Below are 57671 nucleotides of genomic sequence, written 5' to 3'. Positions count from 1 at the left end.
GCCAGCCGTCGCCGATCTCCACACCCTTGATCGCCTGGATCGACATCAGCGCGGTGGCCAGCCGGGCGTCGAGTTTACGGTCCCACTGCACGTGGCTGCCCAGGCCCGGCGGTACGCCGTACGCCAGCACCTCGACCACACCGCCGAGGGTGTCGGCGGCCTTCTTCGCGGCATCGACCTCGGCGACCATCCGGGCGCTGGCCTCCGGGTCGAGGCAGCGCAGCGGGTCGGCGTCGATCCGGGCGGCGTCCTCCGGGCGGGGCCGCAGCCCCGGCTTGACGGCGACCGGCCCCAACTCCACCACGTGCGAGACGATCTCGATGTCGAGCGCCTGCCGCAGCAGGGCCTTGGCCACCGTGCCGACGGCGACCCGGGCGGCGGTCTCCCGCGCGCTGGCCCGCTCCAGGATCGGCCGGGCGTCGGTGTGGCCGTACTTCTGCATGCCGGCCAGGTCGGCGTGGCCGGGCCGGGGTCGGGTGAGCGGCGCGTTGCGGGCCTGCCTGGCCAACTCGTCGGCGTCCACCGGGTCGGCGGCCATCACGGTCTGCCACTTCGGCCACTCGGAGTTGCCGACCCGGATGGCGACCGGGCTGCCCAGCGTCACCCCGTGCCGTAGGCCGCCGATGACCTCGATCTCGTCCTGCTCGAAGGACATCCGCGCACCCCGGCCGTAGCCGAGCCGGCGGCGGGCCAGCTCCCCGGCGATCTCGGTGGAGGTCACCTCGATGCCGGCCGGCACCCCCTCCAGCAACGCGACGAGGGCGGGCCCGTGCGATTCCCCTGCGGTCAACCAGCGCAACACAGCGGCCAGTCTGTCACGCCCGACCTCCGCCGCCCCGCACCGCCCGCCGCGTCCCGCCCAGCGGACGGCACCGACCGTTGATCAGTTGGGCCCGGGGTGGGCCTTGGCAGCCTGGTCATCGCTCCGGACCCGTCACACGTCGGTGATGCGGATCCCGGCGTGCGCCTTGTACCTGCGGTTGACGCTGATCAGATTGGCGGTGAGGGCCTCGATCTGGCTGGCGTTGCGCAGGCGTCCCCCGTAGATGCCGCGCACCCCGGGGATGGTGCCGGCGAGCTCCTGCACCAGGTCGGTCGCCGCGCGTACATCCCCGAGCACCAGCACGTCGGTGTCGACCGGGCTGCCCTCGGGATCGTCGAGCTTGACCGCACTCACGCTGTGGAAGGCGCCCACGACGATACTTTCCGGCAGCAGGGACTGCGCCTGCTGAGCTGCGGAGCCCTCGGCCGTCTCGATCGGGTAGGCACCCTGCTTGTCGAAGCCGAGCGGGTTGACGCAGTCGACCACGATCTTGCCACTCAGCGCGGTCGCGAGCCCTTTGAGCAGGTCCGCATGCCCCTCCCAGGGCACCGCCACCACCACGATGTCGCCGGCTGCGGCGGCACCGGCGTTGCCCTCGCCCGACACCGAGCCACCGGTCGCCTCCGCCAGCCGGGCGGCCGTATCGGCGGCACGTGCCGCATCACGGCTACCGATGACGACGGTCAGGCCAACGGCGGCGAACCGTCGGGCCAGGCCACGTCCCTGCGGACCGGTCCCACCCAGCACCGCGATGGTCCGGCCGGTAAGCGATTCGGGCAACGGGTCATGCATCGAGGGCACTCCTGACTAGGGGTTCAGCGAATCAGTTCCCTTGCGGGACGAGTTGGGTGACGCGCGCCACGAGGGCGTCGATCGCGAAGTCATAGGTTTCTCGAGCCGGGAGCAGGGCCAACTCGCCCGCCCACTCCACGACCAGCGGAAACTGGGTGACCGGCAGGGCTGCGTAGAAGTGCTCCTGCTGCCGGCGTAGTTCAAGCACCTCGGCTGTGGGCTCGCCACCCCAGGGGCGGGGTACGCGATAGGTCGTGTAGCCGATGGCGTGTTGGATCAGGAATCCGTAGCACTGGATCGCCAATGGCGCGGGCAGGCCGGCGTTCACCAGTCGGCGCAGCACCGACTCCATCGCCACCCGCAGCGAGTCCGGGCTGCGGGTGGTCCGGCTGGCAAGGAGCGCCACGACGCTCGGGTGCTCGCTCATCAGCTTCAGGAAGGCGTCGGCGACCGCCCGGATCGCCTCTTCGGGCGACTCGTCGGGAACGCTGGCCATGCGCAGGGTGCTCATGACATGGTCCGCGACCGCGTCGAGGAGATCCTCCTTGCTCCGGAAGTAGCCGTAGAGCGTCATCGCACCGACGTTCAGCCGGTTCGCCAGGCTGCGGATGGTGACCGCTTCCAGCCCGGTCGACGCGTCCGACATCTCAAGCGCTGCGGCTACGATGTCCGCCTTGCTCAGCTTGGCTCGCTTGGACGGTGGCCGCCGGTTCACCGGCTCACCCTTCACGGCTGGCATCGGACTCTGTCCTCCTACGTACGTGCTGCCCGGACCCGTTCGCCTTACCGCACCCTCCGCAGCTGACCTGCTCAACGGAATCGCGGCGCGATCGAGTTCCAGGGGCGGGCGGTCTCCACCTGGTGTGCCACGCGAAGTAGCAGGTCCTCGCGACCGAAATCGGCGACGAACTGCACTCCGAGTGGCAGCCCATTGTCCGTCACCGCTGCGGGAACCGACATGGCCGGCTGTCCGGTGGTGTTGAACGGCGCGGTGAAGGTCAGGACATCGACCGACTTCCTGAGGCCGTCCGGCTCGCGCCAGGGCCAGCCCACCTTCGGGGCCGGCGTCGAGAACACCGGACAGAGCAGCAGATCGTAGCTCTTCCACCAGCGTGCCATCCGCACCTTGAACCCCTGCTGCCAGGAGATCTCGTCGGCCAGTTCCACTGCGCTCAGTTGCCGGCCACGCTTCTCCCAGAAGCGCGTGATCGGGTCCAGGTCGTCGGGGCCGGGCGCGACGCCCACCTCCGCCGTCAGGTGATCCACCGACTGGGCGACGGTGACACTCAGCGTGTCGAAGAAGGCAGTCAGGACGTGCGGGTCGAACAGCTCAGCCGGGTGTGCTTCCTCCACCTGGTGACCCAGCGATTCCAGCAACACCGCCATCGACCCGACGGCGTCGCGCACCGGGCCCTCCACCTGAGGCGCGTACGCCGGCGCGGTCGCGACAAAACCGATGCGCAGGGGACGCGAATCGCGGTCGAGGACCGCCTCGGTCAGGTCTCCGTGCCGGAACGCGGGCAGCCGCGCGCTCCGGTTGGCGCGGTCGGCCAGGAACTCGACGACGGCTGCGGTGTCCCGGACGGTCCGGGTGACCACCGCCGGGACGCTGTGTCCCCACCGGTCGCCCTTCTCGATCCGGCCGGGCAGCAGACCATGGCTCGGTTTCAGCCCGACCAGGTGGCAGAAGGCCGCCGGCATCCGGATCGAACCGCCGCCGTCGCCGCCCTGACCCACGGCCACCATGCCCGAACTGACGACGGCCGAGGCGCCGCCCGACGAACCACCGGGCGTCCGGGTGAGGTCCCACGGGTTACGCGTCACGCCGTGCAGCTTCGTCTCGCTCACCGAGACGAGACCGAACTCCGGTGCCGCGGTCTGTCCCAGGACGATGAAACCGGCCTGGCGCAGCCGGCGTACCACCACCGAGTCCTCGGCGGCCGTCCGTCCCTTTCCAGCCAGGTAGAGCGAGCCGAGGTGCGCGGGGGCACCGGCGAGCGCGTCCATCGACTTGACCAGCGTCGGCACGCCGGCGAACGGACGGTCCGCGCAGCCGGTGACGAGTCTCGCCTCGTCGAGCGCCTGCTCGTAGCGCTTGTAGACGACCGCGTTCACCTCGCCGTCACGCTGCTCGATGGTGTCGATGGCAGCCGCCACCAACTCCTCGGCGCTCACCTCTCCCGCGCGGACGAGCCTCGCCTGCTCGTGTGCATCGAGATCCATGAGTCCGGTCATCGCGGTCCGCCCTCCCCGGTGGCGGCGCTGTGTGCCGCCGGAAAGTGGCAGGCCGCCTGCTGGCCGGGCCCGACCTCGGTAAGCGTCGGCACCTCGGTCCGGCAACGCGCCTCCGCCCGGGGGCAGCGCGGCGCGAAGGCGCAGGCGGCAGCGGCGTCGGTCGACGAGGTTCCGTTGCCCGCGGCACCGGAGCCACCCGCCCGCGCCGCTTCGCCGTCCCCGTCGTTGCGGTGCCGCGGGTCCGTCGACGGTACGGCGGCGATGAGCGTACGGGTGTACCAGTGTCGTGGGTTCGCGAAGAGGGTCGAGCTGTCACCCACCTCGACCACTCGACCGGCGTACATGACCGCGACCCGGTCGCTTACCTGCCGGACCACGGCGAGGTTGTGCGAGATGAACACGTAGGTGAGGTCGTGCTGGCTGCGCAGGCGGTCAAGCAGGTCCAGCACCTGCGCCTGCACCGAGACGTCGAGGGCGGAGGTGGGCTCGTCGAGGATGACGACGTCGGGCGACGAGCTGAGCGCCCGCGCGATCGCGATGCGCTGCTTCTGACCGCCGGAGAACTCGTGCGGCAGCCGGTTTCCGCACCCCTCGGGAAGGCCCACCTCGCGGAGCAGGTCGCGGACCCGGGCGTCGCCGTCGCTCCTGCTGACCTTGCCGGCGCGCATCGGCTCCCGGATCGAGGTGCGGACCTTCAATCGAGGGTTCAGCGAACCGGCGGGATGTTGGAAGACCATCTGCACGGCGGCCCGGAAACGTCGGGCCCGGGCACCCCGCAGCCTGGTGTAGTCGAGCCCGTCCATCGCCAACGCGCCCGTGCTCGGCTTGTCCAGGTGGACGAGCAACTTGGCAAGCGTGCTCTTGCCCGAGCCGGACTCACCCACGACGCCCAGCACCTCGCCCCGCTTGACGGCAAGCGAGACATCGCTGACAGCGGTGATGTGTCGTCCCTTCGAGCGGAATCGGCGCGTCACGCCGGTCACGGTCATCAGGTCGGTACGGCCGTCCGGATCGCTGTCGTCCGGCCGGCGCACCGGGCCGGCGTCGGCCTCGGTCCGCGCCGGCTCGGTGTCGAGGCTCGGCGCGGACTCCAGCAGTTTGCGGGTGTACGGCGTCTCCGGGCTGAGCAGCACCCGTTCGACGCTGCCCTGCTCGACCACCGCGCCGTCGAGCATCACCGCGACCCGGTCAGCGGTCTGGGCGATCACGCCCATGTCGTGGGAGATGAGGACGATTGCAACGTTGAGTTCGTCGCGGATGCGGCGGAACAGGCGCAGGATGCCCGCCTGGACCGTGACGTCGAGCGCGGTGGTGGGCTCGTCCGCGAGGAGGATCCGCGGCCGGCCGGCGAGCGCCAGCGCGATGGCGGCACGCTGGCGCAGCCCACCGGAGAGCTGATGCGGGTACTGCCGGGCACGCGTCTCGGGATCCGGCAGGCCCACCCGGGCCATCAGCTCCAGCACCTCCTTGCGGCACGGAGCACCCCGGAGGCGCTGGTGGCGCTTCACCACCTCGGCGATCTGGGCTCCGACGCGCATGCACGGATCCAGGGCACCCATGGCGTCCTGGAACACCATGGCGACGGAACTGCCACGCAGGGTGTTCAGCTGCCGGGTCGAGGCCGAGCGAATGTCCACCCCGCAGACATCGAACCGCTCGGCCTCGACCCGGGCGCTGCGCGGCAGCAGGCCGAGCGCGGCCATGGCGACCGTGCTCTTCCCGCTCCCGCTCTCGCCGATCAGTCCGACGATCTCGCCGGGTTCCACGCGAAGGGTCACGCCCTGGACGCTCGGTGCTGCCTCGCCGTACCCGACGGTCAGGTTTCTGATGTCGAGGAGCGGCAGCCGGGCGGCGGGGTCTTCAGGGCGGCCCAGCGTCGTGGCCGACGACGTCGTACTAGTCACGGCAACTCATCCCATCCAGACGTGCTTGAGGAAGATCCTGGTTCCGGTGGCGTCCGCCTGGTAGCCCTGCACCTTCGGCGACCAGACGTCGAACTGGCTCGGTGCCGCGTAGGGCACGATCTGGTACACGTTCTGGGCGATGTAGTCGCCGATCTCCTGGTACTTGGCCCGGCGGGCGTCGTTGCCGCCGCTGGTGGAGATCGCTTCCTCCATCATCGCCCACAGCTTCGGGTCGTCGACCTTGGTCGATGGGATGCCCTTGGCGAACCAGAGCGCGAGGTACTGGCTGGCGTCCGCGTTGAGCGCCGCGTTGAGCACGATCATGTCGGTCTGCCAGTTGCCGGAAAGCAGGTTGCTGACCAGGGTCGCGAACGGAATCTGCTGCACCTGGAGCTCGATGCCGATCTTCTTGAGCTGCTCGCTCATCAACTGCGCGGTCGGCAGCGACTGCGAGTTGTCGGCCTGTAGGTTGATCTTGAGCTTGATGTCCTTCAGGCCGGACTCGGCAAGCAGCTTCTTGGCCTGCTCCGGGTCGTACCGGTAGAAGGGGGTGTCCTCGCTGGCCGCCGCGCCCAGCGGGTCGGCCGGCGGAATGGTGTACGCGAGTTCGCCGGTGCCCTGGGAGCCGATCTCGATGAGTTGCTTACGGTCCAGACCCAGGCTGATCGCCTGACGGACCTTCTCGTTGGCCAGCGGCCCCTGGCTCACGTCGAGGCCCACCCAGTAGGTGAGCTTGTACGCGGGGCCCACCTCCAGCCCTCGCTTCCCCAGCGCTTCGGCGTTCTTCGGCACCCGCGTCTGGATCATGTCGACGGCACCGGAGGAGAGCGCCTGCTGGCGGGTGGACTCGTCCGCCATCAGCCGGTAGTTGACCTGGTCGAGGTAGGGCAGGCCACTGTCCCAGTACCCGTCGAAGCGGACGGTGCTGATCAGCGAACCTTCCTGGAACTCCCGCAGCTTGAACGGTCCGGTGCCGTTCTCCTGGGTCTTGAGGGCGTCCTTGTCCTTACCCTCCATCCAACTCTTGTCGACGATGCCGCCACTCCACGGCTGGGCGAGGAGGTGAAGCAGGGACGCCTGCGGACGCGACAGCAGGACCTTGATGGTCTTCTGGTCGACGATCTCGATGCTCTCGAAGTTGTAGAGCGACCCGTACGGCGAGTGCTGGTCCGGGTCGACGATCCGCTCCAGGCTGAACTTGACGTCCTCGGCGGTGAGCGCCTCTCCGTTGTGGAACGTGACGTTCTCCCGCAGGGTGAACTGATACTCGGTGGGCGACACCTCCTTCCACTCCGTCGCGAGGGCGGGCTTCAGGGTTTCGAGGTCGGTGTCCAGCGCGAGCAGTCCTTCGTAGAACTGAGAGACCATCCGCTTCGAGTTGAAGGACTGCGCCATTATCGGATCGAATCCGCTCAGTGGCTGGCTGTCCTCACCGATGGTGAGCGTGCCGCCGCGACGCGGTTCGCCGCTTGCCGTTGTGGCGGCCGAATCGGCGGACGAGCCGCCGCATCCGGCCACCGCCGCGACCAGGGTGACGAGCGACGCGGTCAGCACCCCGATCCGGCGGGTGTTGGTGAGAAGCGACATGATTGTTGCCCTTCTTTGTGTGCCCGTCGGAGGGGAACGACGGAGCTGGGGGATGACTCTGGGTCCGAAAGTCAGATGAGGGAACGGGCCCCGCCGCTGAAGCCTTCGCCGATAAGTCCCCAGGCGAATGAGGCGAGCAGCAGTGCACCGGCGGGACCGAGTGGCAGCCAGGGGCACTCGATCATGTAACTCTGGGCGGCGTAGATCATGTTTCCCCAGCTCGGATCCGGCGGTTGGACACCGAGGCCGAGATAGCTCAGGGAGGATTCGATGAGGATGGCGATCGCTGCCGTGTTGGCGAACTGAACTGTCATGAGTGGCAGGACATTGGGCACGAGATGCTTTATCGCGATCACCGGATCCGGCACGCCGGACACCCGGGCGGAGAGCACGAACTCCCGCTCGCGCAGTTCCAAACACTTCGCCCGGACCACCCGGGCGAACTGCGGTACGGCGATGAGCGCGAGCACCAGGACCAGAATCGTCTTCGTGGGGTTGAAGACGGTGACCGCGCTCAGCGCGAGCAGCAGCGAGGGGAAGGAGAGGACGAGGTCGATGCCGGCCATGAGCCACGAGTCGAGCCATCCGCCTCGCAACCCGGCGGCGATACCGATCGCCGAGCCCACAAGCAGCGCGAGCGCTGCGGCGAAGAACGCGATACCCAGCGAGGTCTGCCCGGCCGTCATCAGCCGAACGAGATAGTCCCGGCCGAGGTCGTCGGTGCCCAGCAGGTGCTGGGCGCTCGGCGGCGAGAACGGCGCGCCGGCCACCTCCGAGGGCGTGTAGTCGGCCCACAGGTGGACCGTCATCGACAGGGCGACCAGCGCGACCAGGAGCAGGATTCCCGCGCTCGCCTCCCGCCTGGTGCGGAGGAACACGGCGAACCAGTGGCGTTGCCTGTTCGGCACCGCTTCCGGACCGACCCGAACTGGCGCTGCGTGCGTCATCACTTCGCTCCGATCTGCGGATCGATAAGCGGAAGAAGAAGGTCGACGGCGAAATTCAGCACGACGTAGGTGGCCCCCAGGACGAGGATGCACGCCTGAGCGACCGCGACGTCATGCTGGGTGATCGCCGTGACCGTGAGTTGTCCGATGCCCGGAATGGCGAAGACGTTCTCGATCAGGATCGAGTTGCCGACGATTCCGGCCATCTGCAGTCCCGCCACGGTGGCCACCGGAGCAGCCGCGTTACGCAGCCCGTGTCGCATCGTGGCCTGGAAGTGCGTACTGCCGGTCGCCAACGCGGTGCGGATGAAGTCCTGCTCGTAGACCTCGAGCATCGAGGAGCGCATGAACCGGCACAGCGTCGAACCCAGCGGCAGTCCGAGCGCGATGCTGGGTAGCACCAGACTCTGCAGGTTCCGGGCGGGGTCCTGCGAGAAGGGCACGAAGCCGAGGGTGGGCCAGCTCGGAAACGCGATCGAGAAGAGCAGGACCAGCGCCACACCGAAGGCGAACACCGGGATGGCCAGACCGACGAAGGTCGTCGCCCGGGCCGTCGCGTCGAAGAGACGTCCCCGCTTCATCGCGGAGAGCGCCCCCGCCGGAATCCCCCAGGCGATCGAGGTGAGGGTCGCGAAGACCGCGAGTTGCAGGGTGTTCGGCAGTCGGTCGCCGATCAGGTCACGTACCGGCAGGCCGTTGAAGACCGAGGTGCCGAAGTCACCGCTCAGGGTGTTCGACAGCCACGTCACGTACTGCACGGGCAGCGGCCTGTCGAGGCCCAGGTCGGTGGTGAGCCGCGCCCGGGTCGCGGCGTCGCTGTAGGGGCCGGCGAGCGTGTCGACGGGGCTGCCGGGCAGCAGGTGCACCAGCCCGAAGGCCAGGAGGGAGAGGGCGAAGAGAACGACCACCCCCCGCAGCGCCCGCCGGATGAGGAACCCGACAAGCGGTGGGGGGACAGGCAGGCGAAGCGCACGATGGCGGGGTTCTCCCCTTGATGCCCCCGTCACAATTTGCGACATGTCAACTCCTGTCGGTCACGGAACTCGGGCTGGCGATCGGTGAAACATTGCCTGGTCATGTCGTTCCGTGTTGCGTATCGTACGATGTACGGCTACCTCGTCAAGAGGCAAAATCGCCGACGATCGTGGTTAACCAAGACGTAACAAGCGGTGCCCCTCGGCAGGGTTCACAACGTGACGACCCCGCCAGCGGCCGGCACTGGAAAACGAGTGACGCGCCGTGCGGATCGAAGCGCCCGCCGTGCTGAGGAGGTGTACTCGGTGACCCGACCAGCGGTAAGGCCAAGTCCCGTCACACGGGACATCAGCAGTCGCGATCAGGCGAACATGCTCGAGAAGAGCCTGCGGATACTTCAGGCGTTCCGGTCCGGTGACCGCAAACTGCGACTCAACGAGCTCGCGGAGCGCACCGGAATGCCGAAATCCACCGTGCACCGCCTCAGCCAGGCGCTCATCGATCACCAGTTGCTCGCCCGCGACTCCGAGGGCTACGAACTCGGGCTCGGCCTGTTCGAGCTCAGCGCGCTGGTGCCGCTGAAGCAACGCCTGCGCGAGAGCGCGCTGCCGTTCATGCAGGACCTCTTCCTGGCCACCCACGAGACCGTGCACCTCGGGGTTCGGCAGGGTCCCGATGTCGTCTACGTCGAGAAGATCTACGGCCACTCCGACCTGGCGTTACCCTCACGGGTCGGCGGTCGCCTCCCGCTGAGCTGCACGGCCGTCGGCAAGGCGCTGTTGGCCTTCAGCGCGGACGATGTGCGGGCAGCGGTGTTGACCAAACCGCTCCGACGGATCACCGCCCACTCGATCGTCGACCCGGAGCGGCTGCGCCGTGAACTGGCCGAGATCCGGGCCACCGGACTGGCGTTCGAGAGCGAGGAGGCCACGATCGGCCGGGCCTGTGTGGCCGCGCCGGTCGTCGTGCAGGGCGAGGCGGTAGCGGCCATGTCGATCTCCGTACCGATCGCCCAGTACCGGATCCCACAGCTCGCCGCGGCCGTGAAGACGGCGACGCTCGGGCTGGCCAGACAGCTCAGGGGCAGGTCGGCATGACCGGGTACGACGACCGCCCGTCACCAGCGCACCGACCCGGCGTCGAGCTTCTCAAGGCCGGGGCCCGACGGATCGCCGTTCCGTGCCACGGGACAGCCGCCCCACTCCCCCCGGCACCTCGGTCACAGTGAGCCACATGCCCACCCCTGCACCGCATCCTGACCGCCTCGACGCGGTGGCCCTCAGCCTGCGCCGGGCGGCGACGACCTCGACCCCGGTGCCCGCGGTTCGTGCCGTGCTCGGCTCGGCAGACACCCGGACCGCGTACGAGGTGCAGCGTCGCAACGTCGAACACCTGGTGGCGACCGGCGACCGGGTCGTCGGCCGGAAGATCGGACTCACCTCGGCCGCGGTTCAGCGACAGCTCGGCGTGACCGAGCCGGACTTCGGCACCCTGCTGCACTCGATGCGGGTCGCGAATGGCGACACCGTCGACCTCGGCCGCCTGCTGCAACCGAAGGTCGAGGCGGAGGTCGCGTTCGAACTCGCAGCCCCCGTCACCGACGTACCGGACGATCCCGCGCACCTGGTGCCACTGATCCGCACCGCCCGGCCGGCGATCGAGATCGTGGACAGTCGGATCGAACGCTGGGACATCACAATCGTCGACACCATCGCCGACAACGCCTCCAGCGGGCTGTTCGTCCTGGGGGACGGCTCGCTGCCGGTCGACCTGCCCGGGCTGGCCGCCGTACGGATGCAGATGCGGCGCAACGGCGTGCCGGTCTCCACCGGCCGTGGCGCCGACTGCCTGGGAAACCCCCTGCTGAGCCTGCACTGGTTGGCGACCACGATGGCCGCGCTGGGCGACCCCCTCCAGGCCGGCGACATCGTGCTCAGCGGGGCGCTCGGGCCGATGTGCGGCGTCGAACCAGGAGACACCTTCGCCGCCACTGTCGGCGGCACGGACGTCTCCGTGAGCTTCTCGGAAGGAACTCCGTCGTGACACCAGCGGTCGACAGCGGACAGCCCGACGGAGCGGATCGGCGGCACAAGGTCGCCATCATCGGCTCCGGCAACATCGGCACCGACCTGATGATGAAGGTACTGCGCTCCGAGGTGTTGCGGATGGGAGCGCTGGTCGGGATCGATCCGCGCTCCGACGGTCTCGCGCGCGCCGGACGGCTCGGCGTACCGACCACCGCCCTCGGCGTACGCGGGCTGCTCGACCGGCCGGACCTGGCCGAGTTCACTGTCGTGTTCGACGCCACCTCGGCAAAGGCGCACGTGGCGAACTACGCGGCCCTGCGGGAGACCGGACTGCGGGTCGTCGACCTGACGCCGGCGGCCATCGGCCCGCTGGTCGTGCCGCCGGTGAACCTGGACCGGTTCGCCGACGCGCCGAACGTCAACATGGTGACCTGCGGCGGGCAGGCCACGATCCCGATCGTGGCGGCCGTCAGCGCCGTCGGCCCGGTCCACTACGCGGAGATCGTCGCCTCGATCTCCTCCCGGTCCGCCGGTCCGGGCACCCGGGCCAACATCGACGAGTTCACCCACACCACGAGCCGGGCCATCGAAGTGGTGGGTGGTGCCCGGCGCGGCAAGGCGATCATCATCCTCAATCCCGCCGAGCCGCCCATGATCATGCGGGACACCGTCTACTGCCTCACCGGTGCCGCAGACGCCGACGAGATCCGGCACTCGATCACGGAAATGGCCCGGCGCGTCCGCGAGTACGTGCCGGGCTACCTCATCAAGCAGGAGATCCAGGTACGCCCGATCGCCCCCGGCGACCCGCTACGCGGCCTCGCCGGCGAGCAGGCCGACGCCCTTCACCTGGTCTCGGTGTTCCTGGAGGTGGCCGGTGCCGGCGACTACCTGCCTCCCTACGCCGGCAACCTCGACATCATGACGTCGGCCGCGGTACGGGTCGGGGAACTGCTGGCCGCCCGGGGACGGGTCCAGAGCGGAGAAACGAACGCATGAGCAGCCAGCGCCTCTACCTTCAGGACGTCACCCTGCGCGATGGCATGCATGCGGTCCGCCACCGATACAGCCTGTCGCAGGTACGGACGATCGCCGCCGCCCTTGACGAGGCGGGCGTCGACGCCATCGAGATCAGCCACGGTGACGGCCTCTCCGGCAGCAGCGTCAACTACGGGCCCGGTGCCCACTCCGACCTGGACTGGATCACCGCGGTGGCCGACGTCGTCAAGCGGGCGCGGGTCACCGTGCTGCTCCTTCCCGGCATCGGTACCGTCCAGGACCTCGCCGACGCCTGGCAGGCCGGCGCGCGATCCGTCCGGATCGCCACCCACTGCACCGAGGCCGACATCGCCATCCAGCACATCGAGGCCGCCCGGTCCCTCGGGTACGACGTGGCCGGGTTCCTGATGATGGCCCACATGTCGGACCCCACCTCGCTCGCCGGCCAGGCGAAGATCATGGAGTCGGCCGGCGCCCACTGCGTCTACCTCACCGACTCCGGCGGTCACCTGCTCATGCGGGACGTCCAGGACCGGGTGGACGCCTACCGGTCGGTGCTGGACCCGCAGACCGAGATCGGCATCCACGCGCACCACAACCTCACCCTCGGCGTGGCCAACAGCACGGCCGCGGTCGAGGCGGGTGCGGTCCGGGTGGACGCCTCCCTGGCCGGTCAGGGCGCCGGTGCCGGCAACTGCCCGATCGAGGCGTTCGTGGCCGTGGCGAACCTCGTCGGATGGCAGCACAGCGGTCGGCTGGACGCGCTCATGGACGCCGCCGACGATCTCGTACGGCCCACCCAGGACCGGCCGGTACGCGTCGACCGGGAGACCCTCTCGCTCGGCTACGCCGGCGCCTACTCCAGCTTCCTCCGGCACGCCGAGAACGCCTCGGCGCGCTACGGCATCGACACCCGGCGACTGCTGGTCGAGGTGGGCCGCCGCAAGCTCGTCGGCGGCCAGGAGGACCTGATCGTCGACATCGCCCTGGAACTGCTCAAGGAATCGAAGGGGGAGCAATGAGCACTGTCGTCGCGGGGGTCGCCGCCTCGCACAGCACGCTGATGAACACCCACTGGGCCGAGGTCGACCACCTGGCCGCAGCCCATCGCTTCCGCGACGGTCTGGCACAGGCCCGGGCGTTCGTGGCCGCGCAGGCGCCCGACGCGATCGTCGTCATCGGCTCGAACCACTTCCGCGGCCTCTTCCTCGACCTCATGCCGGCCATCACGGTCGGGGTCGCCGAGGTGCAGGGCGCCGGCGAGGCCGGTACGCCCGAGGGTCCGCTGCCGGTCGACCGGGAACTCGCCAAGACGCTTGTCGACGGCCTGATCGACGACGGCTTCGATCCCGCCTTCTCGCTCCGGCTGACGGTCGACCACGGGATCACCCACAGCCTGCAACATCTCGTACCGGATCTCGACGTCCCGATCGTTCCGGTGGTCGTGAACATGTTCGCGCCGCCCCTCATCCCGCTGCCCCGGGCGTACGCGCTGGGCGCCTCAATCGGTCGGGTGATCGCGGCCGACAGCGCGGACAAACGGGTGCTGGTACTCGCCTCGGGTGGTCTGTCCCATCGGCTTCCCTGGCCGGACTGGTCCCGCACGCTCTCCGACGACGATCGCTTCCTCGTCGAGGCATGGCTGAACGGCAGGCAGCAGTGGCGCGAGTACGAGGTACGTCGACGCCAGATCATCCGGGCCGCCGTACCGGACATCAACGCCGACTTCGATCGCGATTTCCTCGCCCAGTTCGAGTCCGGCGACCTCCGCCGCACGCTCGCGCTGAGCAACGACGAACTCGAGAAGGTCGCCGGCAACGGTGCCCAGGAACTGCGTTCCTGGATCGCCATGACGGCCGCCGTCGGCACCGGCCGGGGACGGACCCTGGCGTACGAACCGATCGACGAATGGCTCACCGGGATGGCGGTCGCCGTCTTCGAGCCGGTCCCGGCCAGCTCAAACCAGCACGGAAGGTAGAAGAGGATGACCATCTGGACCGAACTCGCGGGCGTGGAGTTCACCCTCACCCGGGTCGACGCGGGTGGGCTCAGGACCCGCACGCTGCTGGCGGGCGCGGGTGAGCCCGTCATCATGCTGCACGGCACGAGCGGTCATCTGGAGGCCTTCGTCCGCAACATCGCCGTGCTCTCCGAACACGTGGCCTGCCACGCGATCGACATGATGGGGCACGGCTACACCGACGGGCCCGATCACCCGTACCGGATTCCCGGATATGTGAAACACGTCCTGGACTACCTGGACACGATGGGCATCGACCGGGCGCACTTCATCGGTGAATCGCTCGGCGGCTGGGTGTCCGGCCGGCTGGCCGCCGACCATCCCGACCGGGTCCGCAGCCTCACCCTGGTGGCTCCCGGCGGCACCGTCGCCAACCCGGAGGTGATGAACCGCATCAAGACCAGCACCCGGCGGGCCGTCCTGAGTGACGACATCGAGCTGACCCGCCAGCGGCTGCACCTGTTGATGCACGACCCAGCCGACGCGACCGAGGAACTGGTCGAGGTCCGGCACGCGATCTACCACCGGCCCGAGTTCGTCGCCGGCCTGGACCACCTGCTGTGCCTCCAGGAGATGGAGAATCGCCGCCCGGACCTGCTCACCACCGAGCAGATGGCCCGCATTTCCGCACCCACCCGGATCGTATGGGGCGCCCAGAACCCGTTCGGCGACGTCCCGGAGGCCAACGCCATGCAGCGGGCGATCCCCGGGTCGACCCTGACGATCTACCCGCAGTGTGGTCACTGGCCGCAGCACGAGCACGCGGAGCGGTTCAACAAGGAGACGTTGGCGTTCCTGAGCGAGGTCTCCCGGTGACCGCCCGCCCGCGCATCGGCATCCGGGTGCCACCGTGTCGGCCCGCCGCCGAGGTGGGCGACTTCGCCGCCGAGGTGGAACGGCTCGGCTACGACGACCTCTACGTACCTGATTCACAACTGCTGTGGCGCGACGGTTACCTCAGCCTGCTCGCCGCGGCGTTGCGGACCGCACGGATCGGGCTGGGCACGGCGGTGACAAACGTGGTCACCCGGCACCCAAGTGTGGTCGCCTCGGCCGCGCGTACCGTGGCAGAGACCGCGGGCGGACGCTTCCGACTCGGCCTGGGGGTGGGCAACAGCTCGGTCGAGCCGGTGGGGCTGGCCCCGAGCCGGCAGGCGGAGCTGCGCGACGGCATCGACGCGATCCGGGGCCTGCTGGCCGGCAAGGAGGTCAGCTTCAACGGGGTGCCGGGGCGGCTGCGCGACCCGTACCCCGGGATCCCGATAAACGTCGCGGCGAGCGGGCCACGCAACCTGCGGTTCGCCGGCGAGGTCGCCGACGGCGTGATCCTGCTCAGCGGGGTCGCTCCGGTCCTGCTGGAGCGCAGCGTCAGCCTGGTACGTCAGGGTGCGGCGGCGGCCGGACGTGATCCGGACAGCATCCAGATCATCGTCGCCGCGCACGCCATGGTCACCGATGACCTGGAACGGGACGCCCGGATCCTCAAGCCGGTGTGTGCCGGCATCGCCCAGAAGGGTGGGCAGAGCGCACTCGCCACCGCCGGCATCGAGATCGACGTACCGGCGCGGGTGCCCGACGTCTACCCCGACCTCATCCACGCCGAGGACTGGGAACTCGCCGTACAGCGTTGCTCGGAGTGGGTGAGCGACGCGGACGCCGTGGCGTTCGCCCGAACGTTCTGCCTCTTCGGGACCGCCGACGAGATCGTCGCGGGAATCGATGCCGCGCGGCGACTCGGTGCCACCGCCATCTTCCTCCAGCACGTGGGCTCCTACGACTTCCCCGAGCGGTTGGTCTCGGACGTGGCCGCCCAGGTTCTTCCCCGCCTCGCCGGCCGTGGAAACTGACAAGCGCGACGGCGGCGAGCCGTACCTGCGCCGACTGGCGAGGCTGGCGCGGGGTGCACCCCACGAGCCCGACCGGTGGCATCCCCGCGCCACCGCCGAAGTGATCGACGCGGTGGGGTGTGTCCTGCGGGGCGCCTCCCATCCGATGGTGCGCCGGCTCGCGGCCGGCCTCGCCGACCAGCACCACGGTCACCGGCCGGGCGGGCCGTTCCGCGGCCTGGTCGCCGGGGCCGGGGCACCGCTCGACCAGGCGGTGCTCCTCGACTCCCTCGCCTGCCACGTCGACGAGTTCGACAGCCTCCACCCGGCCTCCGCCACGGTGCCCGCCGCCGTGGTGATCCCGGCCGCGCTGACCGTGTCCGCCGCGCTCGGTGCCTCCGGCACCCGGCTGCTCGACGCCGTCGGGTACGGGTACGACGTCCTCACCTCGGTGGCCCAACGCTTCGGCGCGGCGGGCCTGTACGCACGCTCGTGGTGGCCGACCTCGACGTTCGGCGCGCTTGGCGCCGCCGCCGCCACCGGCTTCCTGCTCGAGTTGGACGACGACGCGCTGACCCATGCCCTCGGCATCGCCGCCTCCGCCGCCGGGGGCCTGCTCTCCGGCGACCGGTTCGGCGAAGGCCACTATCTGAGCGCGGCGCAGGCCGCCGGGTACGGTGCCCAGGCGGCGTGGCGTGCCCACGCGGGGATGACGGCCTCGTGGACCCTTCTGGACGGTCCAGCGTCGCGCGCCTTCGGCACGCCGGACGACCCGGATGCGGCACCCCGGCAGGGCAGCGTCGCCGAGTGTGTCTTCAAGTGGTACCCCTGCGCACGGCCCCTGCACGGGGTGATCGAAGGGCTGGTCGAGCTACGCCGAGCCGGATTCGACCTCACCGCGCTGACCGAGGTCGAGGTCGCCCTTCATCCCCACCTGCTGCGCTTCGTGACCGCCGAGAGTGCGGTCCACGGCCCCGCCGAGGCCGCCGCCAGCGCGGTGTTCGCCGTCTGCGCCGCCGCCGCTGGTCGAGAGGGCGATCCGGATTTCTTCCGGGCGACGCGGGCGACCTGGCTCGGTCCGGTGCCGTCGGTGCGCCTGGTCGCCAGCCACGATGACGCCTTCAGCTGGAACAGCCGGCTCTCCGGCAGGTCGACCACCGGCCGGGAGTTCGAGGTGGTGGGCAGGCCGAGCACGAGTGCCGCGCTGCCCCGACTGCGCGGGAAGTTCCTGGCCAACGCCGCCGCCGCTGGTCTGCCGGCGAGCGCGGCCGCCGAGTTGCTGGCTACGCTGTCGGACCTCGGCGCGGTACGCGACGTCGCCACGCTGCTGCCGCCAGCCGGGTTTGACCGGCCAGCAGCACCTTCGTGAACAGACGTGATTTCACTGTGAAATTTTGATTTCACAGTGAAATCAGCGTCCTGACGACGATCGCCCCCGGCACGCCAGGCCCGGTTTCCCAGGGTCGGTGCCGGGGGAAGTCGCCGGGCGGGTCCTACCCGGGCGGCGGCAGCGCGCAGATGTCAAGCGCGGTACGAATGACGTGCCGGGCGAGCCGCTGCATCTCACGGATGTCCACCACGTTCATGCCGGCGGGAAAGTCCAGCGGCAGCGGGGCATCGGAGCCGATCCGGTCCATGCCGATCCGGGCCGTCGGCACTCCCCTGCCCCGCAGGATGTTCGCGTCGGTCGCGCCACTGTTGTTGAGGATGGGTTCGTGTGCCCGTCCCATCTCGCTCTCCCAGGCGCGGACCGCCGCGGTCACGATCCGCTCGTCCGGGTCGGTCCGGGTGCCGGGGATCGACAGCACCATCTCCCACGACACGTCCAGGTCGGGGTGGGCGGCACAGATCCGCTGGATGGCTGCGGCGAACTCGCGGCGGACCGAGTTGGGCGGTGAATCCGGGCCGATCCGCAGATCCACCATGAGTCGGGCCTGGCTCGGCGACACGGCCGGAAGGTGCGGCCAACCCGAACGGATGGACCCGATGTTGCCCTGCGGGGCGAGCGTTCCACCGGTGTGTGCGGCGCTGTACTCCAGGAACCACTCTTCGAGCCCGGCGACGACCTTGCCGGCCTGGACGATCGGGTTGACGTACCGCATCCGGTGCCGGCTGCCGACGTAGCCGAAGGTGCCTCGCACCACGACCTCGAACCAGCACAGCCCGACCTCCTCCCAGGAGACCGTCCAGCCGGGCTTGGCGATCAGGGCGTAGTCCGGGTACACGCCCTGCTCCAGCAGGAAGGAGCAGCCCACGCCCTGGCCGGCGTTCTCGCGGGTGACCTGCGGCGCGGCCCGCCGGTTGGTCGGCATCCCGCCGGCACCGAGCCCCAGCCACAGGTCGCCCGCCAGCGGGATGCCGGCGGCCCGGACCGCCTCGACGGCGGCCGTCACCACCGCGGCGTGTCCCTTGGGATTGCTCGCGCCCAGGCCAATGACGTAATCGCCGTCCACGACGGCGGAGGGCCGCATGTCGGGCCGCAGCACCCCGGCGGCCCATGGCTCGTCCTCGTCGGGGTTGCCGGTGGTAAGCGTGTCGATCGGCGCGTACAGGAGCAGGGAACTACCGCTGCCCTTGCCGGGTATCCGGGCGACCGCGTTGGCCTGGGTGGCGTCGAGCGGCTGCACGCGGGCGTCGACACCGGCACGGGTCAGATGCTCCACCGCCCAGCTGGCCAGCGCGCGTTCCTCCCCGGTGGGGCTGGCGATGTCCACCAGGCCGACCACGATCTCGCGGAGCAGCTCGGGCGTGACATGGGCGCAGACCTCGCGGGTCAGCCGGTCCAGTTCCTGGTCACGGTCGTTCACGTGGCACCTCCCGGCGCACCACGGTGCTGGTCGCGTGCAGGAAGAACCTGTCGAGCGCGCCGCTGAGCAGCAGCACGGCGGCTCCGACTACGGTGACCGCCGCGACGGTCCTCGGCTTGATTTTCATCAGCTGTCCCCTCTGGTGGCGTCTCGGGTCAGGAACTCGCGCACCAGCCGGGCGTACACCGACGGGCGTTCCTCCTGCGGGTGGTGGGCGGTGCCGGCCAGCACCGCGACGTCCGCGCGGCGCATCGTCGCCGCGACGTCGAGGGCGTACGAGGGCGGCGCGAACGGATCCCGGGCGCCCCAGACCCAGAGCACGTCGTGCGGCACCTCGGCGAGTCGGTCGGACAACTCCTGTGCCTCGCCCCGACCCGACCCGTCGGCCACTGCGAGGGCCCACGGCGTCGTGCTGGCCGCGTACCGCTCCCGCACGGTGCTGGCCGGGATGGCAGCGGCGTCGCACCATTCCAGCCGGGCGAGCAGTTCACGCATTTTCGCCTCGCTCGGCCCGGTACCGCCGTAGTAGACCCGGCGCGCCTCGGCACCCAGAGCCGGCTTGGCGCTTGGGTGGGCGACCGGCTGGCTGGCCGTCACCACGATCCGACCGAGCCGCTCGGGGGCCAGCGCCGCAAGGTTGAGCGCCACCGATCCACCAAGTGACTGCGCGACGACGTGGGCGCGCTCGACGGAGAGTTCGTCGAGCAGTGACAGCAGGCAGGAGGCGTGGAAGTCGAGGGCGGGACCCTCGATGGCATCCGCCGTCGACGCGCCGTACTGGGCCAGGTCCACGAAGATGTGGCGCCACCCCGTGCCGAGCCGCCCGGCCACCTCGCGGAAATCCAGCCAGCTGGTGCAACCCGGCCCGCCGCCGTGCAGGTAGACCAGGGCCGGACCGGTGCCGAGAGTCTGGTACGCGAGCGGCGTCGCCGTGCCCGCGTACCGGGTCTCGGGTGCCCGCCCGGTCACCTCAGCCGGCATCGGACGTCCGGTCCGGTTTCGCCCCGGGCGTCCGGTCGACCTGCACCTCGGGCTTGACCTGTTCGATGTGCCGCCGCCAGGCGGTGAGGGAGAGGTCCGGCCGGTAGAGCTTCTCCGGCGGGGCGTCCATCACGTCGACCATCCAGGCGTCCTGCGCGGTGAACTGACCGTGGAACAGCCAGCGGGTGGCACCGAGGTACTTCGCCTTGAAGGCCGCGGCCTTGGCGCCTGTCTCGAACTGGACCATGATCTGCACGTAGCGCACCTGGTGCTCGTTCACCGGCACGTACCACTCGTAGTGGATGAACTGCGGATAGGCGACCCGCAGGAGCCCCGGAAGCCGGATCGAGACGAATCCCGGCAGGTCCAGGTCCCGGATGACGGGGTTCACCTCGCCCTTGCTCTTGCCCGGGGCGTCCGGCAACGGCATCCGCTTCCACCAGCGCCGGTTGGTCCAGGTCCCCAGGCCCGGGAAGTCGGCCTCCCAGTGGACCTCGTCCTGGACCCGGATCAGCCAGCCGTCCTGCTCCACGATCCGGGTCTTGTTCCAGGCGGGCATCACCTTGAACAACCGCCAGAAGGCCGTGTTGTGCAGGTACTTCGCGTGGCCTTCGTCGAAGCCGTTCTCCGCTGCGAAGCGCCAGTTGCCCTCGCGGATCTCCCACCGGCCGCCCATGACGAACTCGTGGTCGAGCAGTTCGCGGGGGATGTCCCGTTCCACCGGTGGTGGGTCGTCGTCGCCGACGTACACCCAGACCAGACCCAGGCGCTGTTCGACCGGGTACGTCGACACGCTCACCTTGTTGTTGATCGGCGAATCCGGCCCGTCGGTGAGCGCGCCGCACATCAGGCCGCTGTCCAGCCGGTAGGTCCAGCCGTGGTACGGGCAGCTGATGGTCCCCTCGTACTGTCGACGCCCGAGGGAGAGCGGCACGCCGCGGTGCGGACAGCGGTCGTGCAGCGCGTAGATCTGCTCCTTCTCCCGCACCAGGACGATCCGCTCGCCCAGGAGCTGGATCGCGACCGGCTTGCGGCCCACCTGCTCCGCCCACTGCACCGGATACCAGTAGTTACGAAAGCCCAGCGTCGCGGCCTCATAGACCGGCCAGGAACGCCAGTCGTTGCCGTGCGGCTGGGCCGGCCGGCCGGCCGGGGCGGTACGCGGGCGGGGCGGGCGCCGCTTGGCCGGCGGCGCTTCCGGCACGGGCTCGGTGGCGGTCATGTGGTTCCTCCTGAACGTTTGGCCGGCGGCCGGGACCGCGGATGTCCGGTATCAGATGTCGAGCACGAGTTCGGGGGTCCTGGCCCGGGAGACACAGACCGCGAGGCTCGTGGTGTCGTCCAGCTCCGCACCCGAGCGGATCGAGTCCCGGTGGTCGGGGATGCCGGCGAGCACAGCCACCTCGCACGAGCCGCACACCCCGTCGCGACAGGCGTTTGCGACGCCGACCCCGGCCGTCTCGAGCGCGTCCAGAATGCTCTCGGCGGCGGACACGTCGAGGGTCAGTTGCGAGCGGGCGCAGGTCACCCTGACCGGCACGGAGGAGAGCGCGGAGAGATCCCGGGCGGTGAACCGTTCGAAGTTGACCGCTTCCGCCGGCCAGGTGGTGCAGCGGGACTCGACGGCGGCGATCAGCCCGGCCGGGCCGCAGCAGTACACCGCGAGTCCGTCGTCCTTCGCCGCCAGCACCGTGTCGAGGTCGAGCAGGCCCCGCTCGTCCTCGGGCCAGACCAGCACCCGGTCGCCGTACCGCCGCAGCTGCCCGAGAAAGGCCATCGAGCGCCGGCTCCGGCCGCCGTAGACCAGCCGCCACGGGGTGCCACGTCGGTCGGCCTCCCGGATCATCGGCAGGATCGGGGTGATCCCGATGCCGCCGGCGATGAAGAGGTACTCCTTGGCCGGCCGGAGCGCGAAGTGGTTGCGTGGACCACCCACCTCGACGGAATCACCGGGGCGCAGCAGCCGGTGGATGTAGTCGGAACCGCCCCGGCTGTCCGGTGCCCGAAGCACCGCCACCACGTACCGGCTGCGGTCATCAGGGTCACCACACAACGAGTACTGGCGGACCACCTCGGGCAGCCACAGGTCGACGTGTGCCCCGGGTGTCCAGTCGGGCAGCGAACCGCCCTCCGGATCGACCAGGGCCAGGGTGAGCACGCCCTCCGCCTGGACCGTCATCGACTCGACCCGCAGGTCGAGAACGCCCTCACCCTCGTCGTACACGCTCATCTCTGCTTCGCTCCGTTGTCCGCTCGGGCCGGCGAGCCGGGCCGACCCACGGGTATCGGCCGACACCGACCCGATTCGATCCGTACTTAGTACGGTACGACATATGGCAAGCCCAGGGAAGGGGCCAGCCAGGGATTACGACCCGCTCGGGGTCAGCTCGCGCAGGAACTCCAGCACCGTCGCGGCGAAGTCCTCGGGGTGGTGGTCGACGGCCGGTACCCCGGTTCCCGGAAGCGTGCGGCTGCCCGCACCCGGAATGGCCGCCACCAGGCGGGCGACGTCCGGCATGGAGAATTCGTCCTGCTCTCCGCAGACCACCAGGGTGGGTGCCACGACCAGGCCGATCCGGTCCTCCATCCGGTAGGCGTTGACCGCGAGGTGCCCCTCCTCGGCACGGTCGATCACCCGGCAGGCATCGGCCACGAGGCGACTCAGCAGATCGGGCCGGTCCGCCGGATAGTAGGGGCGACGACGGTTCCAGAGCGCCGTCAGGTGACTGCCGTCCTCGACCACGTCGACGTGGTCGATGGGCGGCCGGCTGGTGGCCACCTGGCGCCGGCGGGCCTGGTCCACGTACGGCGTCCCGGACAGAACCAGGCCCGCCACGGCCGATCCCCGGCGGGCCGCGACCTCCAGGGCCACCACCCCTCCGGTGTGATGACCGACGAGAACCGGACGCTCCAGGCCCAGAGCGTCGATCACGTCCTCGACGCCATCCGCGAACAGCTCCACCGTCTGCGGCCGGGCGATCCGGGCGGACGCGCCGTATCCGACCGTGTCCATCGCGATCGCCCGAGCCTGCCGTCCCACGATGGGCAGCACGTCGCGGTACTCGTCCCAGGAGCGGGGAGTCTGATGCAGAAAGAGGACGGGTTGCCCGTGGCCCTCCTCGACCACATGCAGTTGCCCGAAGCGGGAGTCGACATAGCCTTTTCTCACGTCACGCCCCTCGACCCGGCTACCGCCAGCCCCGGTGACCACCTCGGCCAGCCGATCGCCCCAGGCGGAGCAGATTTCGTACGGCGACCCGTACTACGTACGGCACATCGTCACCGAGAAGGAAGACCCTGTCAACAGCCAGGACAGGCTCGGGCGGTCACAGCGGGCGGTCGGTGTGCGCCCGGTCAGATGCCCCGACCGCGCCGGTGCAGGGCGCGCAGCACCGTGTCGGGGCGGACCAGCCGCCCGGACACCGCCAACGCCAGGTAGGCCCGGGCCTCGCACGGGTTGCCGCGAATGGTGCGTCGGGCCCAGCGCAGCGCAGCCCGGGAATCGCCGCAGGCGGCGCGGGCGAAGGCGATCTGTCCCGCCACCCGGGCCTGGCCGGACGGCTCGGTGGCGAACTCGGGATGACGCTCCAGCAGCCACTGCAACGCGCTGGCGATGGTCTCCCAGCGCTGGGCGAAGTACGACCGCCGGTGCCAGCGCACCAGCACGTACGCGGCGCGCAGGTTGAGCAGCGGGGCGGTGCGGGCGGCCCGGAGCAGGAAGTCGTAGTCCTCGGCGTAGCCGCCCGGAATCTCCTCGTCGACCAGCCCGATTCCGTCGCGCAGCGCGTCGGCCCGGACGAGGAAGGTCGACGGGTGCAGTTCGGTCATCCGGTCCCGGAGCAGGTCGGCCAGGCTGATCGAGTCGCGGTCCAGGACCCGCTCGACGGTGTGCCCGTCGTAGCTGACCCGGATGCCGCAGGTGACGAAGGCGGCGCCGGACGCGGCCAGGGCGTCCGCCTGGGCGCGCAACTTGCCGGGCAGCCACTCGTCGTCGTCGTCGCAGAAGGCGATCAGCTCTCCGGTGGCGGCCAGGACACCGCTGTTGCGGGCACCGGCCAGCCCCGGGGTGCGGGTGTTGGTCACCACCCGCACCGGCCGGTGCGAACCGGAGAGCTCGACCGGTGGCCGGTCCGGCTCGCACTGGTCGTAGACCACGACCACCTCGACCGGTCCGGGGTAGTCCTGCGCCACGGCCGCCCGGAGCGCAACCGGCAGCAGTTCCGGACGGTCCCGGGTGGGCACCACGACACTGACGCTCGGATACCGGCTCACGGTTGCCGCCCCGCGTCGCCGCCAACCGGCCCGCCGTCGTCGCACGCCGGGCCGCTTCCGTCGCGCGCCGGGCCACTTCCGTCGGGTGCCGGGCCACCACCGTCGCGCGCCGGGCCGGGCCAGGGCGGCCACCGGGGTCGTTGGCGGCACCGCGTGCTGGCGATCAGGTCGTCGACGATCATGCCCACCCGACGCGCCGTGGCCCGCTGCCTGTCGACCGAGTCGAGGTCGCGGGCCACGGTGAACCGCGAGCGGTCGGCGAGACCGGCGGCCAGGGCGTCCAGCAGGTCCTGCCGGGACTCGCAGAGCGCGATCAGCCCGGCCGCGCCGAGCCGGCGGGCGAAGAGCTGCTGGTGATCGTCGACGTGCTCGCCGTGCGCTGGATCCCGGGGCACCACGATCGGCAGGTGCCCGTGCCGCCGGGCCTCCAGGATGGTGGCCGGACCGCCATGGCACACCACCAGATCCGCCTGGTCCATCGCCTTCTGCAACTCGGCGTGGCCCAGGAACGGCACCGCGTCGGGCAGATCGGCGACCCGGGTGTAGCCGTGCTGCACGGTCAGTACGACCTCACCGGCCACCTCGCCGTACCACTGCCGCAGCCAGTCGATGAGCCGGTCGAAGGGGTGCTTGTCGGCGCCCACGGCCGCCAGCAGTTGGGGTCGCCCGTCGACGGGCCGGTGGAAAGCGGTCACAGCAGCGGCCCGACGACGATCGCCTCCGGATACTGGCGGCGCTGCTCCTCCCACTGCACGAGCATCACGTCCAGGAACGGCCGGCACAGCCGGGCGGTAAGCGTCGGAGTGTCGATCCGGTCGTAGACCTCGATGTAGACGGTCGGGATGCCACGCAGCCGGGCGAGGACGACGAACGGGACGGCCAGGCCCGCCCCGGTGGTGACCACCGCGGCGACCCGCCGCCGGCGCAGCACCCGGGCCGCCAGCACCCCGTTGCGCAGCAGGTTGCGCAGGCTCCGGGTGGTCGGATGGTACGCCGGGACCACCTCCTCACCGGCGAGCAGCGACACCGCGTCCGGCGTGTCGAACGTGACGAAACATCTGCGCCGCTGCTCGTACCAGGGCCGCAGGGCCAGCAGTTGGGCGAGATGTCCACCGCTGGAGCCGACCAGCAGCAACAGCGGCGGTTCACCGGGCTCCCTCTTCTTGGTGTCCACGCGACTCCCCACAAAGTTCGCTTGGGATTCGGCAAGCCATCGACACTTATCGCATTTGCGGCGTCCTTTCCACCCTTCGCTGTCACCGATCAGTCGCCGAGGCGTTGTTCGACGATGTCCAGCAACGCGGGATGCAGCCGGTGGTTCCAGCCGGCACCGGCATCGGCCAGGCGCCAGGTGCGCAGCCAGAGCTCCACCAGGTACGCGTCGACCACCAGCCGCTGCCGCCGAAGGTCCAGGCCCAGCCGGGCACCGTGCCGGGCCAGCCCCGCCGCCACCCGGCCGACCGCCGAGGCGACCGGCTCGCCGCGGCCCACCACCGCGCGGTGGAAGGCGTCGTGGGCCAGGTCGAACCCGACGGGCACGTCCGGCCCGCTGTGTTCCCAGTCCCAGGCGACCAGGTCGTCGCCGTGCCGGCCGAGGTTCCACGGCACCCAGTCGCCGTGCCAGTGCCCGAACTCTGCCGTGACGTCGCCGTACCGGCGGGCCAACGCGGCGACGGCCCGCACCGCCCGGGTCCCGGCCGGGTCCGTGGCTGCGGCACGACGCGCCTCGGCGGTCAGCCGGGCCAGGAAGGCGGAGCCGGCCAGCGGTCGGGGTTCACCCGGTGGCCGGTGCCGGCGGGCCACCGCGAGCAACGCCGCCGGATCCGGCGGCGCGCCCGCCGGCACCCGCCGTACCGCCGAGGGCAGCGGTTCGACCACCGCCACCGCCCGCCCACCCAGGGTGGCCTCGGCGAGCAGCCGGGGAACGCGGGGGTGACCGGCCACGCCGGCCACTCCGGAGAGCGTCCGCAGCGCCGCCGCCTCCGTGGCGACGAGGGTCCGGGTGGCCGGGTTCCAACCGATCTTGGCGTACCCGCGTGGCCGTCCGGCGGCGTCGAAGAGTTGCAGGGTGGGTTTGTGGTTCGGGTCCGGCGGGCGGACGCCACACGCCGCGTACCGCACGCCGCCGCCGAGCAGGACGGCGAGCCGGTCGGCGAGGAGCACCTCGGCCGGGTCGAGCCCGGCCGGAACGGCGACGGTCAGAACGGGAAACGGGGCCAGCTCCACCACGCCGATCCGGGCCGCGACGCCGAGCGCGGCGCGGATCGGGCGTACCGTCGCCGGCCGCAGCGCGTTGTACGCAAGCAACGCCGCCGCCGTCACCCGGGGGGCACCGAGCGGCAGCAGGAAGCGGGCCCGGGCAACCGAGGGTACGACGGCGTACCGCGCGGCGACGGCGTAGCCGGCCGGCGGCCCGCCGCCCAGGCGCAGCGCGATCCGGTCCTCGCCGAAGAGTGCCCGGCTCACCCAGCCCAAGCCGTCGGCCCGGCACCGGGGATCGGTCGTGGCACCGCACGCCGCCGTCACGGCACCCGGTCCGGCCAGTCGAGAGCCAGTCCCAGCCGCTGCCGCAACGCCTCGTTGTGCGGCCGGTAGTACTCGGTCAGCTCGGCCCGCGTCGCCGGTTCCAGCGCAGCGGCGTGGCTGCCGTTGTAGACCGTGAAGTCGGCCGGCTCGACCGGGGGCAGGTCGAGGAACTCCAGGGTCCGCCGGAAGGTCGACCGGGTGTCGCGGTAGAGGTCCTCGCTGGGCAGAAAGAGGAACTGGGACCGGTCGAAGCGCTCCAGCCACGGCACCAGGTGCTCCAGATAGCGGCCCCGGGCCCGGTAGCTGTACCAGTCGTAGGCGAGGCTGACCTGGTCCGGTTCGGCGATCAGCCGGTCCCGCTGCCCCGCCGTACGCGCCGGCTCGGCGGCCAGCGCGGCGGCGAAGTCAAGCGGCTCGACGCCGTTGGCGCGCCGTTCCTTCCAGTGCGAGTACGCCCGCTCCACCGGATCGCGCAGCAGCACGATCAGCCGTACCGCAGGCATCAGCGCGGCGACCCGCTCCGCGACGAGCGGGTGGAACATGTACAGCGGTGCCGCCTCGCCGACCCGCACCGAGCCACCGTGCCGGCGCTCCAGCGCGTCCCGCTGGCGTTCGGTCGGGAAGTGCGAGCGGTACCACGCCTCGCCACGACGCCAGTTCTCCACGAAGTAGTGCGACGACTTCGCGTTCCAGGCCGGAAAGAGCCGGGGCACCAGCGGATGCCGGATGAGGTAGTTCCACAGCGAGGTGGTGCCGCCCCGCTTGGTGCCGATGATGAGAAAGTCCGGCAAGGGCCGGCGGTCACTTGTGCGTACGCCGTAGTCGACCAGACTCTCCCGCACCCGGTACCGCACCTGGGTGGGTATCACCTGCTTGACCCGGTCCCGCAACGACGACACGACCGTTCACCTTCCTCTCGTCGACGGCGCTGGCGTGACGGCGGGCCCGCGCCCGCGAAGTTGTCTCAGGGCCGCACCGATGCCGGCGCGTACCCGGGGCAGGGTCAGCAGGCCGAGGCAACCGGCGGCCGGCAGCCCCACCGCCACCGCCAGGCCGAGCGGACCGCGTCCCGGCACCAGCAGGCCAAGCAGTGCCGGCCCGCCCACCCCGAGCACGACCAGCCCGGCGGCGCGGACCACCGGCGCGTCGACGAGTGGCTGGCCGACCACCGCCCGGGCGGTGCGGTACGCGATCAGGTTCTCCACGACGATCCCCGCCGCCCAGGCAAGCGCCGCTCCGGTCGCACCGTGACCGGGGATCGTCAGCAGGCCGAGCGAGACGGTGGCCAGCAGGCCGGCGGAGGTCGCGGCGAGGTGCAGCCCGCTGTGCCCGCTCATCAGCAGCAGGCTCTGCACGTTGCCGACCCCGGTGTTCACAAGCATCGCCACCGCGAGCACGGCCATCGCGACGGTGCCGTCGGCGGCGAAATCCGCCCCGAAGACCGCCAGGAACGCCGCGCCGTGCAGCGCCAGCAGCAGGTAGACCGGCCAGCAGAGCAGCACCGCCCAGGCGGTCATCTGCCGGTGCACGGTTGCCGCCGTCGCCCTCCGGTCCTGACCGAGCAGCCGGGACAGCTGGGGCGACACCGCCACCCGAAGCCCCTGCATGGCCAGTTGTCCGGCGAGGATGTAGCGCCCGACCGCGCCGAAGACACCGGCCTCGGCCGGCCCGGCGAGCATCGAGGTGAGCAGCACACCCACCCAGACCGCGCCGGCGTCCATCGCCGCCGAGGCGGACCGGGGCAGGGCGAAGCGCCAGAAGGTGCGCCAGTCGGCCGGTGCCGGTCGGAGCGGGGCTCCCCGGCCGACGCCGAGCGGACCGGCGACCAGGCCCAGGCAGAGCAGCAGGGTGAGCGCCGCCGGCACCAGCCAGCCGGCCAGCCCGGCCACCAGGCCCCAGCCGGCCAGCACCACCAGGCCGACCAGCGCGGGCCGGGCCAGCGGGAGCAGCACCGACTGCACGGCCAGGTAGGCGCGCAGCGGTCGGACGCAGCGCAGCGCCGCCAGCAGCAGCGTCATCGCCACCACCACGGGAACCGCGGCACCGCTCAGCGCGACGAGCAGGCCACCGTCGACGGTGGCGGTGCCGAGCAGCCGGTCGGCGACCGGCTCGGCCGCCAGCAGCCCGATGACGCCGACCAGGGCGGCCACCACCAGGGGCGGGAGCAGCGCCACCGGCAGCAGCCGGGCCGCGTCACCCGAGACGCCGATGCGTCGGCGCGGCAGCAGCCAGATCAGCCCGGTCTCCGCGCCCAGGGTGCAGAACGCGGCGGCCACCGTCACCATCCCGATCGCCGCGAAGAACGCGCCGGACCCGCTGGCGCCGTAGCCCCGGGTGATGACCACCACCAGCAGGAAGCCGAGCAGCCCGTTGACCGCCGCGCCGAGCAGGCTGGCCGAGGCGGTACGGGCACTGCGGCGGGTCTCCCCCGCAGCCCCGCCGTCGGAACGGTCGGCTGCCGACCCAGGGCCGTCGGGTGCCGGCGCGGCGTCGTCGGAACGGTGCGGCGGGACGCCGACGGCTGCCCACGACGGGGTGTTCATCCGGGCACCGCCGCCGGTGCGGGCGGGCCGGGGCGCGCCGTCGCCTCCCGCGCGACGAGCGCCATCGCCAGGGCGATGGCGAACCAGGCGACGGAGAGGGTCGGGCTGGCCATGCCGTAGAAGGGGATCTGCGCCAGGCAGATCACCGGCACCACGGCGAGCCACTGCCCGGCGGCGCCGGTGGCCCGGGCGCAGATCACGGTGGCCGCCACGAACCAGGCGAGGAAGCAGACCAACGCCGGTACGCCGTGGCTGAACAGCACCATCCAGAGCTGGCCCTGGGTACCGATCGGCACCTGCGCGGAGATGGTGTCCGAGCTGGCCGGCGCGCCGTAGCCGAGCCACGGCGAGGCGCCGATCCGGCGTACCACCTCGGCGTAGAGCGCGAACCGGTCGGCGTTGGTGTCGCTGGCCGCGACGCGCTCACCGATCAACCTGGCGACCGGGATGAAGAAGGTGGTGAGCAGGGCGGCGGCGAGCACACCGAGCACGGAGAGCCCCACCCGGACGTTGCCGCGCAGCGCGGCCCGCGCACCGAGCACCGCCAGTCCCACCCCGAGGCTGGCGAACATCACCCGGTTCAGGGTGAGGAAGGCGGGCACCAGCGACAGGGGCAGCGACGCCAGCACCACCCAGCGCAGGACGCCCCGCCGGCGCAGCATGGTGAACGCCACCGCGCAGGGCAGCGTCATCGCGTACGCACTGCCGTAGTTGTTTGTGTACGGGAAGGGCGCCGCCGGCCGGTAGACCGGATCCGCCGACCGCAGGCTGTACTCGGTGGCGGTGACGTGCACCAGGTCCCGCAGGTACCCGTGCCCGGCCAACCCGTCGGGCAGCAGCAGTTCGACCGGGGTGGTGAGGGCCAACCGCGGCATCAGCACGCCCAGCCAGCCCAGCCCGACCAGACCGAGCCAGAACGCGCAGAGCGGCAGCAGAACCCGGGCGGAATCGGCGCTCTCCCGCGCCCACGTGTACACGTAGACGCCGACCACCAGGGCGGTGACGTAGAAGCCCAGCCGCAACCCGAACGGGGCAAGCGCGACCGCGGCCGGCAGCCGGGTGGCGCTGAGCCCGACGAGCGCCAGGAAGAGCAGCCACACGCCGGTGGCCGGCGGCAGCGGTACCCGTCCCCGCAGCACCAGCATCGCGAACAGCACCAGGCCGAGCAGCGACCAGGCGAGATAGAAGGCGCCGAGCGACCACCAGAGCGGCACCAGGCCGAACATCAGCATCAGCGGCCAGCCGGGCAGCCGGGGCGCGGGCCGGGGCGGCTCCGGCCACCCGGGCGCCGGCTGCCCGTCGCCGGGCGGTGCGGTCGCCGCCGGCGCGCGGGTGCCGGGCACCGATCAGCCCCGCCCGTCGCGGGTCAGCACGAAGCCAAGCGTGTTCACCCCGGCGGCCCGCAGACGCTCCACCAGCCGGCGCAGCTCGCTCTGTCGGGTCCGGTCCCGCTCGACCACCACCACCGCGCTGCCCTGGCGGGCCACCGCGACCCCCCGCTCGTCGGACTCGGCCGGCGGCGCGTTGAACAGCAGCAGGGGTTGGTGGGCACCCTGCCGGAACGTGCCGAGCAGGATCTGGCCGGCGCCCACCCGAAGCGCACCGTCGGCCGTGTCCCGGCCGTTCGGCCCGTCCACGGCGGTCACCGGCCGGGGCAGGGTGAGGGTGGCGTCCGGGTCGACCGGGGTGCGCGTACCGGCCGGGTAGGGCGAGGGGCGGCGACGGACCGGCCCGATCCGTTCGGTGACCCCGTCGATCTCGGTCGGTGGGCGCGGTTTCGGCAGCGGCTGCCGCGTCGGGTCGACGTACGCCGGCAGCCGCTCCCGGTCGGCGAGCACCGCGTCGCGGAGGCGGTCCAGCCGCCCGCTGTCGTCGGCGACGAAGACCTCCCGCCCGGCGACCGCGAGCGCGACTGCCAGCCGGGCGGTGATCGGGGTGGGGTCCTCCCGGGCGCTCAGCAGGGTGACCCGGGCCGGTTGGTGGATCCGCTCGGCGATCGCCATGGCGACGTATCTGATGTCGGCGTCGACGGGGCTTCGGCGGCCGGCGATGCCGCCCCGACCCCGGACCGTGCCGAGCAGGGTCAGCCCGCTGACGCGTCGCGCGTCGTCGGCCGAGCGGACCCGCCGGTCCGCCGCTTCCCAGGCGTACGCGAGCACCACGCCGACGAGCGCGCCGCCGAGCAGACCCGCCAGCAGGAGCAGCGCCTGCCGGCCGCCACCGGGCGAGACCATCGCCGGCTCGGCGGCCCGGGTGACCCAGCCGGGGTTGACGTCCACCGCCGCGATCTCGCTGCGCGCCGAGTTCAGCTGGGTCAGCTGGCTGTTGAGGCCGGTGAGTTCGGCCGCGGCCGCGTCGCCGCTGTCCGGACCGGTTCTCGCCATCCGCTTGCGCACCGCCGCCTGCTGGGCGGTCACCTTGGCGATGCTCTCGTCGTAGGAGCGGAGCATCTCGTTGCGCTGCCGCTCGTACATCGAGCGCCGGACGTCCAGGTAGGACTCCGCGGCAAGGTTCACGTTGCGTACCGCCTCGTCGATCGAGCGCGCTCCGTAGGAGAAGCGCAGGATCTGTCCGCCGGTCGGCACCTCGACCACCAGGGCGTCCCGTACGTCGCCCTGCTCCTGTCCGTTGCGTTCGGCCAGCCGCCGCACCACCTCCGTCCCGGTGGCGATGCCGCTCTCCACGTTCATGTTCACCGCGCGGTCGGCGGCGGCCCCGCTGGGGCTGAAGGCATCGGTGACGACCGGGCGGACCGCCACCACCGCGCTCGCGGTGTACCGGCCGGGCACCAGGACGAGGTATCCGAGCGTGACGACGAGGCCCACCGCCGCAGTCGCCGCCACCAGCCCGATCCGGTGCAGCGGTACGCGGATCAGGTCGCTCAGGGTAAGCGTCCGCTCGGACGTGCCCTCGCCCGCGGGTGGCGGCGCGCGCCACGGGCCGTGCGCTGCGTCAGTCATGCTGCTTCACCGTCGGTCAGGTCTTCCGGTGCGGCGGTCTCCGTCGCTTCTCACTGCACGGAGAAGAACATCGATGGCGTGGCCCAGCTTAACCCCGCACTCGCGGGACTGAGCAACGTGCTCTGGGTGCCGTCGACGACCGACGCGGGTGCCAGGGTCGGGTCGAAGGGCAGGCTGCGCAGGTTGCCGTCGGTCGCGCCGTGGACGATCCGCCCGCCTACCCAGGCCAGGCCCCGCACCGACGACCAGGTGACCCCGGTGGTGGGCAGGCTGAACTCGGTGGCACCGAGGTAGTTCCCGTCCGGCTCGAAGTAGCGGTAGTACAACCCGTTCGCGCCGCTGCGCGTGTAGTAGAGACGCCCGTCGAGGTAGAAGGCGCCGGTCAGCTGCGCCGGATTGAACCAGTCGTTGTAGCCGGAGGACTCCCAGGGCACCCCGATGGCACCACCGTTGAACATCGAGATGTCGATCCGGCTACCGGTCGGCGTACCCGCCACCCGGTGCGACCAGTAGATCCGGTCGTCCACCCGCCAGGTCGCCCCCGCCTGCGTGTAGTTCGGCTGGCTGACCGTGGTGGCGGTGCCGAGGGTCGTGCCGTTGAACGGGACCTTGGCGAGTTGCCCCTCACCGACGCTCAGATAAAGGTGACCGGTGGTCGCGGTGGGCGGGTTGCGCAGGACGACGCTGCGCCCGCCGGCCAGCGGGAAGACCCCGAGCCGACCGTGGTACTCGTTGCCCATCCCGTCGGAGTTGTGCCCGAAGTACAGTCCGTCGCTGCCCCGCCAGAGCACCGGGACCTGCGAGCCCCAGTTGCTGGCGCCCGCCGGCAGCGAGCTGCCGCCCCGGCGGCCGGGGTTCCAGTTCACCGGCATGCCGGTGGCCGGGCTGACCGCGGCGATGCCGAGCCGGTCGACGGCACCGGGCCCGGCCGCGTCGCTGGCATTCGGGTTGTTCAGCCAGCGGAAGTGCCCGCCGAGGTAGATCATGTTGTCGGCCACCTCGATCGAGGTGATCGTGTCGTTGCCTGTGTAGTTGACCCAGGTGCCCAGTTGGTTGGTGCCCCGGGCGGCGGTCTCGAAGCGGACCAGCGCGTCGCAGTAGGCGGCCGGCCAACCCGCGCCGCCGTTGGTGCCGACCACGAACCAGCTTCCGTTGCCGCCGAAGCGGACGTCCTGCACGTAATGCGTGAACGTCTCCGGTGCCGCGCACGGCGGCACGAACTTCTCGGAACTCCAGTCGAGCACGCTCGGCGTACCGGTGAGGGAGATCAGCGCCAGCTGGTTGCGGGGCTGGCCGCCGACGTACTGGAAGTTCCCCCCGGCGACAAGGGTGCGGCCGTCCGGGGTGATGTCGATGGTCCAGGCGTACGACCCGGTGCCGTGCCGGCCGACTGTCGCGTCGACGGCGAAGGCCGGGTCGACGGCGCCGGTCGTGGCGTTCAGCCGGGCCAGGCCGGAGTGCGCCACACCGTTGATCCAGTTGAAGGCGCCGGCCAGGTAGAGGTGGTTCTGGTACAGCACCATGTCGCGGATCATCCCGCCGTCGGAACGGCCGACCCAGCTGGCGAGGGTCGCGCCGGTGGTGGGGTTGAGGGCCACCAGGTTGCGCCGGGCGACGCCGTTGACGTTCTTGAAGGCCCCGCCGACGATCAACGTGCCACCCGGACCGGCGACGAGTGAGTTGACCGCGCCGTCGAGCGCCGGCAGGAAGGTGGTGGAGATCGTCCCGGTGGTGCGGTGGTACCCGAACAGGTAGGGCCGGGCGATCCACGGCGAGCTGGCCGTCTGCCGGATCTGGGTGAAGCTGCCACCGACGAAGACCGTCTCGCCCACCTGGGCGAAGGCACGGGCCTCTCCGTCGCGAGCGTGCGGGGTGTGGTCGGCGGGGTCCACCGAGACCAGGGTGCCGGGGGCGGGCACCGGCACCACCGCCGCCGTGGCTGTCGCGGTGGGTACGACCAGCGCGACCGCGACGGTCACCGACGCGACCACGGCGGCCCGGACCCGGGCTCGGCGGGCCGAGGGCCACGGCAGGGAAATTCTGGGCACGCTACGCCTCCAGAGTGGACGACTATTCACGTAGCGTCCCCCGTCGACCACGGAGGGCGATATCAGCCGATTGGTCGTTTAGCGAATCCGGAACCGGACACCGACGCCGCCGCGATCTCGGCCCGAACCATGCTCCGCACCAGCTCAGCGCCCGCTCGTGGGCTGCCGCAGGTAGCCGTCGCGCCCGGCGGCGGCGAACCCGGCAAGTGCCGCCGGGTCGTGGTTCATGGTCATGTCGCAGGTGCTCGTCGTCCGGGTCACGCCCGGCGAGTTGAAGTAGATCGCCGCCTTGATCCTGGGATGGGCGCGCAGCGCCGCCGGGAACTGCTCGAACCAGCGCCGCTTGGCGGTCGGGTCGCCGACGTCGAAGTTCGTGCCGAACTCGGCGAGCATTCTCGGCTTGCCCGCACCGATGCCCTGCTCGTCCAGCCAGCGATAGAAGGGGCCGATGGTCTCGCTCGGGCTCTTCCAGTCCGGGTTGCCGGTGCAGGCGTGGAAGTTGTAGGGATCCCAGGCCACCCAGTCGACGTAGCGGTCACCGGGGTAGAGGTCGGCGTACCTGTCGTAGTGGCCGGACCAGCCCATCACCGTCCAGACCCAGACCGCGTTGCCGACCCCCGCCGCCGCGAACCGGTCGTGCACGTGGCGCCAGGCCCGGACGAAGTCCGCGTCGCTGCCCTTTGCCGGTTCGTCCTCCGGCTCGTGGTCGAAGCCGAGGAAGACCGGCACACCTGCGGCCCGGATCCGCCCGGCCACCGCGTCGATCGTCGCGTCGTACCGTCCGCTGTAGACATCACGCCAGGTCAACACGGCACCGGAGGAGAAGATCCGGGTCTCCCAGGCGAAGAACATGATCCGTCCCTCGCGCATCTGCCGCTGCTGATAGGCGTCCGGGAAGGCGCCGTTGCTGCCGGCGTTGGAGAAGTCGTGGTACCGGTGCACGATGTCGAACCTCCGCCCGACCTGCGCCTCCACGTCGGTGATGGCCCGGCCGTGGTCCCAGGTCGCCGGGTCGGTCCGCGAGTACATCCCCCACCAGGCACCGCACGAGGGCACCAGCTTCGCCGAAACCGCTCCGCACCGTTGCGCCCCCACCGGGGTGGGCACGCTCCGGCTCGACGGTGCGTCCGCCCCGAGCAGCACCGCCGATCCCAGCACCACCCCCACCACGCCCGGCACCCAGGCTCTTCTTTCCCGCACCCCCACCTCCTGCGCCGAGACAGCCAGATGTCCGGGTTCTGACCGAGAACCGGTATCGAACAACTCCATCGTCGGATGAACAATGGTGGCACCGTGGCGAGATCAGCCGAAGTGGGTGCAACCTGATGGGTGATGTGGATCCGGACACCCGCGTGCGGGTCGTCGAACTGCGCAGTGGGCGCGAGATCAGCTGGGGCGAGGGGCTGACGGAACGGTTGGGCCAGCGCGTGGACGACGTCCGCGCCGCGGTCGTCGACGGGGCCCGGGCCGTTGCCGCGAGCCTGCCCGAACTGGAGGCGGTCGACGACTGGCGGCTGGCCGAGGTCTCCGCCACCTTCGGTGTCGCGCTCGTCGCGGAGGCCGGCGTCGTGCTGAGCAGGGCCTCGGCCGAGGCGACGTTCGAGGTGACGGTCACCTTCCAGCGCACCCCATGACGGACGCGACCATCCTGTTGCAGCCGGACGGGCGGGCGTCCGGCAGCGCCTTCCTCTGTCTGCCGGCGGTCGCCGTCACCGCAGCCCACGTGCTGGGCGGCAGGCCGGCCACCCAGATCCAGGTCCGGACCGGTGGCCAGCCGGCGGCAGTGCCGGTCGAGCGCGTCGAGTACGCGGCGGACCTGGACGTCGCCGTCCTGTGGCTGGCCACCGCGACCGCCCGCGCCGTCCGCACCGGCACCGCCGGCGTGGACACCAGGTGGATCGTGACCAGCCGGCCGGCCACCAACGATCCGCAGTTAAGCGGCCGGGTCGCCGCCACCCGCCGGGACATCGTAAACGCCGGCGGCGCGCCGGTCGCCATGCTCCAGCTCGACGTGGACCAGGCGCTCGGCGACTTCGGTGGCTACTCCGGCAGCGCGGTACGGCTACGGGAGCGCCCCGGCACCGTGCTCGGCGTCCTCTGCGAGCAGGTCCACAGTCGACAGCGGAACACGCCGGGACGGACGGCGACCACCGTGCTCTACGCGGTGCCGATCGACACCGTCGTCAAGCGCTTCGGGCTGCCGCTGGCGCAGGAGACGGCCCCGCGGTTCGCCGAGGTCCGGCAGCGGCTCGGCGTACGCGATCCGGACGGCGCCGACCGGGCGCTGGCCCGGGTACCGGCGGAGGCCCGCGACGCCGAATTCTGGTTCTGGCGTGCCCAGGCGGCGCGGGTCCGGGGCAACTGGCACGTCGCGGCGGCGTACCTGGACGAGGCGCTGGCGCGGGACGGGCAGCACGCGCCGAGCATCTGCGCCAAAATCAGTCAGCTCCTGCTGACCAACGACCCGGCCGACCGGGCCGCCGCGACGAAGCTGGTCGCGGCGGCCCGGGGGCTGGATTCCGAGCTGGACGCCTGGACCCGCTGCCTCGATCGGCGCGGGCTGCTCGCGCCAGGAATCCGCTCGGAGACCGAACTGACCCGACTCTGTCCCCTACCTGAGTTCGACTCGCGCTGAGGAGGCTCCGATGTCCAGCACCGGCGAGCAAGACCGGTCCGCCGTCCTCGTCGTCCTGCTGCCGTGTCACGAGTTCGCTGACGACGCCCGGCGCGAGCGCGCGACCTGGAGGTACCGGGCGCTGGCCGACGCGCAGGGCTGGCAGCTCGTCGGCGAGGCGATCGTGCCGGTGTGCCCGGACTCGGCCCGCCACGACGAGCATCGGGGCGTGGCCATGACGTCGGCGCACCGGATGCGTGAACTCATCTGGAACAGCGACCGGACGTTGCTGTTCGGCCCACCCGGCCGGTTGCCGGAGCGCGAGTGGCTCGCCGCCCTGCGGGAATTCCTCACCGACCCAGGAGAGCGGCCGGCCGACCTGTGGCACGCATTCCTGCAGAGCCTCCTGTACGCGTCACAGATCGTATTTCTCGGTGCCGACGGCGACTGGCTGCTTCTCCTGCTCGAACGCATGATCTGGGAGGACGAGACCGCAGGCGGGGCCATGACATCCATGCCCCCGGATGAGTCGACGTCGCTGACAAACGCGTCCGTCGCCCGCATTCGCGACGATGAGGTGCGGGCACCGCTCGCGGCAGAGGAAGTCGTCCACCATTGGCAGCAGAGCGCGCCCCGGTCGGCGTCAGACCACCGGCGCCCTGTTGATCGGGCCCGCTCAGCGGGAATCCGGGCGAGTTCGTCGACACCGCGCGACACCCCGACCGCGCGCCGGACCGGGCCCTTGCCCCACGACGGTCTGTTCATCCGGCGGAACAACGCCTACGGCACCCGGCCGGCGCTCGGCATCGCGGACCTGATCGAGCAGGGTGTACTCATCGACCAGACCCGCATCCGCTTCGACGACTTCATCGCCGCCGACACCGACCGCATCCCGGTACCGGCACCGGGCAGCGCGGTCGCCGTGAGCCACGGCTCGACCGCCGTGCCCGGCTCGTTCACGGCGTACGAGCGGACCACCCACCTGGTCGAGATCGCGTTGCGCGCCGGGCCCGCGGCACCGTCGGATCAACCGACCGGTACGCCGCTCTCGGTGAACTTCGTCTTCGCCGTCGATGTCAGTTACTCCATGACGGGCGAGAAGCTGGACGACGCCATCGTCGCCATCCGTGAGCTGTACGCCCAACTGCGGGAGAGCGACGTCCTCGGCATCATCGTCTTCAACGAGCAGGTACGCACCCTGCTCCAGGCGACCCGCAAGGCCGACCTCTCCGACGACCGGCTGGGGCAACTCCTCGCCGGCCTGCGGGCCGCCGGTGGCACCGATCTCAACCTCGGGCTGTCGTTCGCGTTCGACGAGATCGAGCGGCACTCCGCACCCGGCACGGTGAACCGCGTCTACCTCTTCTCCGACGGGGACCCGACCTCCGGCGAAACCAACTGGATCACCATTCGGGCCAACGTCGCCGCCCGGATGCGGGGCGACGTCACGCTCTCCTGCTTCGGGTTCGGCTCCGACGCCCGGGTGCCCGAGCTGCGCGCCCTGGCCGGGGTCAGCGGCGGGCACTGGAGCTTCGTCACGAAGGCGACCGACGTCACCGCCACGCTCTCCGAGGAGCTGGCCCGGCGGGACAATCTGGCCGCGATCAACATCCAGCTGCGGATCGATCTCCCGCCGGAGACCACGCTCTGGCACATCTACGGCCACGATCTGGTCACCGACCCGGCGGGCCGGGCGGCGGTGCACGCCGAGGCGGCCGCCGCGCGGCAGCGCTCCCGCGACGAATACCGGGTCGAGAACCTGCCCGACCTGATCCGCGACGAGCACGGCATCCGCATCTTCGCCCCGGACCTCGCGTACGGCGAGACGTACTGGGTCGTCGTGGAACTCCAACTCCCCGACCCCACGCCGGACGGCCCGTTCGGCAGGGCGACCGTCCAGTACCTCGACACGCTCGCCCGCGACAACCGCCGCGTCGAGATGGAGCTCGCCACGGCCGGCGAGATCCCGGCGGAGACCGTGCTCACCCACGGCATCGGGCTGCGGACCAGCGAGGTCACCTTCTACGCCCTCGACGACCTCTACGAGGACGACAAGGAGAGCGCGACGCGGCGCCTGAAGCAGCACGTGCAGACGTTGCAGGCAGCGCAGAGCGCGCTTCCCTCGGCCCAGTTCCGCGCCGACAGCATCACCCTCGGCAAACTGGTGTCGCTCGCCAGCAATCTGGGCACCCGGCAGGCGTCGATCGAGGGTCCGGACGCACCGGGCACCGTCTTCGCCTACACCGTGCACACCTTGAACCGGTTCGGCCGGGCCCGAGGCGGCCACCTCACCCCACGCGGGTTCGCCACCCGCTGAACCGCCGCCGGCACCGAGCCGACCGGTCAGGGCCGGGGCAGGGCGGCGGACATCGCGGCACGCGGGGCGGGGACGCCGGTGAACTGCTCGAACTGGCCGATCGCCTGGGCCAGCAGCAGGTCCAGGCCGGAGACGATCCGGCAGCTGGCCGCCCCGGCCGAGGCGGCCAGCGGGGTCGGCCACGGATCGTAGATCGCGTCGAAGAGCACCGTCTCCGGCCGCCAACGCACCGTGCCGGCGAGGTCGTCGGCGGCGCCCTTCGGCACCGTGGAGATCACCACGTCGGCGCCGGCCAGTGCCGCTGCCTCGGACCAGGGCGCGGCGGCCAGCCGCAGCTCCAGGGCCTCGGCCACCACGGTCAGCTCGGCGACCGCCTCGGGACGGCGGGCCACCACTGTCACGCCCGCCGCGCGCAGCTGGGCCGCCGCCGCGAGAGCCGCCCGCGCGGTGCCGCCCGCGCCCAGCACGGTCACCGTGGCGCCGGGGCGTACGCCCGCCTCGGTCAGCACCTCGACCATGCCGGTCACGTCGGTGTTGTCCGCGTACCAGGAGCCGTCCGGGCGGCGTACCAGCGTGTTGGCCGCACCCACCGCGGCGGCGACCGGCGAGACCTCGGCGGCCACCCCGAGCGCGGCCTCCTTGCCCGGCATGGTCACCGACAGCCCGGCCCACTCCGGCCCCAGGCCGGCGACCACGGCCGACAGCTCCGCCGCCGCGCACTCGATCCGGGTGTACGACCACCCGGTGAGGCCGGCGGCGACGTAGCCGGCGTTGTGGATCGCCGGGGAGAGCGAGTGTGCGATCGGCTTGCCCACCACCGCCGCCCGCCGCGCGGCCCCGCTCACAGGACGCCGGCCTCCTTGGCCTTCTCGATGTTCTTCAGGTGCTGGTTGAAGTCCTTGGTGAAGGCGGAGTTGCCGGCCTTGTCGATGGCCACGAAGAAGAGCCAGTCCCCGTTCGGCGGGTTCATCGCGCCCTCCAGGGCGTCCTTGCCCGGATTGTTGATCGGGGTCGGGACCATGCCCGGCAGCTTGCGGTTGTACGGGTTCTTCGGGTTGTCGAGATCGGCCGCGGTCATCTGGCCGGAGGTCTTGCCCTCCTGCCCGATCGATTCGAAGTAGTAGTTGACCGTGACGTCCATTTCCAGGCAACTACAGTCGAACGTGCCCGAGTAGACCCGGTTGTAGGCGACCCGGGCCACCTTGCCGAGATCCTTCTTGGTGCCGGCCTCGGCCTGGGCCAGCGACGCGACGATCAGCGCCTCGTACGGGCTGATCCCGCCGCGGTCCTTCTGCACCCGGTCGGCGAACTCCAGCTGCCCGGTGACGGTGAGGAAGTGGTCGACCATCTGCTTGAGGATGGTCTCGGCGGTGGCGTCCGGCGGGATCTCGTAGGTGTCCGGGAAGAGGAAACCCTCGATCGACTTCTTGACCTTCTTGCCGTCGGTGCGCTTGAACCACCAGTCCGGTACGCCGAGCTTCTCCGGGTCCTTCGCGGCGGCCTCGAACTCCTTGACCGGGATCTCGGTGTGGTCGCTTAGCAGCTTGTAGATGCTCTTGGCGGTGCGCCCCTCGGGAATGGTGATCCCGTTTACGATCCGGTTGGCCGGATCGAGCATCGCGGCCAGCGCGCTCTCCCCGCTCATCTGCTTGCGCAGCTTGTAGGTGCCGGGCTGGATGTTGCGGCTGCGGGAGTTGTCGTTGGCGGCGTTGACGAACGCCTTGGTGCTCTTGACCACGTCGGCCTCGTAGAGCACGAGGGCCATGTCCGCCAGGAACGCGCCCTGCGGGATCTGGACCGTCACCTCCTCGGTGCCGGCACCGTCGTAGTCCGGCGTGGTGAGGGCGTTCTGGATCCGGTCGAAGCCGTAGTAGGCGCCGCCGCCGATGCCGCCGAGCAGCACCAACGCCAGCATCAGGGCCAGCACTGTCTTGCCCCGGCCACCGCCGCCACGCTTGCGGTTCCGCCGGTGCTTGCCCTTCTCCCCCCTCTCCCGCTCGTCGAACCCGAGATCCAGATCGTCCATCATCGCGTCCGCCTCCGCTGTGCATCCAGCCAGCTCTGCAGAATCTCCACCGCGGCGGCCTGGTCGACCACCGCGCGTTGTCGCTTCCCCCGGACACCCCGCTCGGCAAGCCTGCGACTCGCCACGACCGTAGACATCCTCTCGTCGGTCAGCGTCACCGGTACCGGCGATATCACATCAGCCAAGAGTCGAGCGTACGCCTTCACATGCTCCGCTGCGGGTCCATGTTTACCCGCGAGGTTGACCGGTAGGCCCACCACCACCTCGACCGCCTCGTGCTCGGCGACCAGCGCGGCAAGTTCGGCGACATCCGACGGCACCGCGTCCGACCTGGGGTTTTGCTCCCGCGCGAGGGTGACCAGCGGGGTGGCGAGCACCCCGTGCGGATCGGACCGGGACACCCCCACCCGGACCTGACCCACGTCAACGCCAAGACGTACGCCCCGGGACAACTCGGTCACGCCACGTCACCTCCCCCCACAGACGGGTCAGGGCGGACCGGATCGGTCCGCCCTGACCCGCCTCGCGGGTGACTCACGCCGCCGCCTCGCTCCGCGCCACGGCAGCGCCACCGGGACGAGCGCCTCGCACACCTGGTCCACGCATCGGGTCGCTGGATCGAATCCGCTCGCTCACGCCTCGGCGATCGCCTTCTCGACCGTGAGCAGCAGGTTCGGCACCTCCGACTCGGGCAGCCCGCCGCCCTGGGCAAGATCCGGGCTGCCCCCGCCGCGACCCGAGAAGGCCGCCTTTACCAGGTCGTTCGCGGCCAGTCCGCGACCACGGGCCGCCGGGTTGACCGCCACCACCAGGGACGCCTTGCCGTTCGAGCGGGCCGCCACCGCGACCACGCCGGGGCGGGCCGGATCGATCCGACCCCGGATCTCCTGGGCGAGGGTCCGCACGTCGTTGCCGGCCGCCCCCTCGGGCGCCTCGGTGCCGACGTACGCCACCCCACGGACGTCCTTGGCCTGGGCCGCCAACGCCGCCGCGCCGCCGAGCACCAGTTGGGCCCGCAGCTTCTCCAACTCCTTCTCGGCGTCGCGCAGCTGGGTGACCGTCTGCTCGACCCGGTCGGCGACCTGCTCGGACGGGACCCGGTACAACTCGGCGAGCCGAGCCACCAGCAGGTGCTCACGGGCCAGGAAGTTGAACGCGTCCATGCCGACCAGCGCCTCGACCCGGCGTACGCCGGAACCGATGGAGGACTCGGAGAGGATCTTCACCAGGCCGAGCTGGCCGGAGCGGGACACGTGGGTGCCGCCGCACAGCTCGCGGGCGTAGTCGCCGACCTCGACCACCCGGACCTGCTCGCCGTACTTCTCGCCGAACAGCGCCATGGCGCCGATGCGGCGCGCCTCGTCCAGCGAGGTGATGAAGGCGTGCACCTCCAGGTCGGCCAGCAGCACCTCGTTGACCTGCTGTTCCACGTCGCGCAGCACGCTCGGCGCCACCCCGGTCGCGGTGTTGAAGTCGAACCGCAGCCGGCCCGGCGCGTTGAGCGACCCGGCCTGGGTGGCCGACTCGCCGAGGAAGTTACGCATCGTCTGGTGCACCAGGTGGGTCGCGGTGTGCGACCGGGAGATGGCGCGTCGGCGGCTGGTGTCGATCTCGGCGTAGCCGGTCTCCCCCGCCCGCACCTCGCCCCGGATCACCCGGGCCCGGTGCACGATCAGCCCCGGCACCGGCTGCTGCACGTCGAGCACCTCGACCTGACCGCCGCCGACGGTGATCATGCCGTGGTCAGGCTGCTGCCCGCCGCCCTCGGCGTAGAACGGGGTGGTGTCGAGCACCAGCTCCACCAGGTCGCCCTCGACCGCCGCCGCGCGCGGGCCGTCGGCGCCGAGCACCGCGCGTACCGTCGACTCGCGGGTGACCTCGGTGTAGCCGGTGAAGGTCACCGGCCCGCCGCTGTCCAGCACCGAGCGGTACGCCGACAGGTCGGTGTGCCCGGTCTTGCGCGCCTGCGCGTCGGCCTTGGCCCGGGCCCGCTGATCGGCCATCAGCCGGCGGAAGCCCTCCTGGTCGACGTTGAGCCCCTGCTCGGCGGCGATCTCCAGGGTCAGGTCGATCGGGAAGCCGTACGTGTCGTGCAGCTGGAACGCCTTCTCGCCGGAGAGCGCCCGCCCGCCCGCGGTGCGGGTCTCGGCGATCGCGGTGTCCAGGATCGTGGTGCCGGCCCGCAGCGTCGCGAGAAAGGCGTCCTCCTCCGCGTAGGCGTAAGCGGAGATCCGGTCGAAGTCGGCGGCCAGCTCCGGGTAGGAGGGGGCCATGCAGTCCCGGGCCACCGGCAGCAGCTCCGGCAGCGCCCGCTCCTGCCAGCCGAGGAGCCGCACCGCGCGGATCGCCCGACGCATGATCCGCCGCAGCACGTACCCCCGGCCCTCATTGCTCGGGGTCACCCCGTCACCGATCAGCATCAGCGCGGTACGCACGTGGTCGGCGACCACCCGCAGCCGGACGTCGTCGGGGTGCGACTGGTTGGCCGCGTGGCCGGAGTGCGCCCCGTACCGCTTGCCGGTCAGCTCGGCCGCCCGGTCCAGGATCGGCCGCACCTCGTCGATCTCGTAGAGGTTGTCGACGCCCTGGAGGATGGAGGCCATCCGCTCCAGGCCCATGCCGGTGTCGATGTTCTTCTTCGGCAGCTCACCGACGATCCGGAATTCCTCCTTGCTCCGGACGTCGGCGATCTCGTACTGCATGAAGACGAGGTTCCAGAACTCCAGGTAACGGTCCTCGTCGACCTCCGGACCGCCCTCGGCGCCGTACTCCGGGCCCCGGTCGTAGTACAGCTCGGAGCAGGGGCCCGCCGGACCGGGGATCCCCATCGACCAGAAGTTGTCCTTCTTGCCCCGGCGCACGATCCGCTCGGCCGGCACCCCGGTACGCAGCCAGATGTCGTACGCCTCGTCGTCGTCCAGGTAGACCGTGGCCCAGATCCGCTCCGGGTCCAGCCCGAAGCCGCCGGCCTCGATCGGCTTGGTCACCAGGTCCCAGGCGAACGGGATCGCCCCGGCCTTGAAGTAGTCACCGAAGGAGAAGTTGCCGTTCATCTGGAAGAACGTGCCGTGCCGGCTGGTCTTGCCGACCTCGTCGATGTCCGGCGTGCGGATGCACTTCTGCACACTTACCGCGCGCGGGTACGGCGGCGTCTGCTGGCCCAGGAAGTAGGGGACGAACTGCACCATACCGGCGTTGACGAACAGCAGGTTCGGATCGCTGATGGCGGGCAGCGGAGCGGACGGCACCACGGCATGGCCGTTCGCCTCGAAGTGGGCGAGATACCGCCGCTTGATCTCCGCCGTCTTCATCGCTGGTGTTCCTCCGGAAAGATCTCTCGGTCACCGATCCGCGGGTCCTCCCGCAGCTCGGCGAACTGGTCGTCGAACGCCTCACCCTGGGCGAACGCCTCGTGGATCTGCTGCTCACGCTCGGCCATCCCGACGCGTACGTCCGCCACGAAGCTACGCAACTCCTCGACCAGGCTGCCAGCGGATTGCGACAGGTTGTCGGCGATGCCGGCCGGGGTGTAAGCGTGCGCTGCCCGGGTCGCCTTGCGGACCACCACCACGCCGACGGCCAGTCCGATGCCCAGCCAGAACAGGCGCCTCATGCTCGTACCTCCGCCTTCGTCGCCTCAGCGGTTCCCGCGCCGGGCGGCGCGCCGCTGAGCCTTGATGGTGTCGCGGACCTCGCGCTCGGTCTCCGCGTGCCGGCGGGTGGCCGCGGCCTTACGCACCCCGTAGCCGAACGCGGCCACCTTGACCAGCGGATTGGCCGCCGCGGCCGAAACGACGGTGACCAGGTTGGCGACGTTGGCGCTGATGTTCTGCGCGTGGCTGGTCATCGTGTCGACCTTGGCCAGTTGCAGGTTCACGCCGTCCAGCGACGTCTGCACCTGCTCCAGCGTGACGTTGACGTTGCGCACGGTGGCGTTGACGTCGCCGAGCAGCGGGCCGGTCCGGTCGTTCAGGTCGTTGATCATCCGGGTGGTGGCGTCCACCGTGTGCCGCAGCCGCAGGATGGGCAGCGTCAGGATCAACACCAGCATCGCGAACGCGATCGCCGCGACCAACGCCGCGACCTCCAGAATGCCCACGCCTGTCCTCCTCAACCAGATGACTCGGGACCGGGGCGGCCCCGAGACGCACGACCGTCTCGCCCACGACAACCCCGACGGCCCGGATCAGCACACCCGGGCCGCCAGAAGCTGACCCTACCGTCCGTGATGACGATCGGCTCAGGACGGTGGTGACGGCGTCAAGTCACCAAGTGGATCCTCGCCCAGCGTCGGATAGGGGTCCACACCGGTCAGTGACGGGTCGGTGGTCGGTTGTGGCCGGGTCCGCTCGTCGTCGATCGCGTTACGCACCTTCACCGAGACCAACGATCCGGGGCACTCCTCCGCCGCGGTCGCCGGATCCGGCTCCGGCACCACCGCCGGCTCGCCGTCCACCGGCGGCGGTACGCAGGCTGGTGCCCGGACCCAGAGGTCGAGGGTCAACTCGTCCCGCCGCCAGCAGGTGTAGCTCCCCTTCTCCTCCTGTTCGGGGCAGTACGCAGGCGTCCACGGCTGCCAACCGTCCCGGGCCAGCGCGGCCTCGTACACCTGGGTCGTCTCCTCCGGCGGTCGCTCGGAGTTGACGGTGCGCTCGCGCAGCCGGCAGTCGAGCAGGCACCAGCGGCTGCCGCTGACGTCGTCAACCGGGTCGACCTCGGCCCAGGCCGGCACCTCCAGTTCGTCAAGCGAGACGAAGACCGGGTCGCGGTTCATCGCCTGTACGCCGAAGAACGCCGGCACCGCGCCGAGCAGGAGCAGGCTGGCCAGCGCCAGGACGAGTGCCCGTACCCGCGGCTGACCGACGGCCGAGCGGCGCGGTTCCGGGTCGGCGTCGGACGGGTCGTCTCCGGGCCGGTCGGCGTCCGGCTGGTCCGCCTCGCTGGGCCGCCGCAGCGGCGGTTCGGGGCCGGGCCGTTGCCCGGCCGGGCCGACGGGGGCCACGGCGGCGGCCCGGGCCACCGCCGGGTTCTCGCCCGGACGCGACGGCGGTGGTGCCGATACTCCGTCACCAGGCTCGGGATTCCGGTGCGGCGGGGCGGCCCGCCCGGCCAGCCGGTCGTCGGGTCGCGGCACCGGGGTGGCCGCCCGGGCCACCACCGGTGAGCCGGCCGGTTCGGCACGTTCCCCGGCGCCGCCGACCGGACGTCCCGGGCCGGGACCGGCCGGCGGGCCAGCGTCGGGACGGGCCGGGCCGGGACCGGCCGGCGGGCCAGCACCCGGCCGGAATGGGCCGGCGTCGGGGCGGTGCGGGCCAGCGTCAGGCCGATGCGGGCCAGCGTCAGGCCGGTGCGGGTCGGCCCCGGTGCGGGCCGCGCCCCGGGCGGGGCCCGAGGGCATGCCACCCGGGCGGCCGGGGCCGCCGACCGGACCGTCCGGCCGGGGGGCACCGCGCGGCGGACCCTCGGGGCGGGCACCCCGCGCCGGTCCTGACGGCATCCCGTCCGGCCGGGCGGCACCGCGCGGCGGGCCGGGCGGCGCAGCCTCGGGGCCAGCGGGTACCCGGCCACGGCCAACGGGTGACTCGGATCCGGGCCGCCCGGCCGGCGGCTCGGTCACGCCCGGCCCGGCGGGTGGTCCGGACTCCGGCACCGGCCGTCCCCGCCCGGTGGGCGGCTCGTCGGCGCGGTGCGGCGCGGCGGTGCCCGGACGACCCGGGCCGGGCTCTTCAGCGCGGCGTGGGACCGCAGCACCCGGACGACCCGGGCCGGGCTCTTCAGCGCGGTGCGGAACCGCAACACCCGGACGACCCGGACCGGGCTCGCCGGGGCGTCCGGCGCCGGGCGGACGATTCGGCGGGATAGCGGTGTTCGGCGCGCCGGCCGCAGGGCCGGCGGGCGGCGCGGCACCGCGCTCACCGACCACCGGCATGCCACCCGACGGCGTACCGGCCGGGGCGCCGGGTGGGTCGGTCCGTCGCTTGATCGTCGACAGTGCCGGGTCGGTGTGCTGGGTACGTCCGGCCTGGCGCAGCCAGTCGGCCGGCCGCTCCGGGCGACCGGCGCGGCCACCACCGGCGCGCGGCACAGTTGCGCGTTTGCCGATGTCACCACGGGGCGGTCCGGGCGGCGGCTCCTCGGCGGCGGGCCGCCGCTCGCGGGTCGACGGCTCCTCCGCCTCGCCGCCACGGTGGCCCCGGGCGAGCGGGTCCGGGGCGTCCGCCGGCCGGTGCCCGACGACCGGTGCCTGCGGCTCGGTCCGGCCGTCGCGCACCGGCACCTCGGCGCCGGCCCGGCCGCGGCGCGCCGGTGGCGCCGGATCCTCGGGTGCGGCACGGCGTCCACGGCGGGCCGCAGCAGCATCGTCGGAGGTGGCCGGGGCACCGCCGGACGGTACCCCCGGGATCGGCGGCGCGTTGCCGGAGAGCGGCACCACCGGCTGCTCCTCCTCGGGCGCGCGGCGGCGGCCGGTCCGCCGGCCCCCCGGCGGCCCGTCGGGAGGACCGGGGATGGCCGCCGTACCCGGCACCGGACGAGCGGCATCGCGCTCCACCGGCTCTGTGGCGGGCGGGGGCTCCGCCGCGACGCGTCGGCCACGGCGGGCGGCCGGCGGTTCCGCGAGTGCGGCCGGACCCGGTCCACCGTCCGGACCGGGGATTGCCGGGGTGCGGGCGGAATCGACTCCGTCGGGGGTTGCCCGGCGCGGGCCGGCGGGCCCGCCGTGGGGCTGTCTGCTGGGCATCTGGCGCGGCGCGGGTGGGCCCGACACGGAGCCGGCCGACTCTCCGGGGCCGGCGCCGCCGGGGCGACCGGGGACCGGGCCGGCCGGTGCCCCGGAAACGGGCCCGACGGGCGGACCGGAGACCGGTCCGGTCGGCGGCCCCGACGGCGGCTCGGCAACCGGGCCGGGGCGGGACCGTCGGGCGGGCGGCACGGCGTCGGCCGCCGGCCAGCCGCCGGGCGGGGTGTTCGGCGCGGCGTCGCGGCGCCCGCCGACGGCGGGACCGGCCGGCGGCGGCCCGGGGTACGGCGGTGCGGCGGGTGGCTGCTGTCGGGCGGCGTCAGGTCGGGGCCCGGCGGCGGGGGGCCGTGGAGCACCGGCGTTAGGGGGTCCGGCGGGAGTACGGGGATCCGGGGCGCCCGGCCAGGGACCATCGGGTCGGGCCCGGGGCGGTTCGGCGACTCCCCGACGCGGCGCAGACGCGGCTGGCGGGCCGGCACCGGGCTCAACCGGTGTGGCACGGCCCGGTGCCACTGGCGCGCGACCACCGGGACCCGCAGGCGGGACAGGACCGCCCGGCCCCACCGGCGCACGCCCGCCGCCGCTACCCGCAGGCGGGACGGCTCCACCGGGGCCGACCGGCACCCGACCACCGGGTGTCCCAGGTCCACCCGGCGCGCGAGGGCCGGAGCCCGTGGGCACAGCGGCGCCGCCGGGTGCCGCTGGTGGCACGGGCCCGGCCGGTGGCACCGGCGGGCGGGCACCGGGTGCCACGGGCGGGACGGGACCGGCACCCGGTGACTCCGGCACCGGACGGCCCGCCGGAACCGGACCGGGACGACCCGGCGGCACCTGCCCGACGTGCTCCCCAACCGGACGGCCCGGCGGCACCTGACCGACGTGCTCAGGAACCGGACGGCCCGGCGGCACCTGCCCGACGTGCTCGGGGCCGGGCGGCCTCGCGGGCCTCGGCCCGGGGCCGGGCGGCACCTGCGACGCCGCCGCGCCCTCGGGGCCGAGATCGCCGCGCTGCTGCTTGGCCGAGCGCAGGTCGTCGATCCAGCCGAGGTCCTCGCCGCCGCCCGGTTCCTCCCGGGCGTCCTCGGACCTGCCCCGGCCCCAACGGCTGCGCTTGCCCCGCCGCTCGTCCGAGCCATCCTCCGGTCGCTCCGAACCAGGCGATCTCACTGTTGACCCTTTCCGTCGGCGCTGTCACCGACCTGATCGGTCGCGTCGACCTCGGTGGCCGGCGGCCGGCCACCATCTGCGGACGGCGTCGGCACCCGGCCGTTCGCCGTCGATGCTTCCCGGTGAGCGGGAGTCGGCAGCCCACGGACGATCCCGCGCAGCAACGGCAGCCGGGTGGCCACCGACCGCTCCGCGCCGTGCTGACTCGGTCGGTAGTAGTCGACGCCGACCAACTCGTCCGGTGCGTACTGCTGGGTGACCACGCCCCGCTGGTCGTCGTGCGGGTAGCGGTACCCGGCGCCGTGGCCGAGCCCACGGGCACCGGCGTAGTGCGCGTCCCGCAGGCCACGGGGCACCGGGCCGCCCCGGCCGGCGCGCACGTCGACGATCGCGGCACCGATCGCCGTGGTGGCCGAGTTCGACTTGGGCGCGGTGGCCAGGTGGATCACGGCCTGGGCGAGGTTGAGCTGCGCCTCGGGCAGGCCGACGTACTCGACCGCGTGAGCGGCGGCGGTGGCCACGCCGAGGGCACCCGGGTCGGCCATACCGACGTCCTCGCTGGCGAAGATGACCAGGCGGCGCGCGATGAACCTGGCGTCCTCCCCGGCGACAAGCATCCGGGCCAGCCAGTGCAGTGCGGCGTCCACGTCCGAGCCCCGCATGCTCTTGATGAACGCACTTGTCACGTCGTAGTGGGCGTCACCCGCGCGGTCGTAGCGGACGGCTGCGGTGTCCACCGCCCGTTCGGCGGTGGCCAGGTCGATCCGCCCCGTGCCGAGCGCGGTCGCCGAACCGGCGGCGGCCTCCAGCGCGGTGAGTGCCTTGCGGACGTCACCGCCGGCCAGCCGGACGAGATGATCCTCGGCCTCGCTGTCGAGGGTGAGCGTCCCGGCCAGACCCCGCTCGTCGGCCATCGCGCGGCGCAGCAGGCCCCGGACCGCCGCCTCGTCGAGCGGGTGAAGGGTGAGCAGCACGCACCGGGACAGCAGCGGGGAGATGACCGAGAAGTACGGATTTTCCGTGGTGGCGGCGAGCAGCGTGACCGTGCGGTCCTCCACCGCCGCGAGCAGCGAATCCTGTTGGGTCTTGCTGAACCGGTGCACCTCGTCGATGAAGAGCACCGTCGGCGGGCCACCGGAGCGCCGCTGCCGCCGGGCGGTGTCGATGACGGCCCGCACGTCCTTCACCCCGGCCGACAGTGCCGACATGGCGACGAAACGTCGGTCGGTGGCGCCGGCCACCAGGTGGGCGATTGTGGTCTTCCCGCTGCCGGGCGGCCCCCAGAGGATGACCGACATGGGCGCGTTGCCGGTGACGAGTTGCCGCAGCGGCGCACCGGGGGTGAGTAGGTGTTCCTGACCGACCAGTTCGTCCAGGTTCGCCGGGCGCATCCGGACGGGCAACGGCGCGTCCGGCCCGACCGCGGTGAAGCCGTCGACGCCACCGGAGCCCGCCACCGCACTGGGCGCTGCGGCGGGCTCACCGAGGGTGAAGAGGGCATCAGACTCCATCAGGAGAACAGTACCGGGCTCGACCGGCAGCGCCGGAATCGCGCCATCGGCCGAGCCCGAGATGATCCCTTTCGGTCAGCCGCGTCCCGGGCGGCGACCCCGGTACCAGCGTCCACCGCCACCGCCCGGGCCCCGGCCCACGCCGGCCAGGTAGAGCGAGAGCAGCAGCAGGCCGATCAGCACCAGAGTGTCCCAGTTGAACAGGTCCGGCGCTCCGAGCTTGGTGTCCAGCAGGTCCAGCAGCAGCGCGAAGCCGAAGACCACGGCGGCGGCGATGGCGAGCATGTCGTTCCTCCGGTGGGGGTTCCAGTAGGTCGGCGCGGGATGTACCCGAACGGTCGGCTCGCCAATCTCCAACGTGGATCCCCCGGCCCTGGGCCCCGCGTGACTAGGCTGTCTTCATGATCATCGCTGAGGAGGCCCTGGACGGGCGGGATGCCATCCTGGCCGCCGCGCAGCATCATCCGTTCGTCCGGCACTCGCTGCCGCCCAACCAACCGGCCCGGGGTTGGCGACGCGACGATGCCCTCTGCTGGTTGCTGCCGCCCACCTTCCCGGGGCCGGTGGGCGGCGCGCTCGGGGCACCGGCCCCGGCGGTCGAACTGGCCACCGCGCTGGCCACGGAACGGATGGTTGACACCGGGCGATGGATGCACCTGCCCCGGCTGGACCCGGCGACGCTCGACGACCGCCCGACCGGCACCGCGTACGAGGACTGGGAATTTCTCTGGACGGGCGCGGCACCGCCGCCGCAGCCCGGCGAGGAGCGGGTGGTCCGGCTGGCCGGAACCGACCAGCCGGCGCTCACCGCGTTGATCGAGCGGTCGTACCCGGCCAGCACCGTACGACCCGGCAGCCCCCGGGTGGTGGACTGGTACGGCATCCGGGACGGCGACCGGCTGATCGCCTGCGGGGCCGACTGCACCCGAGGTGACATCGGTTTCCTCGCCGGGCTGACCGTCGCGCCGGAGTACCGGGGTCGTGGCCTGGGAGCGGCGCTCACCACCGGCCTGACCCGGACGCTGTCGAGCCGGTACGACCTGGTGGCGCTCGGCGTCTACCTGGTCAACACCGGTGCGCTCCGGCTCTACCGGCGACTCGGCTATCTCGACTCGCTCGCCCTCACCTCGGTCCGCCTCGGCTGACCGGCGACCAACCCCGTCGATCTTGCACTTTTGGTCGCTGGTTTACCCCATGCGCGCCTTTTGTCCCGACGGAAACTGCAAGATCGCCGGGGTTAGGGGTTAGGGGGTGAGGAGTTTGGTTATGGGGCGGAGGCGGGTCTTCAGCAGGTTGGTGGCGCGGGTGGTGTCGAGGCGGATCTCGGCGGGGCGGACCAGACCGCACTCGGCGGCGGTGGTGGTCTTCAGGGCGGCCGGGTGCACGCCCTCCCGGCGGGCCACCAGCAGGCCCAGTTCCGCCCGGCTGACCGCCTCCGGCCCGGCGACGTTGAGCGGGCCGGCGTAGTCAGAGGCCGCCAGTTCGAGCACGGCGGCGGCCAGGTCGGTGACGTCGACCGGGCAGCGCAACTCGTCGGTGAAGAGGGCACCCCGCCCGGCCAGGGCCTCCCGGCAGAGCCGGAGCTGCGGGCTGCCCTCCCCCACGATCAGCGAGGTACGTACCAGCGCGGCCGACGGGTCGATTCCCCGCACCGCCGTCTCCGCGGCGGCCTTCGCCGCGCCGTACGCGAAGACCGGGCTGGGCGGCTCGTCGTCCGGGTACGGCTCGGGGCGGCCGGCGTGCAGCGCGTCACTGGAGATGTGCACCAGCCGCGCTCCGGCCTCGGCGGCAGCGACGGCGACGTTTGCCGCCCCGTCGGCGGTGACCGCCCAGGATTCGTAGCGGTAGGAGGTGTTGATCACGGCGTCGGGGCGTACCTCCGCCACCAGCGCACGCACCGCGGACCGGTCGGTGACGTCCACCCGCCGGATCTCGGCGCCCGCCACCCCGACCGCGCCGGAATGGCACGTCCCCACCACCCGCCATCCGGCGGTCAGACCCTGCCGACAGACCTCCCGCCCCAGAAACCCACTACCCCCCACCACCAGCACCCGCACGACCCACACCCCCTACGCTCCGTCGATCATGAAGTTGTTGCCACGCCACGCCGGGCGACCGGACAACAACTTCATGGTCAACGAGGGAAGTCGGGATCAGGTGGGGTCGGCCACCGGAGCGGCCGGGCCGGCGGTGCCCTGGTGGGCGGGCGCGGGCTGGGGCTTGGGCTTGGCGTCGATGCCGGCTTCGGCGCGCTGCTGGCCGGTGATCGGGGTGGGCGCGCCGGTCAACGGGTCGAAGCCGCCCCGGGTCTTCGGGAAGGCGATCACCTCGCGGATCGAATCCGCGCCGGCGAGCAGCATGCAGACCCGGTCCCAACCGAACGCGATGCCGCCGTGCGGCGGCGGGCCGTAGCTGAACGCCTCCAGCAGGAAGCCGAACTTGTCCTGCGCCTCCTCCGGCGTGATGCCGAGCAGGTCGAAGACCCGCTGCTGGACGTCGCGACGGTGGATACGGATCGAGCCGCCGCCGATCTCATTGCCGTTGCAGACGATGTCGTACGCGTACGCCAGGGCCCGGTCCGGCGCCTCCTCGAACCGGTCGACCCACTCGGCGTTCGGCGAGGTGAACGGGTGGTGCACGGCGGTCCAGCCGCCCTCGTCGGTCTTCTCGAACATCGGCGCGTCGACCACCCAGCAGAACGCCCAGGCGCTCTCGTCGACCAGACCAGCCCGCTTCGCGATCTCGATCCGGGCCGCACCGAGCAGTTCCTGCGCCTCCCGGGTCTCCGCGCTCGCGGCGAAGAAGATCGCGTCGCCCGGCTTGGCGCCGACCACGTCGGCCAGCCCGGCCAGGTGCTCGGCCGAGAGGTTCTTCGCCACCGGCCCGCGCGCCTCGCCGGTCTCCGCGTCGAGCACCACGTACGCCAGGCCCTTGGCGCCGCGCGCCTTGGCCCAGTCCTGCCAGCCGTCCAGCTCCTTGCGGGTCTGCGCCGCACCGCCGGGCATGACCACCGCGCCGACGTAGCCGCCCGCGTCGATCGCACCGGCGAAGACCCGGAACTGGGTGCCGCGCAGGTAGTCGGTCAGCTCGGTCAGCTCCACGCCGTAGCGCAGGTCCGGCTTGTCCGAGCCGTACCGCGCCATCGCGTCGTGCCAGGTGATCCGCGGGATCGGGCGGGGGATCTCGTGTCCGACCAGGTCGGACCAGAGGGCAGCGACGATCGCCTCACCCAGGTCGATCACGTCGTCCTCGGTGACGAAGGACATCTCGATGTCGAGCTGGGTGAACTCGGGCTGCCGGTCGGCCCGGAAGTCCTCGTCGCGGTAGCAGCGGGCGATCTGGTAGTAACGCTCCATCCCGCCGACCATCAGCAGCTGCTTGAACAGCTGCGGCGACTGCGGCAACGCGTACCAGCTGCCGGGCTGCAACCGCACCGGGACCAGGAAGTCGCGGGCGCCCTCTGGGGTGGACCGGGTAAGCGTCGGAGTCTCGATCTCCAGGAAGTCCCGCTCGTGCAGCACGGTGCGCGCGAGCTGGTTGGCCCGCGAGCGCAGCCGCATCGCCCGCGCCGGGCCGCTGCGCCGCAGGTCGAGGTAGCGGTACTTGAGCCGTACGTCGTCACCGGCCACCACCTGGTCGTCCACCGGCAGCGGCAGCGGCGCTGCCTCGGAGAGCACGTCCAGCTCGGTCGCCGTCACCTCGATCTCGCCGGTGGGCAGTTCCGGATTCTCGTTGCCCTCCGGACGGCGGGTCACCTCGCCGACGACCTTGACGCAGTATTCGTTGCGCAGCGCGTGCGCATCCTCCTCGCGGAAGACCACCTGCACCACGCCGGAACCGTCGCGCAGGTCGACGAAGATGACACCGCCGTGGTCGCGCCGGCGGGCCACCCACCCGGCGAGCGTCACCGTGGTGCCGGCGTCCGTCGCGCGCAGGCTGCCGGCGTCATGGGTACGGATCACGGCGTGCGTCTCCCTCGTCTGCTCTACGTTTCCTCCCGGCATTCTGCCCGCCCCCGCTTCCCGGGTGTGCGGAAGGGGCCCTTGTTGACGTCTCCGGCCGGAGGAAGGCCTCTTCTCGACGCCCGGCAGCTCATCCTGGCCGTCAGGGCGTCCGGCTCACGGAGCTGACCCTCGGGTCCCCGGAGTAGCGGCGGGCCACCTCGTCGGCGTCGCCAGCGGTGGCACCGGGATCGAAGAGCACCTCCAGGCACGATGTGTGCGGTCCGTCGGATCCGAAGCCGGCGACGAGGTGATCGGGATCGAAGCGGTGTCTCTCCCGGATCAGCTCGTCGACAGACCCTCCCGGCCGTACGCACACCACCGCGTCGGGCTGCCCACCACCCCAGGCCAGCGCAGGAGCCGACCCGCCGATGGTGAGCACGAAGACCAACCCCAGGCCGATCATGGTCCGCCGACCGGGCGCCGGCCGGCTGACCGGCAGGGCCACCGCCGCCAGGGCGGTCAGGGCATACACCCACAGCGCCCGCTTGTCCGCCGTGTCGTACAGGGCCAGCGCGACGATGCCGACGCCGACGGTGTGGGTGACCAGGGCGATCAGCCGGTATTCCGGCGAGCCGAGCAAGGCCGCCGGTATCACGGCAAGCGCACCGAGCAACAGGAGAAGCAGAACGAACCAGTACGCACTCCATTCACGACGCGCGTCCACGGCGAGCAGCACCCAGGCGATCACCTGCCCACCCACGACGACCGGGAAGCGGAGCTGCGCCAGGAGTCGTACGACCATTGGCCGACGGTACGCGATGTCCGGCTCCGGCACCGACCTGATTCGGGATGTCCCAGGTCGACACCGCAACCGACGTCGTACCGTCGATGTCCGCCCGGGCACCGGCCGACCGCAGACGTGGTGCGGGCCGCCGGAGGAGGAATCCGGCGGCCCGCGGGACGGAGGAGAAGTGCCACAGGTGAGTATCAGTAGACGCTTACGCCGTAGCGGCTCAGCACCGGACCCACCGGCTGGAAGTAGGTGGTGCCGCCGATCGAGCAGTTGCCGCTGCCGCCGGAGGTCAGGCCGAGCGCGACGCTGCCGCTGAACAGCGAGCCGCCACTGTCACCGGGCTGGGCGCAGATGTTGGTCCGGATCAGGCCCCGGACCTGTCCCTCGGCGTAGTTGACGGTGGCGTTGAGCGCCTGCACCGAGCCGCTGCGTAGGCCCGTGGTGCTGCCCGACCGCTGCGCCGACTGGCCGACGTAGGCGTTGCCGGAGCTGGTGATGTCCCGGTAGCTGCCGTTGTAGAGGTAGACGTTGCCCGGCTGCACGGTGCTCTGGTTGCTGTACCGGACGATGCCGTAGTCGCTGCCCGGGAAGACGCTGCCGGTACGCGAACCCAGCAGGGCGGTCTGCGCCGAGTTGCTGTACCAGTTGGCGGCGATGTTGGTGCAGTGCCCGGCGGTGATGAAGTAGTACGTGCTGCCGGCGCGCACGTTGAAGCCGAGCGAGCAGCGCCCGCCACCCTGCGCGTAGATGGCCTCACCGCCGGAGATCCGGGTGCTCAGCACGCCGGCCTCGGCCTCGATCCGGACCGCGCCGTTGGTGCGCGCCGCAGCGGCCTTGACCCGCTCCAGCTTCGCGCCGGTCACCGTGCTGTCGACCGAGACGACGACCTGGTTGGTGGCCGGGTCGACCCACCAGGCGGTGCCGGGGATCGCGGCGGAACGGTCCAGTTCGGCGGTGGCCCGGTTCAGCTCGGCGGCACCGCGCTTGACGATCTTCGCGGTGGCACCGGCGGCGGCCACCTGGCGGGCCGCCACGCTGTCGGTCACGGCGACGACCATCTTGCCGGCGGCGTCGGCGTACGCACCGGCGGCGCGGTCGCCGAGCCGGTCGGCGAGGGCGGACGCGGCGTCGGGTGACGCGGACGAGGGTGCCGCCTGGGCCGGCGCGCCGGCCAGCGCGCCAGCCACCAGGGTTCCGGCGGCGGCGACGGTGACGACGCGACGCAGCATTGACCTTGTGGGTCGCATGTAACAGCCTCCCGGATGGGGGTTGAGGGCCCTGTCATGGCGACAGGGCAGGGGGCAACTCGGCCACCTGCGAAAACGGCCAAGCGATGGAAAGTATTCACATATTTAAGATCGTAGGCAAGACCCCCGTTTGCCCGGATTCACCCCTCGGCCACAGGTAACCGCACCGCAACATTGTGGACACAGAAGGTCATCTATACGCTCAGGTCACCGCCGTAAGCCCGGCAACCGTGAACCGGAGGCCACGATGACCCTCGCCCGACGCACGCTGGCCACCCTCGCCAGCGTCACCGCACTCCTCCTACTGGCGACCAGTCCCGCCAGCGCCGACCCCGGACCACCACCGGCCTCGATGGCAAGTCTCGGCGACTCCATCACCCGCGGCTTCAACGCCTGCGGGTGGTACGTCGACTGCACCAGCCGCTCGTTCAGCACCGGCGACGACTCCGCCGTGAACAGCCACTACCTGCGCATCCGCCGGGTCAACTCGGCCATCAACGGCCGCAACCACAACGCTGCCCGTACCGGGGCAAAGTCCGCAGACCTCCACGGCCAGGCCGGCACCGCGGTCAGCCAGGGGGTCGGCTACGTGACCATCCTGATCGGCGCGAACGACGCCTGCACCAGCTCCGAGTCGACGATGACCTCACCGACCGCCTTCCGGTCCAACATCGACTCCGCGCTGAACCGGCTGAAGTCCGGCCTGCCGAACACCAAGGTCTACGTGATCAGCGTCCCGGACGTGCACCGCCTCTGGTCGGTCGGCAAGGGCAGCAGCAGCGCCCGTACGGCCTGGTCGCTCTTTGGCATCTGCCAGTCCATCCTGGCCAATCCGACCTCCACCGCACAGGCCGACGTCGACCGGCGCAACCGGGTCCGGCAACGGGTGATCGACTTCAACGGCCAGCTCGCGGCGGCCTGCGCCGCCTACGGGCCGAACTGCAAGTACGACGGAAACGTCGTCTTCAACTACCCGTTCACCCTCGCCCAGCTCTCCACCTGGGACTACTTCCACCCCAACGCCACCGGCCAGCAGGTCCT

50 protein-coding genes (1 of these 50 running past the window's edge) are annotated in these 57671 nt (G+C 71.8%); 13 read left to right on the top strand and 37 right to left on the bottom strand.

Annotated elements, in window-relative coordinates:
• From aroC to AC507J_RS17180, 8 genes are all read right to left on the bottom strand, one after another.
• Positions 1-802, bottom strand: partial view of a chorismate synthase gene (gene aroC / locus AC507J_RS17215; RefSeq protein WP_496290164.1) — the 5' portion only. It extends 377 nt beyond the left edge of the window; the window shows 802 of its 1179 coding nt (coding positions 1-802); it begins with the start codon at positions 800-802; its stop codon lies beyond the left edge, outside the window.
• 132 nt (positions 803-934) lie between these two features.
• The gene (gene npdG / locus AC507J_RS17210) at positions 935-1615 is read right to left on the bottom strand and encodes an NADPH-dependent F420 reductase (RefSeq protein WP_496290163.1); all 681 of its coding nucleotides are present in this window, start codon (positions 1613-1615) and stop codon (positions 935-937) included.
• A 31-nt stretch (positions 1616-1646) separates the two neighbouring features.
• A complete protein-coding gene (locus tag AC507J_RS17205) occupies positions 1647-2354 on the bottom strand; it encodes a TetR/AcrR family transcriptional regulator (RefSeq protein ID WP_496290162.1) in 708 nt (235 codons plus the stop codon).
• 71 nt (positions 2355-2425) lie between these two features.
• The gene (locus AC507J_RS17200; protein WP_496290161.1) at positions 2426-3850 is read right to left on the bottom strand and encodes an amidase; all 1425 of its coding nucleotides are present in this window, start codon (positions 3848-3850) and stop codon (positions 2426-2428) included.
• Positions 3847-5754, bottom strand: a complete 1908-nt coding sequence (locus AC507J_RS17195) for a dipeptide ABC transporter ATP-binding protein (RefSeq protein WP_496290160.1) — start codon at positions 5752-5754, stop codon at positions 3847-3849. The genes AC507J_RS17200 and AC507J_RS17195 overlap by 4 nt, the downstream gene beginning before the upstream one ends.
• A gap of 6 nt (positions 5755-5760) precedes the next feature.
• Positions 5761-7341: an ABC transporter substrate-binding protein gene (locus tag AC507J_RS17190; RefSeq protein WP_496290159.1), complete on the bottom strand. Its 1581-nt coding sequence runs from the start codon at positions 7339-7341 to the stop codon at positions 5761-5763.
• A gap of 71 nt (positions 7342-7412) precedes the next feature.
• Entirely contained in the window at positions 7413-8288 is an 876-nt protein-coding gene (locus tag AC507J_RS17185) for an ABC transporter permease (RefSeq protein WP_496290158.1), read from the bottom strand.
• Complete coding sequence (locus tag AC507J_RS17180; protein WP_496290157.1) at positions 8288-9307, bottom strand: ABC transporter permease; 1020 nt, start codon at positions 9305-9307, stop codon at positions 8288-8290. Before AC507J_RS17180 ends, AC507J_RS17185 begins: the two co-directional genes overlap by 1 nt.
• 327 nt (positions 9308-9634) lie before the next feature.
• Here AC507J_RS17180 and AC507J_RS17175 point away from each other — a divergent pair, with 327 nt between their 5' ends.
• The 8 genes from AC507J_RS17175 (at position 9635) to AC507J_RS17140 (ending at position 17504) form a co-directional block, all read left to right on the top strand.
• Positions 9635-10360, top strand: a complete 726-nt coding sequence (locus AC507J_RS17175) for an IclR family transcriptional regulator (RefSeq protein WP_496290156.1) — start codon at positions 9635-9637, stop codon at positions 10358-10360.
• A gap of 136 nt (positions 10361-10496) precedes the next feature.
• Complete coding sequence (locus tag AC507J_RS17170) at positions 10497-11306, top strand: 2-keto-4-pentenoate hydratase (RefSeq protein WP_496290155.1); 810 nt, start codon at positions 10497-10499, stop codon at positions 11304-11306.
• An 89-nt stretch (positions 11307-11395) separates the two neighbouring features.
• Positions 11396-12289, top strand: a complete 894-nt coding sequence (locus AC507J_RS17165) for an acetaldehyde dehydrogenase (acetylating) (protein ID WP_496290258.1) — start codon at positions 11396-11398, stop codon at positions 12287-12289.
• Positions 12286-13311 (top strand): 4-hydroxy-2-oxovalerate aldolase, encoded by a 1026-nt coding sequence (dmpG, locus tag AC507J_RS17160; RefSeq protein WP_496290154.1) that lies wholly within the window; start codon positions 12286-12288, stop codon positions 13309-13311. Before AC507J_RS17165 ends, dmpG begins: the two co-directional genes overlap by 4 nt.
• Complete coding sequence (locus tag AC507J_RS17155; protein ID WP_496290153.1) at positions 13308-14267, top strand: DODA-type extradiol aromatic ring-opening family dioxygenase; 960 nt, start codon at positions 13308-13310, stop codon at positions 14265-14267. The genes dmpG and AC507J_RS17155 overlap by 4 nt, the downstream gene beginning before the upstream one ends.
• A gap of 6 nt (positions 14268-14273) precedes the next feature.
• Positions 14274-15125: an alpha/beta fold hydrolase gene (locus AC507J_RS17150; protein ID WP_496290152.1), complete on the top strand. Its 852-nt coding sequence runs from the start codon at positions 14274-14276 to the stop codon at positions 15123-15125.
• Positions 15122-16156, top strand: coding sequence for an LLM class flavin-dependent oxidoreductase (locus tag AC507J_RS17145; RefSeq protein ID WP_496290151.1), 1035 nt, complete (start codon positions 15122-15124; stop codon positions 16154-16156). The genes AC507J_RS17150 and AC507J_RS17145 overlap by 4 nt, the downstream gene beginning before the upstream one ends.
• Positions 16146-17504, top strand: a complete 1359-nt coding sequence (locus tag AC507J_RS17140) for an MmgE/PrpD family protein (RefSeq protein ID WP_496290150.1) — start codon at positions 16146-16148, stop codon at positions 17502-17504. Before AC507J_RS17145 ends, AC507J_RS17140 begins: the two co-directional genes overlap by 11 nt.
• Positions 17505-17628: 124 nt before the next feature.
• On the opposite strand, the gene AC507J_RS17135 is transcribed toward AC507J_RS17140, so the two are convergent.
• The 16 genes from AC507J_RS17135 to AC507J_RS17060 all read right to left on the bottom strand — a co-directional run bounded on the left by AC507J_RS17135 (position 17629) and on the right by AC507J_RS17060 (position 35472).
• Positions 17629-18942 carry a M20 family metallopeptidase gene (locus tag AC507J_RS17135; RefSeq protein ID WP_496290149.1) on the bottom strand — a complete coding sequence of 438 codons (1314 nt, stop codon included), beginning with the start codon at positions 18940-18942 and terminating at the stop codon, positions 17629-17631.
• A complete protein-coding gene (locus tag AC507J_RS17130) occupies positions 18929-19069 on the bottom strand; it encodes a hypothetical protein (protein ID WP_496290148.1) in 141 nt (46 codons plus the stop codon). The genes AC507J_RS17135 and AC507J_RS17130 overlap by 14 nt, the downstream gene beginning before the upstream one ends.
• A complete protein-coding gene (locus AC507J_RS17125; RefSeq protein ID WP_496290147.1) occupies positions 19069-19923 on the bottom strand; it encodes an alpha/beta fold hydrolase in 855 nt (284 codons plus the stop codon). Before AC507J_RS17125 ends, AC507J_RS17130 begins: the two co-directional genes overlap by 1 nt.
• The gene (locus tag AC507J_RS17120) at positions 19913-21145 is read right to left on the bottom strand and encodes a Rieske 2Fe-2S domain-containing protein (RefSeq protein ID WP_496290146.1); all 1233 of its coding nucleotides are present in this window, start codon (positions 21143-21145) and stop codon (positions 19913-19915) included. The genes AC507J_RS17125 and AC507J_RS17120 overlap by 11 nt, the downstream gene beginning before the upstream one ends.
• A gap of 51 nt (positions 21146-21196) precedes the next feature.
• Positions 21197-22153 (bottom strand): PDR/VanB family oxidoreductase, encoded by a 957-nt coding sequence (locus AC507J_RS17115; protein WP_496290145.1) that lies wholly within the window; start codon positions 22151-22153, stop codon positions 21197-21199.
• 135 nt (positions 22154-22288) lie between these two features.
• Entirely contained in the window at positions 22289-23092 is an 804-nt protein-coding gene (locus tag AC507J_RS17110) for an alpha/beta fold hydrolase (RefSeq protein ID WP_496290144.1), read from the bottom strand.
• Between the two features lie 185 nt (positions 23093-23277).
• Positions 23278-24195: a glycosyltransferase gene (locus tag AC507J_RS17105; RefSeq protein WP_496290143.1), complete on the bottom strand. Its 918-nt coding sequence runs from the start codon at positions 24193-24195 to the stop codon at positions 23278-23280.
• Complete coding sequence (locus tag AC507J_RS17100; RefSeq protein WP_496290142.1) at positions 24192-24890, bottom strand: glycosyltransferase; 699 nt, start codon at positions 24888-24890, stop codon at positions 24192-24194. The genes AC507J_RS17105 and AC507J_RS17100 overlap by 4 nt, the downstream gene beginning before the upstream one ends.
• Positions 24887-25369 carry a UDP-N-acetylglucosamine--LPS N-acetylglucosamine transferase gene (locus AC507J_RS17095; RefSeq protein ID WP_496290141.1) on the bottom strand — a complete coding sequence of 161 codons (483 nt, stop codon included), beginning with the start codon at positions 25367-25369 and terminating at the stop codon, positions 24887-24889. Before AC507J_RS17095 ends, AC507J_RS17100 begins: the two co-directional genes overlap by 4 nt.
• 89 nt (positions 25370-25458) lie before the next feature.
• On the bottom strand, positions 25459-26721 hold the full coding sequence (locus tag AC507J_RS17090) for a hypothetical protein (protein WP_496290140.1): 1263 nt from the start codon (positions 26719-26721) through the stop codon (positions 25459-25461).
• The gene (locus AC507J_RS17085) at positions 26718-27620 is read right to left on the bottom strand and encodes a sulfotransferase domain-containing protein (protein ID WP_496290139.1); all 903 of its coding nucleotides are present in this window, start codon (positions 27618-27620) and stop codon (positions 26718-26720) included. Before AC507J_RS17085 ends, AC507J_RS17090 begins: the two co-directional genes overlap by 4 nt.
• Before the next feature lie 6 nt (positions 27621-27626).
• Complete coding sequence (locus tag AC507J_RS17080; RefSeq protein WP_496290138.1) at positions 27627-29264, bottom strand: lipopolysaccharide biosynthesis protein; 1638 nt, start codon at positions 29262-29264, stop codon at positions 27627-27629.
• The gene (locus AC507J_RS17075; protein ID WP_496290257.1) at positions 29261-30496 is read right to left on the bottom strand and encodes an O-antigen ligase family protein; all 1236 of its coding nucleotides are present in this window, start codon (positions 30494-30496) and stop codon (positions 29261-29263) included. Before AC507J_RS17075 ends, AC507J_RS17080 begins: the two co-directional genes overlap by 4 nt.
• Before the next feature lie 114 nt (positions 30497-30610).
• The gene (locus tag AC507J_RS17070) at positions 30611-32224 is read right to left on the bottom strand and encodes a lipopolysaccharide biosynthesis protein (protein ID WP_496290137.1); all 1614 of its coding nucleotides are present in this window, start codon (positions 32222-32224) and stop codon (positions 30611-30613) included.
• Between the two features lie 50 nt (positions 32225-32274).
• Complete coding sequence (locus tag AC507J_RS17065) at positions 32275-34215, bottom strand: hypothetical protein (protein ID WP_496290256.1); 1941 nt, start codon at positions 34213-34215, stop codon at positions 32275-32277.
• A 201-nt stretch (positions 34216-34416) separates the two neighbouring features.
• Positions 34417-35472 (bottom strand): glycoside hydrolase family 26 protein, encoded by a 1056-nt coding sequence (locus AC507J_RS17060; protein ID WP_496290136.1) that lies wholly within the window; start codon positions 35470-35472, stop codon positions 34417-34419.
• Positions 35473-35597: 125 nt separating this feature from the next.
• Between AC507J_RS17060 and AC507J_RS17055 the strand changes: the two genes are divergently transcribed.
• The 3 genes from AC507J_RS17055 to AC507J_RS17045 are packed head-to-tail and all read left to right on the top strand — an operon-like array spanning position 35598 to position 39203.
• Positions 35598-35906 carry a CU044_2847 family protein gene (locus AC507J_RS17055; RefSeq protein ID WP_496290135.1) on the top strand — a complete coding sequence of 103 codons (309 nt, stop codon included), beginning with the start codon at positions 35598-35600 and terminating at the stop codon, positions 35904-35906.
• Positions 35903-36907 (top strand): hypothetical protein, encoded by a 1005-nt coding sequence (locus AC507J_RS17050; RefSeq protein ID WP_496290134.1) that lies wholly within the window; start codon positions 35903-35905, stop codon positions 36905-36907. The genes AC507J_RS17055 and AC507J_RS17050 overlap by 4 nt, the downstream gene beginning before the upstream one ends.
• 10 nt (positions 36908-36917) lie before the next feature.
• Positions 36918-39203 carry a VWA domain-containing protein gene (locus AC507J_RS17045; RefSeq protein WP_496290133.1) on the top strand — a complete coding sequence of 762 codons (2286 nt, stop codon included), beginning with the start codon at positions 36918-36920 and terminating at the stop codon, positions 39201-39203.
• Between the two features lie 26 nt (positions 39204-39229).
• Here the strand turns inward: AC507J_RS17045 and AC507J_RS17040 are convergent, their stop codons facing one another.
• The 9 genes from AC507J_RS17040 to AC507J_RS17000 form a co-directional block, all read right to left on the bottom strand.
• Positions 39230-40048 (bottom strand): shikimate dehydrogenase, encoded by an 819-nt coding sequence (locus AC507J_RS17040; protein WP_496290132.1) that lies wholly within the window; start codon positions 40046-40048, stop codon positions 39230-39232.
• Positions 40045-41232: an endolytic transglycosylase MltG gene (gene mltG, locus AC507J_RS17035; RefSeq protein WP_496290131.1), complete on the bottom strand. Its 1188-nt coding sequence runs from the start codon at positions 41230-41232 to the stop codon at positions 40045-40047. Before mltG ends, AC507J_RS17040 begins: the two co-directional genes overlap by 4 nt.
• Complete coding sequence (gene ruvX, locus AC507J_RS17030) at positions 41229-41690, bottom strand: Holliday junction resolvase RuvX (RefSeq protein WP_496290130.1); 462 nt, start codon at positions 41688-41690, stop codon at positions 41229-41231. The genes mltG and ruvX overlap by 4 nt, the downstream gene beginning before the upstream one ends.
• Before the next feature lie 171 nt (positions 41691-41861).
• Positions 41862-44540, bottom strand: coding sequence for an alanine--tRNA ligase (gene alaS, locus AC507J_RS17025; RefSeq protein ID WP_496290129.1), 2679 nt, complete (start codon positions 44538-44540; stop codon positions 41862-41864).
• Complete coding sequence (locus tag AC507J_RS17020) at positions 44537-44842, bottom strand: hypothetical protein (RefSeq protein WP_496290128.1); 306 nt, start codon at positions 44840-44842, stop codon at positions 44537-44539. Before AC507J_RS17020 ends, alaS begins: the two co-directional genes overlap by 4 nt.
• 24 nt (positions 44843-44866) lie before the next feature.
• Positions 44867-45328, bottom strand: a complete 462-nt coding sequence (locus AC507J_RS17015; protein ID WP_496290127.1) for a DUF948 domain-containing protein — start codon at positions 45326-45328, stop codon at positions 44867-44869.
• A 141-nt stretch (positions 45329-45469) separates the two neighbouring features.
• Positions 45470-46183: a hypothetical protein gene (locus tag AC507J_RS17010; RefSeq protein ID WP_496290255.1), complete on the bottom strand. Its 714-nt coding sequence runs from the start codon at positions 46181-46183 to the stop codon at positions 45470-45472.
• A 2948-nt stretch (positions 46184-49131) separates the two neighbouring features.
• Positions 49132-50646 carry a replication-associated recombination protein A gene (locus tag AC507J_RS17005; RefSeq protein WP_496290126.1) on the bottom strand — a complete coding sequence of 505 codons (1515 nt, stop codon included), beginning with the start codon at positions 50644-50646 and terminating at the stop codon, positions 49132-49134.
• Between the two features lie 75 nt (positions 50647-50721).
• On the bottom strand, positions 50722-50931 hold the full coding sequence (locus tag AC507J_RS17000; RefSeq protein ID WP_210941241.1) for a hypothetical protein: 210 nt from the start codon (positions 50929-50931) through the stop codon (positions 50722-50724).
• 116 nt (positions 50932-51047) lie between these two features.
• Here AC507J_RS17000 and AC507J_RS16995 point away from each other — a divergent pair, with 116 nt between their 5' ends.
• Complete coding sequence (locus AC507J_RS16995; protein WP_496290125.1) at positions 51048-51791, top strand: GNAT family N-acetyltransferase; 744 nt, start codon at positions 51048-51050, stop codon at positions 51789-51791.
• A gap of 99 nt (positions 51792-51890) precedes the next feature.
• On the opposite strand, the gene AC507J_RS16990 is transcribed toward AC507J_RS16995, so the two are convergent.
• The 4 genes from AC507J_RS16990 to AC507J_RS16975 all read right to left on the bottom strand — a co-directional run bounded on the left by AC507J_RS16990 (position 51891) and on the right by AC507J_RS16975 (position 56630).
• Entirely contained in the window at positions 51891-52703 is an 813-nt protein-coding gene (locus AC507J_RS16990; RefSeq protein WP_496290124.1) for a sugar nucleotide-binding protein, read from the bottom strand.
• A gap of 96 nt (positions 52704-52799) precedes the next feature.
• Positions 52800-54608 (bottom strand): aspartate--tRNA ligase, encoded by a 1809-nt coding sequence (gene aspS / locus AC507J_RS16985; protein WP_496290123.1) that lies wholly within the window; start codon positions 54606-54608, stop codon positions 52800-52802.
• Positions 54609-54750: 142 nt separating this feature from the next.
• On the bottom strand, positions 54751-55392 hold the full coding sequence (locus AC507J_RS16980) for a hypothetical protein (protein WP_496290122.1): 642 nt from the start codon (positions 55390-55392) through the stop codon (positions 54751-54753).
• A 185-nt stretch (positions 55393-55577) separates the two neighbouring features.
• Positions 55578-56630 (bottom strand): S1 family peptidase, encoded by a 1053-nt coding sequence (locus AC507J_RS16975; protein WP_496290121.1) that lies wholly within the window; start codon positions 56628-56630, stop codon positions 55578-55580.
• Positions 56631-56877: 247 nt separating this feature from the next.
• Between AC507J_RS16975 and AC507J_RS16970 the strand changes: the two genes are divergently transcribed.
• The coding region (locus tag AC507J_RS16970) for an SGNH/GDSL hydrolase family protein (protein WP_496290120.1) at positions 56878-57671 on the top strand (794 nt) is incomplete at its 3' end.

Source organism: Micromonospora sp. PRAS1, from assembly GCF_059553435.1.
The sequence above is the reverse complement of the archived record's forward strand: the minus strand, read 5'-3'. Positions and strand labels throughout refer to the sequence as shown.

Excerpts from the sequence above, each read along its gene's own strand:
- dmpG (WP_496290154.1), top strand. The coding sequence starts at position 12,286 with ATGAGCAGCCAGCGCCTCTACCTTCAGGACGTCACCCTGCGCGATGGC.
- AC507J_RS17080 (WP_496290138.1), bottom strand. The coding sequence starts at position 29,264 with ATGAACACCCCGTCGTGGGCAGCCGTCGGCGTCCCGCCGCACCGTTCC.
- AC507J_RS16995 (WP_496290125.1), top strand. The coding sequence starts at position 51,048 with ATGATCATCGCTGAGGAGGCCCTGGACGGGCGGGATGCCATCCTGGCC.
- AC507J_RS17200 (WP_496290161.1), bottom strand. The coding sequence starts at position 3,850 with ATGACCGGACTCATGGATCTCGATGCACACGAGCAGGCGAGGCTCGTC.
- AC507J_RS16975 (WP_496290121.1), bottom strand. The coding sequence starts at position 56,630 with ATGCGACCCACAAGGTCAATGCTGCGTCGCGTCGTCACCGTCGCCGCC.
- AC507J_RS17070 (WP_496290137.1), bottom strand. The coding sequence starts at position 32,224 with ATGACTGACGCAGCGCACGGCCCGTGGCGCGCGCCGCCACCCGCGGGC.
- AC507J_RS17005 (WP_496290126.1), bottom strand. The coding sequence starts at position 50,646 with ATGGAGTCTGATGCCCTCTTCACCCTCGGTGAGCCCGCCGCAGCGCCC.
- AC507J_RS17175 (WP_496290156.1), top strand. The coding sequence starts at position 9,635 with ATGCTCGAGAAGAGCCTGCGGATACTTCAGGCGTTCCGGTCCGGTGAC.
- AC507J_RS17045 (WP_496290133.1), top strand. The coding sequence starts at position 36,918 with ATGTCCAGCACCGGCGAGCAAGACCGGTCCGCCGTCCTCGTCGTCCTG.
- AC507J_RS17205 (WP_496290162.1), bottom strand. The coding sequence starts at position 2,354 with ATGCCAGCCGTGAAGGGTGAGCCGGTGAACCGGCGGCCACCGTCCAAG.
- AC507J_RS17185 (WP_496290158.1), bottom strand. The coding sequence starts at position 8,288 with ATGACGCACGCAGCGCCAGTTCGGGTCGGTCCGGAAGCGGTGCCGAAC.
- AC507J_RS17165 (WP_496290258.1), top strand. The coding sequence starts at position 11,396 with ATGATGAAGGTACTGCGCTCCGAGGTGTTGCGGATGGGAGCGCTGGTC.
- AC507J_RS17180 (WP_496290157.1), bottom strand. The coding sequence starts at position 9,307 with ATGTCGCAAATTGTGACGGGGGCATCAAGGGGAGAACCCCGCCATCGT.
- AC507J_RS17155 (WP_496290153.1), top strand. The coding sequence starts at position 13,308 with ATGAGCACTGTCGTCGCGGGGGTCGCCGCCTCGCACAGCACGCTGATG.
- AC507J_RS17075 (WP_496290257.1), bottom strand. The coding sequence starts at position 30,496 with ATGCTGATGTTCGGCCTGGTGCCGCTCTGGTGGTCGCTCGGCGCCTTC.
- AC507J_RS17120 (WP_496290146.1), bottom strand. The coding sequence starts at position 21,145 with ATGACCGCCACCGAGCCCGTGCCGGAAGCGCCGCCGGCCAAGCGGCGC.
- AC507J_RS17115 (WP_496290145.1), bottom strand. The coding sequence starts at position 22,153 with ATGAGCGTGTACGACGAGGGTGAGGGCGTTCTCGACCTGCGGGTCGAG.
- AC507J_RS17000 (WP_210941241.1), bottom strand. The coding sequence starts at position 50,931 with ATGCTCGCCATCGCCGCCGCCGTGGTCTTCGGCTTCGCGCTGCTGCTG.
- AC507J_RS17170 (WP_496290155.1), top strand. The coding sequence starts at position 10,497 with ATGCCCACCCCTGCACCGCATCCTGACCGCCTCGACGCGGTGGCCCTC.
- AC507J_RS17130 (WP_496290148.1), bottom strand. The coding sequence starts at position 19,069 with ATGAAAATCAAGCCGAGGACCGTCGCGGCGGTCACCGTAGTCGGAGCC.
- AC507J_RS17125 (WP_496290147.1), bottom strand. The coding sequence starts at position 19,923 with ATGCCGGCTGAGGTGACCGGGCGGGCACCCGAGACCCGGTACGCGGGC.
- AC507J_RS17020 (WP_496290128.1), bottom strand. The coding sequence starts at position 44,842 with ATGAGGCGCCTGTTCTGGCTGGGCATCGGACTGGCCGTCGGCGTGGTG.
- mltG (WP_496290131.1), bottom strand. The coding sequence starts at position 41,232 with ATGATGGACGATCTGGATCTCGGGTTCGACGAGCGGGAGAGGGGGGAG.
- AC507J_RS17150 (WP_496290152.1), top strand. The coding sequence starts at position 14,274 with ATGACCATCTGGACCGAACTCGCGGGCGTGGAGTTCACCCTCACCCGG.
- npdG (WP_496290163.1), bottom strand. The coding sequence starts at position 1,615 with ATGCATGACCCGTTGCCCGAATCGCTTACCGGCCGGACCATCGCGGTG.
- AC507J_RS17050 (WP_496290134.1), top strand. The coding sequence starts at position 35,903 with ATGACGGACGCGACCATCCTGTTGCAGCCGGACGGGCGGGCGTCCGGC.
- AC507J_RS17190 (WP_496290159.1), bottom strand. The coding sequence starts at position 7,341 with ATGTCGCTTCTCACCAACACCCGCCGGATCGGGGTGCTGACCGCGTCG.
- alaS (WP_496290129.1), bottom strand. The coding sequence starts at position 44,540 with ATGAAGACGGCGGAGATCAAGCGGCGGTATCTCGCCCACTTCGAGGCG.
- AC507J_RS16980 (WP_496290122.1), bottom strand. The coding sequence starts at position 55,392 with ATGGTCGTACGACTCCTGGCGCAGCTCCGCTTCCCGGTCGTCGTGGGT.
- AC507J_RS17055 (WP_496290135.1), top strand. The coding sequence starts at position 35,598 with ATGGGTGATGTGGATCCGGACACCCGCGTGCGGGTCGTCGAACTGCGC.